Genomic DNA, 54,287 nt, shown 5'->3' with positions numbered 1-54,287 from the left:
ATGACGCCGCCGGCGCCGACGAGCTGATGTTCCTCGACATCACCGCCAGCCATGAGCACCGCGGCACGATCCTCGACGTGGTGGCCCGCACCGCCGAGGTCTGCTTCATGCCGCTGTCGGTGGGCGGCGGCATCCGCTCGGTGGACAATGCGCGCCGCCTGTTGCTGGCCGGCGCCGACAAGATCTCGATCAACACCGCCGCGGTGGAGAACCGCGACCTGATCGCCGGCTGCGCCGACGCCTTCGGCTCGCAGGCCGTGGTGGTGGCCATCGACGCCAAGCGGGTCGGCGGCCAGTGGCGCGTCTTCACCTACGGCGGGCGCACCGACACCGGGCTCGACGTCGCGCAATACGCCGCCGAGGCGGTGGAGCGCGGGGCGGGCGAGATCCTGCTCACCTCCATGGACCGCGACGGGGCCAAGACCGGCTACGACCTCGAGCTCCTGAAGGCGGTGACGGGCGCCGTCTCCGTGCCGGTGATCGCCTCGGGCGGGGCCGGGAACGCCCAGCACATGGTGGATGCGGTGACCCAGGGCGGCGCCGACGCGGTGCTGGCCGCCTCGATCTTCCACTTCGGCGAGGTCTCCATCGGCGCGGTGAAGCGCGCGCTCGCCGCCGCCGCCCTGCCGGTGCGCCTGACGGAGACCGCCGGATGAGCCGCTTCGCCGAGGTCGTGGCCCGGCTCGCCGCCGTGGTCGAAAGCCGCAAGGGCGGCGACCCGTCCGCCTCCTACACCGCCAAGCTGCTGGCCGACCCCTCGCTGGCCGCCAAGAAGCTGGGCGAAGAATCCATCGAGACGGTGATCGCGGCGACCAAGGGCCAGACCGACGCCCTGGCCGCCGAAAGCGCCGACCTGATCTACCACTGGCTCGTGGTCCTGGCCGCGGCGGGGGTCACGCTGGACGAGGTCGCCGCCAAGTTGGAGACCCGCGAAGGGACCTCGGGGCTGGCGGAGAAGGCGTCGCGAAAGCCCTGACCTCCGGTTTGAATCAGTCCCGCCCCTTCCGCTTCAGCGCCACATAGAGCGCGCCTTCGCCGCCGTGGTGGCGGGCGGCGTCGGAGAGGCCGGCGACGATGTGGGCCAGGTGCGGGGCGGCCAGCCACTCCGGCGCACGGCGCTTCAGGACGCCGTCGCCCTGCACACCCTTGCCGGTGATCACCAGGACCGCGCGGTAGCCCTCGTCCCAGGCGCGGGCGAGGAACCGCTCCAGCACCGCCCGCGCCCGATCCTGGTCCAGGCCGTGCAGGTCGAGCCGCGCGCCGATCGGATCGCGCTCCCGGGCGATGCGGTGGCGGCGGTTGGGCTCGATGCCTTCGAGGTCCTGGCGCGGCTTCGGTTTGCGCGGCGCGGGCCGGGGCGGGGCGATGCGTGCGGCGACGTCGGCCTTGGCCGCCTCGGCGGTCGCCGTCTCGATCTTCGGCGTCGCCTTGCCCGGAAGCGGATGCACCGTGGCGGCGACCAGGCCCCAGACCTTCAGGTCCTCTGGCTTGAGCGGCCGCTTCACGGGGCGTCCTTCGGGACCAGGCGGTAGAGCTTCAACGTATGGCGCACGCGCCCGGCCTCGGCCCCGGCCACCGCGCCCGCGCCGACGAAGAGGTCGGCGCGCACGTCGCCCTTGATCGCCCCGCCGGTGTCCAGCGCCAGCGCCAGGCGGCGGTAGGTCGGAAACGCGCCCGCCAGGATCGGCGCGCCGGCGTCGATCCAGTAGAGCTCGCCCATCTGGTGATAGGCCGGATCGACAGCCAGGGCCCGGCCGGCGGGCAGGGGCAGGTTGGCCGAGCCCACCGGCGGCTTGCCGTCGTCGGGCCCCAGGCGGAAGAAGGCGTAGCGCGGGTCCAGCCGCATGATGGCGGCGGCGTCAGGACCGCGGTGGGCGGAGAGCCAGGCGCGGATGGAGTCGGCGGAGACGTTGTCCGGGGCCAGCAGGCCCTTGTCGCGCATGGGGTTGGCGATGCCGACAAAGGGTCTGCCGTTGTTGCCGGCGTAGAGCGCCTTCATCCGCCCGCCGTCCTCGAAGGTCAGCACGCCGGAGCCCTGGACCTGCAGGAAGAACAGGTCCTCCGGCCGCATCCAGGCCAGCGGCTTGCCCGGCGGCAGGGCCTCGATGGCCGTGCGGTCGAGGTAGGGCTGGGCGGTGGTGTCGCCAAGATCGGCGGGTCTGGGGCGAACGGGCGCGGAGAACTCGTCGTCCGGCGCGTGGCGCGCGGGATATTCCGGGGCGAAATAGGCGGTGAGCACGCCCTCGCCATGGGCCGCCTCGGCGCGGAAGCGGGCTTCCAGGAACCGCCGAGACTGCTGGCGGTCCAGCGGCCCCAGGGCGCGGGCGTCGCGGCAAGCCTGTGCGAGACCCGGATCGCGCGCCGCGCCGCAGGTCTCGCGGAACACCGCAAGCGCCGCGGCGTGATCCTCGGCCTCCCAGCCGCGCAGAGCGGTAAGCGGCAGGAAGCGCGCGGCGGCTTCGGGCCCGGTAGGCGAGGGCGCGTTGGGTGAGGGTGGACGCGACGCCCGAGCCTCCGCCGGCGGGGCGGGAAGGCGCTCAGGCGCCGACGGAAGCGGGGCGGGCGCCGGCTTGGGTTGGCTCGCGCAGGCGGCCAGGATGAGCGCGATCAGAGCCAGCGCGACAGGCGTCGCGCCGAAACTTCGCCCCCGCACAGGCCGTCAAGCCTCGGCGGCGTCGACGTGGATGAGGGTCCAGTTGGGATCGCTGCTCTTCAGCCGCCGCTCGAAGGTCCAGAGCTCAGCGGTGCGGCGGTCTTCGACGCCCTCGCCCTCGGGGCCCTTGGTGCGGCTGCGGAACTCGGCCAGGAAACGGACGGTCAGACGGGCCAGGTCGCTGCCCACCACCTCGGCCTTCTCCAGGTCCGCGCGCGGCGGGTGGGCGAACTCGATGCTCTCGGTGCGGTTCTCGGCCTCGCGCTGGGCGATGGCGGTGTCGAAGCCGGCCATCACCGGCGCCGCGAGCAGGTTGCGCAACTGCGCCCGGTCGCCGGCGGCGAAGGCGATGACGATCATCTCGTAGGCGGTCTTGGCCCCGCCCAGGAAGCGGCCGATGTCGAAGCCCGGATCCTTGGCCTTCACCGCGGCCAAGCCCGAAAGCGCCACGCCGTCATCGGCGCCGGGCTGGGCCGCGTCGGCCGCGCGCTCCACCGGCGTGGAGGTCGCGGGCACCGCGGGGGTGTCCTCCGGCTGGCGGCCCACGCGTCGCCCCAGCACAGCATAGAGCTGGTAAAGCACGATGGCGGCGAGGCCGGCGAAGATGATCAGCTCGAGCACTTGCAACGAAGAGCCTTCCAAGGGTCCGCTTCGGGGGAAACGCGAACGCCCTATATAGACCTATGCAACGCCCGCGTCAGGGGCGGCGTTGCATCGTTCCAGGCGCCATGTTAGCCCGACCGCCCGGTAGAGACCCTCCACCGCAGTTTTCGCACGGATTTAAGCCGAACTATGACCGACATCGACGCCGGCGCGGGCGCGCCTTCCGAAGCCCTGGGCGCCGAGCAGCCGGGCATCCGCATCCTCGCCCAATTCATCCGCGACCTCTCCTTCGAGAACCCGCGGGCGCCGGAAAGCCTGCGCGGCGGCGCGGCCCAGCCGCAGATCGAGCTGGGCGTGGAGATGAACGCCCGCAGCCGCGAGGACGGCTTCTTCGAGGTCGACATCAAGCTCTCGGCCAGCGCCCGGCGCGACGACGGCCCGGTGTTCGTGGTCGAGCTGCTCTACGGCGGCGTCTTCCAGATCGCCGGCGTCCCGGCCGAGGACATGGAGCCGGTGCTGTTGATCGAGTGCCCGCGCTACCTGTTCCCCTTCGCGCGCAAGATCATCGCCGACGTCACCGCCGACGGCGGCTACCCGCCCTTCATGCTGGATCCCATCGACTTCGCCGGGGTCTATTCGGCGCGCAAGGCGCAGGAGAGCCAGCAGGCCGGCCACGCCTAGGCCGGCCTAGAGCCCGAAGCGGCTCCAAAGGTCCTCGCTCTTCACCACGCCGCGGATGAAGCCCGCGTGGCGTTCGCGTTCCGCCTCGGTGGAGCGCGGGGCCAGCGGGCGGGGCCGCTCGCCGTAGGCCCCGCGGGCCGCGGAGACAGCGGCGGTGACCATGGCCGCGGTGGTGAGCTCCAGACGCCGCTCGCGCCCGCCCTTCAGCTCCAGATAGACCGCCGCCAAGAGCTTGGCATCCACGAGGGCGCCGTGCTTCTCGCGCTCACTGAGCGAGATCTTGAAGCGCTTGCAGAGCGCATCCAGGGAATTGTGCATCCCAGGAAACCGCACCCGCGCCAGCGCCAGGGTGTCGACCCAGCGCGCCTCGTGCAGGGCGACGCGGTTCACGACGCCCAGCTCGTGGTTGATGAAGTTGCGGTCGAAGCCGGCGTTGTGGGCGATCAGCGGCGCGTCGCCGACGAAGTTCAGGAAGCGGTCGACCACATCCGGGTGCTCGAACCGCGGCTTGCCCTTCAGGAAGGCGGCCGAGAGGCCGTGCACCCGCTCGGCGTCCGGCGGCATGTCGCGGCAGGGATCGATGTAGGTGTGGAAGCTGCGCCCGGTCGGGATGAAGTCGTCGATCTCCAGGCAGGCGATTTCCACCAGCCGGTGGCCCTGGGTCGGCTCGAAGCCGGTGGTCTCGGTGTCGAGGACGATCTCGCGCGCCATGACCCTTCATGACCCGGTTCGGGGGCGGGCTCAACCAGCCGGGGTGTCGCGCCGTGACTTGAACTGTGGATCGCGCAGGGTCGCGATGATCTCGGCCACCTGGGCGCGGGCGCGCTCCAGGCCGCGGGAGGTGTCGACCACGAAGTGGGCGCGGGCGCGTTTCTCGGCGTCGGCCATCTGCTGGGCCAGGATGGCGTCGAGGCGCTCCGGCGTCATGCCGGGCCGGGCCAGCACCCGCTCGCGCTGCAGGTCGGCTGGCGCGCTCGCCACCACCACGGCGTCGACATTGGCGTGGCCGCCGGTCTCGAACAGCAAGGGAATGTCCAGCACCACCATGTCGGCGCCGTCGGCTTCCGCCTTGGCGAAGAAGCCCACCCGGTCGCGGCCGACCAACGGATGGACGATGGCGTTCAGCCGCTTCAGCGCGTCGGGCTGGCCCAGCACCGCCTGGCGCAGGGCCTCGCGGTCGACGCGGCCGCCCTTGGCCACGCCCGGGAAGGCCTCGCCCACCGGGCCGACCGCCGCGCCGCCGGTGTCGTAGAGGTCGCGCACCGCCGCGTCCGCGTCATAGACCGGCACGCCGGCGTCCCGGAACATGGCCGCCGTGGTGGACTTGCCCATGCCGATCGAGCCGGTGAGGCCGACCAGGATCACGCCGGCGCCTTCTCGCGGGCCTTCAGGGCCTCAATGCAGAGGGCGCGGACGTCGACGCCGGGCGGCGGCACGCGGCCGAAGAAGGCTTCGAAGGACGGCTCGGCCTGGCGCACCAGCATCTCCAGCCCATCGACGATGGGGTGGCCGAGCAACCTCGCCTTGGAGAGGAAGGGCGTGATCAGGGGCGTGTAGGTCATGTCCATCATCACCGCCGTCACCGGGATGCCTTCCAGCGGCAGGCTGAGCGCATCGTCGCTGGCCACGCCGACCGAGGTGGCGTTGACCACCAGGGCGGCGCCGTCGAAGGCCGCCTTGGCCTGGTCGAGCGAAAAGGCCTTCGAATTGCCGCCCACCGCGCCGGCCACAACCTCGGCGCGCGCGAGGGTGCGGTTGACCAGCCTGACCTCGGGCGCGCCGGCCATGATCAGGGCCGAGGCCGCGCCCCGCGCCGCGCCGCCCGCGCCCATCACCACCGCCGGGCCGGCCTTGGGGTCGAACCCCGTCACCTGTGCGGCGATGGCGCCCAGGAGGCCCAGGCCGTCGACGTTGTCGGCGACGATGGAGCCATCCTCGTTGAAGATCAGCAGGTTGGCCGCGCCCGCCCGCTCGGCCCGCTCGCCGACCTCATGGGCGACGCCGAGCGCGGCTTCCTTGAAGGGCAGGGTGACGTTCAGGCCGCGCACGGCCCCGCCCCGCAGCCCTTCGGCGAAGTGGCTGAAGCGGTCGGCCGGCGGGTTGAACGGCACATAGACCGCGTCGATCCCGGCGGCCTCGATCCAGGCGTTGTGGATGATCGGGCTGAGCGAATGGCCGACGGGCGAGCCGGCGACGCCCGCGACCGCGGTCGCGCCTGTGATCTGTCGGTAGCTGTTGGATAGGGTCATGCGCTGAGAACGCCCCGTTCGCGCAGCAGGTCCAGCAACCCGAGCAGCGGCAGGCCGAGGATCGCGAAATAGTCGCCGTCGATGCGGGAAAACAACTGCACGCCCATGCCTTCCAGCCGGTAGCAGCCGACCGAGCCCAGGGCCGCCTCGCCCTCGGCGGCCAGGTATGCCTCGAGGAATTCGTCGGAGAAATCGCGCATGGTGAGGGTCGCGCTCTCGGTGACGCGCCAGATCAGCTCCGCGCCTTGCGACACCACCACGGCCGAATGCAGCTGATGGGGCTTGCCGCGCAGGGCCCGCAGGCGATCGCGGGCCGCCTCCAGGGTCTCCACCTTGTCATAGAGCCGGCCGTCGAGGTCGAGGGTCTGGTCGGCGCCGATCACCAGGCCTGGCCGGTCCGCCGAAACCGCCAGCGCCTTGCGCGCGGCCAGGGCCTTGGCGATCTCGCGCGGCCCCGCGCCCTCGGCCAGGAGCTCAGCCTTCACCGCATCCTCGTCCACGCCGGAGCCGGCGGCGTCATAGGGCACGCCCGCGCCATCCAGCACCGCGCGCCGGGCCGCGCTCTTCGAGGCCAGCGTCAGCAGCGTCACCCCAGCACCTCGACCTGGCCGTGGCCGCCGTGCAGCAGGTTCATCACCGCCGCGGCGGTCTCCTCGACCGAACGGCGGGTCACATCGATCACCGGCCAGCCCTGGCGCTCGTAGAGCCGGCGGGCCTGGACGATCTCGTCGCGCACCGCGTCCACGTCGATGTAGGTCGACTCGCGGTTCTCCTTGAGACTGAGGAGGCGGTTGCGGCGGATCTGGATCAGCCGGTCGGGGGAGATCGACAGGCCGACGATCAGGGTGGATTTCAGGTTGTAGAGGCTGTCGGGGATCGGCCGGCCCGGCACCAGCGGCACATTGCCGGCCCGCACTCCGCGATGCGCCAGATAGATGCAGGTGGGCGTCTTCGACGTGCGCGAGACGCCCACCAGGATCACGTCGGCCTGCTCCAGGTCCTGGCCGCCCTGGCCGTCGTCGTGGCCGATGGCGTAGTTCAGCGCGTCCATGCGGTTGAAGTAGTCGTTGTCCAGCCGCAGGTGCGCGCCGACCCGGGTGGTGGTGGAATAGCCGAGGTAGCGGCTCATGGCCGAGACCAGCGGGTCCAGCGCCGGGATGCAAGGCATGTCCAGCTTGCGGCAGCCTTCCTCCAGCGCCTCGCGCAGGCCGTCGTCGACGATAGTGTGCATGACGACGCCCGGCGCCTCCTCGATGTCGCCGAGCGCGCGGTCGAGCTGCCGCTGCGAACGCACCAGGGCGTAGATGTGCTCGATGGGTAGGACGTTGTCGAAGCGGGCGCAGACCGCGCGTGCCATGGCGTTCAGGGTCTCGCCGGTGGAATCCGAGACCAAGTGGACGTGGAAGTAGGTGGCGAGCCGGGGCGTAGGCGTGGTCACGGGCGGCCTTCGGAAAGAGGGATCGGAAATATCCCTGAGGACGAAGCTGGGGACGAATGCTGTGAGCAGTCTTAGCGAAGCCCGGGACGAATGGGGAGGAGATCGCGTTTGTGACGGTCCGGGCCCGGAGGCGGTGGACCGGCGGGGAGGAAATGGGCTGTTAACCCTTCCTTAACCCACATGGCCGGCCCGCGGGTATGGCCGAAGTCCAACCCATCGACAGGCTCGGGACGGACGCCACAATCCCGCGGCCATACCGTCAAAGGTTAACGAAACCCTAACCCTCTCGGGCGCTTGGCCGCCGTCCCCGCGATTCACAGGCCTGGGGACGGTCCGCCGCAACCTGCGGACGAGCTGGGGACAAGGGCCGCGTTGTCACGGGACGGTCACGGTTCTCCACGGCCTGGACAGGTTCTACCGCCGCTACTCCCGCCTTTTTCAAATCCTTTGAAGAGTAGAAGGACAGCTTTGCGGGCAGGATGTCCGCACCCGGACTTGAGCGGCGGACAAAGAGGCGATTTAAGACGGGTCATGAGCCAGACCACCCCGCGCCTCCTGCGAGCGCTCGCCGGCGAGACCCTGGAGCGTCCGCCCATCTGGTTCATGCGCCAGGCGGGACGCTCCCTGCCGGAATATCTGGAGCTGCGCACCCGGGCGAAGGACTTCATCTCCTTCTGCCACGACCCGGAGATGGCGGCGGAAGCGACCTTACAGCCCATGCGCCGTTTCCCGATGGATGCGGCCATCGTCTTCGCCGACATCCTGCTAATCCCCGGCGCGCTGGGCCAGGAGGTCTGGTTCGAGGCCGGCGAGGGGCCGAGGCTGGGCCCCTTGCCCGACATCGCGCGCATGGCTGACGAGGTCGAGGCTTCCACAGGCCGGCTGTCGGCAATCGGCGAGACGCTGCAGCGGGTGCGCGCCGAACTGGAGCCGGAGCGGGCGTTGATTGGCTTTGCGGGCGGGCCGTGGACGGTGGCGACCTACATGATCGAAGGCCGCGGGTCGCATCGCGAGATCTCGCGGACCTACGCCTACGAGCATCCGGAAGCGCTCGACGCCCTGCTCGACGTGCTGGTGGACGCCACCGCCAGCTACCTGGTGATGCAGGCCCGGTCCGGCGCCCAGGCGCTGAAGATCTTCGAAAGCTGGGCAGAGGGCCTGGCGGAAGACGTCTTCGAACGCATCGTCATCCGGCCACACCGCGCCATCGTGGAGAAGGTCCGCGCCGCCGGCGTCACCGCGCCCTTCATCGGCTTCCCGCGCGGGGCCGGCGCTCTGGTCGAGGCCTACGCGGCGGCCGTCCCGGTGCAAGGCGTCGGGCTAGACACCCAGGCCAGCGCAGCGATGGGTCAGCGGCTGCAGGCGAACGGCAAGACCATCCAGGGCGCACTCGACAACCTCCTGCTGCGCGCCGGCGGCAAGGCGCTGGACGCGCGGGTCGAGACGCTGTTGGCGCAATGGAACGGCGGACCCTACATCTTCAACCTCGGCCACGGGGTGATGCCGGACACCCCCATCGCCCACATCGCCCAGGTGGTGGCGCGAGTGACCGGCCAGCCGGTGAAGGTGATGGAAACGGCGTGAAGAAGCTCGCCGTCGTCCTCTTCAACCTCGGTGGGCCGGACAGTCTAAAGGCCGTAAAGCCTTTTCTTTTCAATCTGTTCCGTGATCCAGCTATCATCGACCTGCCGGCGGCGGCTAGGCTTCTGCTCGCGGCCTTCATCTCCACGACCCGGGGCAGGATGGCCCGGGCCAACTACGGCCGGATCGGCGGGGCCTCGCCGCTGTTGCCCCAGACCAGGGCCCAGGCGGCGGCCCTGGAAACGGCGCTCCAGGCTACGCGGCCGGAGGTCGAGACCCGCTGTTTCATCGCCATGCGCTACTGGACGCCGCTGGCCGCCGAGACCGCCGCCCAGGTGGCGGCCTTTGCGCCGGACGAGATCGTGCTCCTGCCGCTCTATCCGCAGTACTCGACCACCACCACCGCCTCGTCGCTGCAAGACTGGCTGAGCGTCTACAAGGGCTCGGGGCGCACACGGACCGTCTGCTGCTATCCGACCGCGCAAGGGCTGATCGAGGCGCATGTGCAGGCCATTGGGGCGGCGTGGGTCGCCGCCGGGTCGCCACCGAACCTGCGCCTGCTGCTCTCCGCCCACGGCCTGCCGCAGCGGGTGGTGGATGGCGGCGATCCCTACGAGGCGCAGGTGGAAGCCACGGCCGCCGCCATCGCAGAGCGCCTGCCGCAGTTTCCCGACTGGCGGGTCTGCTACCAGAGCCGCGTCGGCCGCCTGGTCTGGCTGGGGCCATCCACCGACGACGAGATCCGCAAGGCGGGCGCGGAGGGCAGGGGCGTGCTGATCGCCCCGATCGCCTTCGTTTCAGAGCATGTGGAGACCCTGGTGGAGCTCGACCACGACTACGCGCTTGTCGCCCGGGCTGCTGGCTGTTCGCCCTACCTGCGGGCCCAGACGCCGGGCCTCCAGGCGGACTTCATCGCCGAACTGGCCCGCGCGGTGCTGGGGGCGGCCGGCGGCGAGCACGATCTCGGCCCGCACGGCCCTTGGCGCTGTCCGGCCGGCCATGCGAAATGCGCGCTGCGCACGCGCCAGAACGCCGGAGCCGCGGCATGACCTACGACGGCGTCTATGATCCCCTGCGCGGCCTGCACATCCTGGCGGTGATCGCCTGGATGGCCGGCCTGCTCTACCTGCCGCGCCTCTTCGCCTACCACACCGAGACGGCGCCGCCCGGCAGCGAGTTCGACGGCCATTTCAAGGAATGGGAGCGCAAGCTCTACCGGATCATCATGACCCCGGCGATGACCCTGGCCTTCCTGCTGGGCCTGGCGCTGATCTGGGTCGACGCCCACCGGCACGGCGATGGCTGGAGGTTCCTGCTGGAGCCCTGGATGCTGACCAAATTGGCCGGCGTGGTTTTCCTGCTGTGGTGGCATCACTATCTGGGGCGGGCGCGCAAAGCCCTGGCCGAGGGCCGCCGGGACAAGACGTCAAGGTTCTGGCGCGCGACCAACGAGCTGCCGTTCCTGGCCGCCATCGTCATGGTCATGGCCGTCACGACCGAGTTCGGACACCCCTGACGCCGCCGGCTGCGGCTTGCGTGCTGCTTGACCCGGCGCGGGGTCTGTGGTTCCGATCTGCCCACGCGTCCGCAAGTCTGGCGCGCCCCGCCTTTTCTCCGGCCCTCCCGAGCGTTCGACGCTTGAGATGCGGACCGGCTCCCACACGAAGACGAAGACATCGGCGCGAAGCCCGCGCCCACATCATCCCAAGAAGCCCGCGTCCGGACTCCGTCCGGCGCTCGGGCGAAGACGAGTGACATCAGATGCAAGACGAAACCGAAACCCCGATCGCCAACGAAGCCTCGGAAAGCGAAACTCCCGAGCTGGAGACCGCCGAAGGCGCGGGCGCTGAAGCCGCGGCCGAGGAGGCCGCCGACTCGGACGAGCCGTCCGAGGTCTCCCTGGCCATCGCGAAGATGGGGCTCACCCGCATGAGCCTGCAGGAGCTGAAGGACAAGTCGCCGGCCGACCTCCTGGCCTTCGCCGAGATCTTCGAGATCGAGAACGTGAACTCCATGCGCAAGCAGGACATCATGTTCGCCATCCTGAAGGTGCTGGCCGAGGAAGGCATTGAAATCAGCGGCTCCGGCACCCTCGAAGTGGTGCAGGACGGCTTCGGCTTCCTGCGCTCGCCGGAGGCCAACTACCTGCCGGGTCCCGACGACATCTACGTCAGCCCCTCGCAGATCCGGAAGTTCGGCCTCAGGACCGGCGACAGCGTCGACGGCGCGATCCGCGCCCCGCGCGAGGGCGAGCGCTATTTCGCCCTGGTGAAGGTCGACCTGACCAACTTCGAGAACCCGGAGAACGTCCGGCACAAGGTGCTGTTCGACAACCTGACGCCGCTTTATCCCGACCAGCGCCTGAAGATGGAGATCGACGATCCCACCCTGAAGGACCGTTCGGGCCGGGTGATCGACATCGTGGCGCCGCTCGGCAAGGGCCAGCGCTGCCTGATCACCGCCCCGCCGCGGGTCGGCAAGACGGTGATGCTGCAGAACATCGCCAAGTCCATCGAGACCAACCACCCCGAGTGCTACCTGATCGTGCTCCTGATCGACGAGCGCCCGGAAGAAGTCACCGACATGCAGCGCACGGTGAAGGGCGAGGTGATCTCCTCCACCTTCGACGAGCCGGCGACCCGCCACGTGCAAGTCGCGGAAATGGTGATCGAGAAGGCCAAGCGCCTGGTGGAGCACAAGCGCGACGTGGTGATCCTGCTGGACTCCGTGACGCGCCTAGGCCGAGCCTACAACACCGTGGTGCCGTCCTCCGGCAAGGTGCTGACCGGCGGCGTCGACGCCAACGCCCTGCAGCGGCCGAAGCGCTTCTTCGGCGCGGCGCGGAACATCGAGGAAGGCGGCTCGCTGACCATCATCGCCACCGCCCTGATCGACACCGGCAGCCGGATGGACGAGGTGATCTTCGAAGAGTTCAAGGGCACGGGTAACTCGGAAATCGTCCTCGACCGCAAGGTCGCCGACAAGCGGGTCTACCCGGCCATCGACGTGATCAAGTCCGGCACCCGCAAGGAGGAGCTGATCACGCCGAAGGAGCACCTGACCAAGACCTACATCCTGCGCCGGATCATCAGCCCGATGGGCGCCCAGGACGCCATCGAGTTCCTGCTCGACAAGCTTCGGTCGACCAAGAACAACGACGAGTTCTTCCAGTCGATGAACACCTAGGCGAGAGGGCCTACCGGGTCCTACCCGTTCTACTTGTGTTTCACGTGAAACAGAGACGCCGCCGAGTTTCCGACTCGGCGGCGTTTTCGCGTCATGGGATCAGCAGGCTGGCGCCGATCGTCGACCGGCTTTCCAGGGCGCGGTGGGCGCTGGCCGCCTGGGCGAGCGAGAAGGTCTGGCCGATCTCGATCCCGATCTTGCCGGACCCGATCATCTCGAAGAGGGCCGCGGCGCTGGCCTCAAGTTCCTCCGCCGTCGCCAGGTAGTCGCCCATCGTCGGGCGGGTGAAGAACAGCGAGCCGTTGAGCATCAACTGGCGCGGCTCGACGGCGGGCGCGGGACCCGAGGCGTTGCCGAAGCTGACGAAGAGGCCGCGGCGCGCCAGGCTCTTCAGGGTGCCCTCGAAGGTGTCTTTGCCCACCGAGTCATAGGCGACCGGCACGCCCCGGCCGTCAGTGATCCGCCGCACCTCGGCGGCCACGTCCTGCTCGCGGTAGAGGATGATGTGGTCCGCGCCCAGCTCGCGAACCCGTTCGGCTTTCTCCTCGGAGCCTACGGTGGCGATGACCACAGCGCCCAGGGCTTTCAGCCACTGGGTCATGATCTGGCCAACCCCGCCGGCGGCGGCGTGGACCAGCACGGTCTCGCCGGCCTCGACCCGGTGCAGGCGGCGGATCAGGAATTCCACGGTCATGCCCTTCAGCAAGGCCGCGGCGGCGGTGCGCGCGTCGATCCCGGCGGGGACCTTCACGGCGCGGTCGGCCGCGACCGCATTGAGCTCGGCATAGGCGCCGGGTGTGCCGGCGTAGGCGACCGGGTCGCCGACCTTGAAGCGGGTGACGCCGTCGCCCACCGCCTCGACCACGCCGGCGGCTTCCGACCCCAGGCCCGACGGCAGCTTCATCGGATAGAGGCCGGAGCGCTGGTAGGTGTCGATGAAGTTGATGCCGATCGCCTGGTGGCGGATCAGGATCTGGCCGGGCCGGGGCTCAGGCGTGTCGACCTCGACGAGTTCGAGGACCTCGGGGCCGCCGGTCTGGGAAAAACGGATCGCACGCATCAGTCCTGGCCCCCCGCCTTCAGCGTCCGCTCAAAGAACTGCAGGGTGCGGCCGTTGGCGAGCTTGGCGGCCTCGGCGTTGAAGTGCTCCCCGCCCTCACGCGCGAAGGCGTGGTCGCAGCCGGCATAGGTGTGGACCTCGATCTGCGGATGGTCTTTGAGCGCCGCCAGGATCACAGCTTGGGCCGGCCTGGGCACGAACTGGTCCTCCTCGGCGATGTGCATCAGGAGCGGATGGGTCAGCTTCTCCGCCTCGGCGACCCGGTTCTCCAGCCCCACGCCATAGTATGAGACCGACGCGTCGGCGTCGGTGCGGCAGGCGGTGAGGAAGGCGAGCTGGCCGCCCAGGCAGAAGCCGACGTCGCCCACCTTGCCGTTGCAGCCCGCGTCCTTGCGGATGTGGGCGATGGTGGCGGCGATGTCGGTCACGCCCGCCTCGACGTCAAAGGCGTTGAACAGCTCGAACGCCCGCTTCCACTCGGCCTCGGTCCTGTCGGTGATGTCGATGCCGGGCTCGATCCGCCAGAAGAGGTCGGGGCAGATCGCCAGGTAGCCCTGGCCCGCCAGTCCGTCGGTGACGTCGCGCATCACCTGGTTGACCCCGAAGATCTCCTGGATGACCACCACCGCCGGGGCGGAGGCCGCGCTTGGCCGCGCCACATAGGCCTCGAAGGTCCCGTCCTTGCCGGTGATCGTCGTCCGCTCGCCCATGGGTGGTCTCCAGATTGTCAGGTGGCTTTACGCCAGGGCTACTAGCGCGCCGGGCCGCCGCGCGGCCATATGCAATTCGAACGGGAGACATGGTCATGAAGATGACGGTCGAAGTGGACTGCACGCCCGAGGAAGCCCGGCGTTTCCTGGGCCTGCCGGACGTCAGTGCTCTGAACGAGCATATGGTCGACGAGATGAAGAAGCGGATGGAGGCGAACATGTCGATGATCGCCCCCGAAGAGCTGATGAAGAACTGGATGAGTTTCGGCCAAGGGGCCCAGGAGCACTTCCGCAAGCTGATGGAAGCGGGCCTCAGCGGGGCGGCGGCCCGGAAATGACTGACACCATCTTCGCCCCGACCACGGCCCCCGGCCGGGCCGCGGTGGCGGTGGTGCGGCTCTCGGGCCCGGCGACGGCGGAGGCGGTGCGCACTCTGTCTGGCCGGCTGCCCGCGGCGCGGCGGGCGAGCGTGCGGCGGCTGGCCCACGCGGGGGTCGAGATCGACACGGCGCTGGCGCTCTGGTTCCCGGCGCCGGCCAGCTACACCGGCGAGGACTGCGCCGAATTCCATGTCCATGGCGGCCCGGCGGTGGTGGCGGCCCTGCTGGAGGCCCTGGCGTCCCTCGGCCTGCGCCTGGCGGAGCCCGGGGAGTTCACCCGTCGCGCCTTCGAGCACGGCAAGCTGGACCTCGCCCAGGCCGAGGGCGTCGCCGACCTGGTGGACGCCGAGACGGAAGGCCAGCGGCGCCAGGCCCTCGACCAGTTGGGGGGACGGCTCTCGGAGGCGCAGGCGCGTTGGCGCGACGGCCTGATCCGCGCCTCGGCCATGCTGGAGGCCGCCGTCGACTTCCCCGATGAAGAGTTGCCCGCCGATGTCGCCCGCCGCGCCCGGCCGATCCTGGAGATCCTCGCCGACGAGCTGGAGGCCGCCGCGGCCGATGTGGCGCGGGGCGAGCAGGTACGGGAAGGCTTCCGCATCGCCCTCCTGGGCGCACCTAACGCCGGGAAGAGCACGCTGCTGAACGCCCTGGCCAAGCGCGAGGCGGCGATTGTCTCGGCGACGCCGGGCACCACACGCGACATCATCGAGGTTCCCATGGTGCTGGGCGGCTACAAGGTGGTGATCGCCGACACCGCCGGCCTGAGGGAGACGGTCGATGAGATCGAGGCCGAGGGCGTGCGCCGCGCCGAGGCCTGGGCGGAGGGCGCAGGCCTGCGGGTCTGGCTGGTGGACGGCTATGGCGACCCCGAACCGGAGGTTCCGGCCTCCCTGCGGCGGGGCGATATCGTGCTCCTGACCAAGCGCGATCTGGGCGAGGGCCTGGAGGGCCTGCCGGGCGAACCCTTCACGGCGAAGAGCCCCAACGACGTGGCCTGGCTGGAGCGGGCCCTGACGGACACCGTCGTGGAGGCTCTGGCGGGTGGCGAGCCGCCCGCCGCCACCCGCCTGCGACACCGCGACCTCTTGGGCGAGGCCGCCCAGCGCCTGCGCCACGCCCTGGCGGAGGAGGAGGCCGTCGAACTGGCTGCCGAGGACGTGCGCCTGGCCGCCCGGGCGCTCGACCGCATCACCGGCCGCATCGATCCCGAGGACGTCCTGGGCCGGATCTTCTCGACCTTCTGCATCGGGAAGTGAGCGCGCAGCGACTCATCCCCGCGAAAGCGGGATCCAACCGGCCTCGCGTCACTGTTTCACGTGAAACACCGCCGCCCTTCGACTATAGGCTGCCGCCCTATGTCCTGGGATGTGATCATCATCGGCGGCGGCCATGCCGGCTGCGAGGCGGCGGCCGCCTCGGCGCGGTTCGGCGCGCGCACCCTGCTGCTCACCCACAAGCTCGAGACCATCGGGGAGATGAGCTGCAATCCGGCCATTGGCGGCCTCGGCAAGGGCCATCTGGTGCGGGAGATCGACGCCCTGGACGGGCTGATGGGCCGGCTGGGCGACAAGGCGGGCATCCAGTTCCGGCTGTTGAACCGCTCCAAAGGCGCGGCGGTGCGCGGGCCGCGCTCGCAGATCGACCGCCGGCTCTACCGTGAGGCCATGCAGGCCGAGCTGGCCGCGACGCCCAACCTGACGATCGTCGCCGAAGCGGTGGAGGACCTGATCCTCGACGCGGCCGGCGGGGTCACCGGCGTCCTGGGCGCCAGCGGCCAGGCCTACGCCGCCGGCCGCGTGGTGCTGACCACCGGGACCTTCCTCAAGGGGGTCATCCACCGCGGCGACGAGCGCATTCCCGCCGGCCGGGTCGGCGACGCGCCGGCCATCGGGCTCTCCGACCGGCTCTATGCCAGCGGGCTGAAGATGGGCCGGCTGAAGACCGGCACGCCGGCGCGGCTCGACGGCTCGACCATCGCCTGGGACCGGCTGGAGATGCAGGCGGCGGACGACGAGCCCGTGCCGTTCTCCTTCCTGACCGAGGCGATCACGGTCCCGCAGATCGCCTGCGGGATCACCTACACGACCACGGAAACCCACAAGATCATCGCCCAGCGTCTCGGCGAGAGCGCCGTCTATGGCGGCAAGGCCACCGGCGTCGGACCGCGCTACTGCCCCTCCATCGAGGACAAGGTGGTCCGCTTCGCCGACAAGACCAGCCACCAGGTGTTCCTGGAGCCGGAAGGCTTGACCGACGACACGGTCTATCCCAACGGCATCTCGACCTCGGTGTCGGAAGAGACCCAGGACCTCTTCCTGCGCACCATGCCGGGGCTCGAGGCGGTGCGGGTGCGGCGCTACGGCTACGCCATCGAATACGACTACGTGGACCCCCGCGAGCTCTATCCGACCCTGGTGGCCAAGCGGCTACCGGGCCTCTACCTGGCCGGCCAGATCAACGGCACCACCGGCTATGAGGAGGCGGCCGCGCAAGGATTGGTGGCCGGCCTGAATGCGGCGCGGGCGGCCTCGGGCCTGGACGCGGCGTCCTTCGCCCGCGACGAGGCCTATATCGGCGTCTTGATCGACGACCTGGTGACCCGCGGCGTCACGGAACCCTATCGGATGTTCACCAGCCGGGCGGAGTTCCGCCTGCTGTTGCGCGCCGACAATGCCGACCAGCGGCTCACCGCCAAGGGCGAGGCCCTGGGCGTGGTCGGGTCCGATCGCGCGAAGGCCTTCGCGGCGAAGGCCGGCGCCCTGGCCGCCGCGCGCGCCGAGGCGGCCGCGCTTACCTTGACGCCCCCCCAGGCGGAGAGGGCCGGCCTGCCGGTGAAGGCCGACGGGCAGCGGCGCAATCTCACCGAGCTCCTGGCCTATCCGACCATCGCCTTCGCCGACCTCGCGCGTATCTGGCCGCAGATCGCGGCCTGGCCGCCCGCCGTTCGCGAGCAGGTGGAGATCGACGCCGCCTATGCCGGCTATCTCGACCGGCAGGCCGCCGACGTGGCCGCCTTCCGCCGCGACGAGGACCTCACACTGCCTGCGGAGCTGGACTACGCCCAGGTGGGCGGGCTCTCCAACGAGGCGCGCGAGAAGTTGGCCGCGGTGCGCCCGCTGACCCTGGGCCAGGCCGCCCGCATCGAAGGCGTCACGCCCGGCGCGCTCACCGCACTCCTGGCCCATGTCCGCCGCCGCGCCGCCTGACGCCGCTCCGGCGCCGCTCATGGATGCGGATGGTTTCGCCGCCGTCAGCGGGGCCACACCGTCGCAGATGGCCGACCTGGAGCGGTTCCGGACGCTCCTGGCCGAGCGCAACGAGGTCATGAACCTGGTGGGTCCCGCGACCCTGCCGGACTTCTGGAACCGTCACGCCTGGGACTCCGCCCAGCTCACGCGCCTGGCGCCCGAAGCCCGCGTGTGGGCCGACCTGGGCGCCGGCGCCGGTCTGCCCGGCCTGGTGCTGGCTATACTCTTCAAAGGCCGCGAGGACGCGCACATCCACCTCGTGGAGAGCATGACCAAGCGCTGCAAGTTCCTCTCCGAAGTGGTTGTGGCGCTGGAGCTTCCGGCCACCGTGCACAACGCGCGTGCGGAAAACCTCGAGCTTCCTGTGGAGATCGTCACCGCGCGGGCTTGTGCGCCGCTCCACCGCCTGCTCGGGTACGCCCGGCCCTACCTTCAGGGCGGCGCCACGGGCCTGTTCCTCAAGGGACAAGATGTGGTAGCTGAAATGCGGGAAGCCGCTAGATATTGGGAATACGAGGCAGACGCCGTGCCATCCAAGAGCGACCCCCGCGGCCGCATCCTTCGCGTGAAGAGGCTCGGCCGTGCCCGTAGGGTCTGACCAGACCTTGCGCGTCCTGGTGGTCGCCAACCAGAAGGGCGGGGTGGGCAAGACCACCACCGCCATCAACCTCGGCACGGCGCTGGCCGCGGTGGGCGAGCGCGTGCTGCTGATCGACTCAGATCCGCAGGGAAACGCCTCCACCGGTCTCGGCATCGGCCGGGCGCAGCGCAAGAACACCCTTTATGACGTGCTGATGGGCGAAAAGCCGCTGGCTGAGGCCTTGGTGAAGTCCACGGTGCCGGGCCTGGACGTGGTGCCTTCGGACCCGGACCTCTCGGGCATCGAGATGGAGTTGGCCCAGCAGGCGCGGCGCTCCTACAAGCTGCGCGACGCCCTCGAAGCGGTGCGGGAGGCCGGGACCTACAGCTATGTGCTGATCGACTGCCCGCCGTCGCTGAACCTCTTGACCGTCAACGCCATGGCCGCCGCCGACGCGGTGCTGGTGCCCTTGCAGTGCGAGTTCTTCGCGTTGGAGGGCCTGAGCCAGCTGATGCGCACCATCGAGCTGGTCCACCAGAGCCTGAACCCCAAGCTGGAGATCCAGGGGATCGTGCTGACCATGTTCGACCGCCGCAACGGACTGTCGGCCCAGGTGGCCAACGACGTGCGCGGCCACTTCGGCGAGACCGTCTACCAGACGGTGATCCCCCGGAACGTGCGGGTCTCCGAGGCGCCCAGCTTCGGCAAGCCCGCCCTCGTCTACGATCTGAAATGCGCGGGCAGCCAGGCCTATCTGCGGCTGGCCCGCGAGGTGGTGCTGCGCGAGCGCGCCCGCCGCAAAGTCGCGGCGTAAGGGAGGTTCGATGGCCGAGGGCCGCAGAGGATTGGGCCGGGGGCTTTCGGCCCTGCTGGACGAGGCGGGCGACGGCGACGGGCCGGCCGGCGGCGGCGAGGGCGCGCGGGAGATCCCGATCGAGCTGGTCCACCGCAACCCCGACCAGCCGCGCCGCCACTTCCCGGAGGCCGAGATCGCCGAGCTGGAGGCCTCGATCCGCGACAAGGGCGTCCTGCAGCCGATCCTGGTGCGTCCCTCGCCCAAGACCCCGGGCGAATACGAGATCGTCGCCGGCGAACGCCGCTGGCGCGCGGCCCAGCAGGCGGGGCTGAAGGCGATCCCGGCCCTGGTCCGGGTGCTGGACGACGACCGCGCCTTCGAGATCGCCATCGTCGAGAACGTCCAGCGCGAGGACCTCAACGCCATGGAAGAGGCGCAGGCCTACCAGACGCTGATGCGCCGCATGGCCTACACCCAGGAGAGGGCCGCCGAGGCGGTGGGCAAGTCGCGCAGCCACGTGGCCAACACCCTTCGCCTGCTGCAGTTGCCGGAGGCGGTGCAGGACCATGTGCTGTTCGGCCGCCTGACCGCCGGCCACGCGCGCGCCATCCTGGCGGCGGCCTATCCCGAGGTCCTGGCGCAGACCATTGTCGAGAAAGGCCTTTCCGTGCGCGACGCGGAGGCCCTGGCCAAGAAGGGCGCCGACCCCGGCGCCGGCGGCAAGGGCTCCGGCCCGCGCCGCTCGAAGGATACCGACACCGCGGCCCTTGAGGTCGATCTGGAGGATGTGCTGGGCATGAAGGTGGATATCGTCGACCGTGGCGGCGCTGGCGAGCTGAAGATCAAGTACGCGACCTTGGAACAGCTCGACGACCTCTGCCGCCGGCTGACCCGCGCATGACCGTCCTGGCCGAAGGCAATCTGGTCCGCCTGCGCACGATCCGGGTCCCGGATCTCAAGGCCGCCGTCGCCCACCCCTACAGTCTCTCGGCCACCGAGCCGATGACCGACCTGGGCTGGGCCCGCTCGGTCCACGACCAGACCGGTTTCTGGACCCCCAAGGCCGGCGTCGCCGCCTTCGAGGTGGCGGAGCGCCTGATCGGCACCATGCAGTTCTATTCGCCGGGCCCGACCGTGCATGGCTTCGAGATCGGCTATTCGGTCCACAACGAGGACGATCGCGGCAAGGGCTTTGGCTCGGAAGCCCTGCGCCTCTTCTCCGACCTGCTGTTCGCCCAGCACCCGGAATGCCATCGCCTGCAACTGATCATCGCCGTGGAGAACTTCGCCGATGCGCGCACGGTGGAGCACTGCGGCTATGCCGCCGAGGGCACGCTGCGCAAGGCGCACTACACCGCCCCGGGCGAGCCCGCGGATTGCCTGATCTATAGCCGCGTAAGGGACTAGGACCCTTCGCCGTCCTCGGCGTCGGCGGCCTTGGCCTTCTGGTCGACGTTGGTCGGCGCGGTCTTGTGGCCTGTGCGGTCTTCCTCGCGGGCGCCCTGTAGGATGCCGACCAGGCCGTAGTTCCCCTCGTGGCAGGCGTATTCGTAGACCTGACCGGTGATGCGGGAGAACTCGTACTCGCCGCCCCAGGGCTGGGCGAAGACCGTGGGGTCCTCCACCCAGAAGGCGTAGTGCATCTTGTCCTTGCCCGTGCGGGTGAAGCGCTCGGTGACCTTCAGATGTTCGGAGGCGCCGCGGAACACCTGCTGCGGGTTGAAGTTGGTGGTCTCCACCACCAGCGTCGGGCCCTCCCAGTGGCCGACGGAATCGCCCAGCCAAGGCCGGATCGACGCCGGCAGGTGCTGGGTGGTGTTCAACCGCACGTGGCGCACGTCGTGCACCATCTCGACGTCAATGGCGACCTCGTCCTTGGTCTGCACGACCTGGTAGGTGTTGTTGTAGAGGCCCGGGAGCATGACCGGGCCTGACGAGTTGCCGAACGACAGCAGGCACCGCTCGCCCAGCGCGCGGGTCTCGGGGTTGTCGCTGGGGCTCTGGCCCGCCGGCAGGGCGCGGCCGTAGAGGTTGACCTTGATGTCCTTGCGCATCGGCACCTTGCCGTCGGCCGTCGAGGTGATGAAGCCGTTCCGCGGCTGGCCGTTCACCCGCATCACCAAGCTGCCCGGATCGGTCCAGGCGGCATTGTAGTTGCAGTCGGTGCCGCGGCCCCCGGAGCAGTCGGCCGGCAGGTCGGTGACCTTGGCGTTGGGGTCGGTGGGCTTGTTGCCCAGGTCGATCTGGGCCTGGGTGCGGGCCTCGATCTTCTTCGCCTCGGCGTCGGTTAGGACCAGGTTCTGCCCGTAGCGCGGATTGCGCTCGAGGCGGGTCACCGCGACGTTGGTCCAGACGCCCTGAAGGTCGGGGTGACCATCGGCGGCGAGTGGCGCCTTGTAGCCGGTGGCCGGCGGGGCGGGCGGCTGGGCATGGGCTAGCGGCGGCAGGGCAAGGGCCACGAAAGCTGTGGAAAAGGCCAGCGCCTTCAAGGTCTTCGCCAACATGCCCGGCTCCCATATCTGTTTGCAGTCTTCGCTGCCTATGGGTGGAGTATCCGAGCCTTGCCGCGTTCCGGCAAGAGGCCGGCGATCAGAGGCCCAGGCGCCGCGCGCGGCTGGCCACGGTAAGCGCCAGGCGCTCGGCGATCAGCTGGTCCGGCGCGCCCGCGGTCTTGCACAGGCGGTCGGCGTCCAGCACCTGCGGCTGGATGCGGTCGAGCTCGTCGAGGGTCCAGGACCGGGCCTGGCGCAGGAACTCCCGCTCCTGCTTCCAGAAGACGCCCGCCGCCTTGGCCGCCTCCTGCAGACCGGCGCCGCTCCTGGCCAGGGTGAGCGTCCGGCGCAGGCGGCCCAGGTGCATCCCCATGGCCCGCACGGCGGCCGGACCGCTTTCGCCCTCCTGGGCCGCACGCCGCAGGCCGGCCTGGGCGTCTGCGAGGCGTCCGCCAAACGCGTCGGCGGCGGCGTCGGAGAGCGAGGCCTCGGGCTCGACGCCCAGGAAGGCCTCCAGGTCGGCCGGCGTGGCGGTCGCCCCGCTGCCGGGACCCAGGAACAGCGCCAGCCGCTCGATCTCCTGGCGCGCCACGCCGCGCTCCTTGGGCATCCGCGCCACGAAGAGCTGCAGGGCCTCGGAGGTGAGCGAGAGGCTGTCGCGGGCCAACGCCTCGCGCACCTGGCGGGCCACGTCGCCGGGCTCGTCCTCGTAGCAGGGGACGGCCGCGACCGCGGGCGCCTTCTCGGCCACCTTGCGCAGGGCGGAGTCGCGGCCAAGCGCGCCGGCCTCGATCAGCAGGAAGGCGTCGGGGTTCAGCTCGCCCGCGGCGTGGCGGGTCAGGGCTTCGGCGGCCAGCTTGTCGAGGCCCGCCTTCTCGGTGGCGAACCGCAGCCGGACCAGCCGGCGGCCACCCATCAGCGACTGGGCCGCCAGCTCGCCCTCCAGCCGCCCGGCGTCGGCGTCGAGGTCGCCGTCGGTGAGCTGGGCGACGTCGAAGGGGTCGTTGGGGTCCTTGGCGATCTTCGCCGCCAGCTCCTGCCCGCGCTCGCGCACCACGCCCATGTCGCGGCCGTAGATCAGGGCCGCGCGCACCGCCGCGTCGGGGCGGCTCAGGAAGCGTTCGACGTCGGGGCGCTTGCCGAGGATCATCGTCCTCGGCGCCTAGGTCGGTCCCGCGCCCGGCGGCACCTCGAGCGGGGTGGTGTGCTGGGTCCCGAGGCTCTCGGCGGGCGAGGACTTGCCGACGGTCTCGGTGGGGATGGTGGTGCCGGCCGGCGGCGGGACCACCTTCTGCGGCGTGTTCGCCTTCGGCTCGCCGGTGGCGATCCAGGCGGCGAGCTCCAGCTGGATGCGCTCGGCGGCCTGTTCGGCGCCCCGGTCGGCGGCGTCCTGCTCGGCGGCGATGGAGGCGTAAGGCTGGTCGGCGGAGTCGTAGGTGACTTCCACCCGCACCCGGCCCTTCTTGGCTACGTCGCCGCCCGGGATGTTGGTCAGGGTGTAGTCGGCGGTCAGCACATATTCGTAGCGGGTGGCGACGTTGTCGGTGCGGATGCCGCGCGGATAGCGCGCCTCGCCGATGCTCAGGTGCATGGCGTATTTGGCCGTCTCGTCGCGCTTGCGGCCGAAGGCGTCTTCCAGGTGCTGGCCCAGCAGGAAGCCGGTGCGGCCCTTGGGCGCGGTCACGTCGATGACCGCCAACTTGGAGGTCACGCCGGGCGCGCCATAGAGCGGGGTGAAGCCGCAGCCGCCGAGCAGCAGGCTCGCGGCCAGGGCCGCCGCCGCCAGCAAAGGCGAGGCGAGGCGGGCCATCTCAGGCGGCCACGATGTTGACGATACGGTCGGGCACCACGATCACCTTGCGGATGGTCAGGCCCTCAAGGCGCCGTGCGATCTCCGGGTCGTCAAGCACGATCTTCTCCACCTCGGCGCTGGAGGCGCCGGCCGGAGCGGAAATCTCGCCGCGCCGCTTGCCGTTGACCTGCACCGGCAACACCCGCACCGCATCCTCGGTGAGCGCCGCGTCGAAGGCCGGCCAGTCCGCCGCCACCACCATACCCACGCCGCCGATCCGGCCCCAGCACTCTTCCGCCAGGTGCGGGGTGAAGGGCGCGATCAGCCGGGCGAAGACCGACAGCGCCTCGTGGCGCGCGGCCGCCAGCGCCGGTGAGGCGCCGGACGTCGGATTGGCCTTCAAGAGGTTCAGGAATTCGTAGAGCCGAGCGATCCCGGAGTTGAACCGGAAGGTGTCGATGGCCTCGGTGACCTGCTTGGTCAGCTTGTGGGTCGCCCGGCGCAGGGCCGTGGCGGTCTCATCCGCGCCGCCGCCGTCGGCCGTCGGCGCGCCGTCCGGCTGGCTGTCGAACTCCTCCCAGACCCGGTTCACAAAGCGCCACGCGCCCTGGACGCCGGCGTTCGACCACTGGGCGTCGCGCTCGGGCGGGCTGTCGGAGAGCACGAACAGCCGCGCGGCGTCGACGCCATAGACCTCGAAGATCTCCTCCGGGGCCACGGTGTTCTTCTTCGACTTCGACATCTTTTCGACGTCGCCGATCACCACAGGCTCACCGGTCTCGATCAGCCTGGCCAGGCGGGTCTTGCCCTCGGCGGTGACCTCGACGTCCTTGGGCTCCAGCCACTCGCCGCCCTGCCGGCGGTAGGTCTCGTGAGTGACCATGCCCTGGGTGAAGAGGCCCGAGAAGGGCTCGCGCACCGAGAGCTGGCTATCGTCGGCCAGGGCCTTGGTGACGAAGCGGGCGTAGAGCAGGTGCAGCACCGCGTGCTCGATACCGCCGATGTACTGGTCGACCGGCAGCCAGTAGTCCGCCGCGGCCTTGTCGATCGGCTGAGGGAAGTCCGGGTTCGTGAAGCGGGCGAAGTACCAGGACGAGTCCACGAAGGTATCGAGAGTGTCGACCTCCCGGATCGCCGGGCCGCCGCATTGCGGGCAGGTGGTGTGCTTCCAGGTCGGATGGCGGGCCAGCGCATTGCCGGGCTTGCCGAACTCCAGGTCGTCGGGCAGGGCGATGGGCAGGGCGGACTTGGGCAGCGGGACCACGCCGTCCTTGTCGCAATGCACCACCGGGATCGGGCAGCCCCAGGCGCGCTGGCGGGCCACGCCCCAGTCGCGCAGGCGGAAGACCGTCGCGCCCCGGCCCTGGCCCAGCGCCTCGATGCGGGCGATCGCCGCGGCCTTGGCGGCCTCGATGTCCAGGCCGTCCAGGAACTTGGAGTGGAAGATCTTGCCGGGGCCCGTGTAGGCCTCGTAATCGATGCGGAAGGTCTTCGGATTCTCGCCCGGCGGCAGCACCACGGGGATCACCGGCAGACCGTACTTGCGCACGAAGTCCAGGTCGCGCTGGTCGTGGGCCGGGCAGGCGAAGATCGCGCCCGTGCCATAGTCCATCAGGATGAAGTTGGCGATCCAGACCGGCAGCTCCCAGTCGGGCTCGAAGGGGTGCTTCACCTTGAAGCCTGTGTCGAAGCCCAGCTTCTCGGCGGTGTCGATCTCGGCCTGGGAGGCGCCGCCCTTCTTGCACTCGGCGATGAAGGCGGCGGCCTTGGGGTCCCTGGCCGCAATCTGCTCGGCCAGCGGATGGTCCGGCGCGATGCCCACGAAGCTCGCGCCGTAGAGGGTGTCGGGGCGGGTGGTGTAGACCTCCAGCCCGTCCTCCAGGCCGGTCGGCGAGGCGCCGGCGAACTTGAAGGCGAACCGCAGCCCCTTGGAGCGGCCGATCCAGTTCTCCTGCATGACCCGGACCTTCTCGGGCCAGCGGTCCAGGCTCGCCAGGTCGTCGGTGAGCTGATCTGCGTAGTCGGTGATGCGCAGGAACCATTGGTTCAGCTTGCGCTTCTCGACCACCGCCCCGGAGCGCCAGCCGCGGCCGTCCACCACTTGCTCGTTGGCCAGCACGGTCTGGTCGACCGGGTCCCAGTTGACCAGGCCTTCGCGGCGATAGACCAGGCCCCGGGCATAGAGGTCGAGGAACAGCGCCTGCTGCTGGCCATAGTAGGCCAGATCGCAGGTGGCGAACTCGCGGGACCAGTCGATGGAGAGGCCCAGCTCCTTCAGCTCCGAGCGCATCCGGGCGATGTTGTCGTAGGTCCAGGCCTTGGGGTCGACGCCGCGCTCCATGGCGGCGTTCTCGGCGGGCAGGCCGAAGGCGTCCCAGCCCATGGGATGCAGGACCGAGAAGCCGCGGGCGCGCTTGAAGCGGGCGATCACGTCGCCCAGGGCATAGTTGCGCACATGGCCCATGTGCAGACGCCCCGACGGATAGGGGAACATCTCCAGCACATAGTACTTGGGCTTGCCGGGCGTCATCACCGCGCGGAAGGCGTCGGCGTCCGTCCAGGCCTTACGCCACCTGGGCTCGGTCTCTTTCGGGTTGTAGCGGGCCATCGAGGAGGCTTTGGACTGGAGTGGGAGGTCCGGTCAACGCCTGATCCTCCCCCTTAGGGGGAGGTGGCGCGGAGCGCCGGAGGGGGTTTCAGACAGGACCGAGGGGATGACCCCCTCAGTCAGCTTCGCTGACAGCCCCCCCTGAAGGGGAGCATCTAGCCCTTGAGGTTCGAAAGCCGAAGCCGCCGGGCCTTGTCCAGGATGGCGTTTTCAAGGTCCGTCTCGGTCTGGCTGGTCGCGGGGGCGTCGATCCAGGCGCCGGCGGCGTCCTTGGTCTGCCTGTAGACCACCAGGTTTAGGCCGTCGGCGCGCAGGCGGGCGTCCAGGATGTAGACGGTGATCTTGAAGCGCTCGTTCGGCTTTTCCGGGAACGCGTACCAGTCGGTGATGATCACGCCGCCGTAGGGATCGGCCGAAGCCAGCGGCATGAAGGCCAGCGTATCCAGCGTCGCGCGCCACAGATAGCCGTTCACGCCGATCTGCACGGCGGAATCGGGATTGTTCATCTGCTTGGGCCCGGCTTTGTCGCCGCCCAGCGGGTGCATGATGTGGGAGCACCCCGCCACGCCGAGCGAGGCGACGGCCAGGGCGGTGATCGCGACGCCGCGCATCCCAAGGCCATGCATCCCAAAGCCATGCATCCGAGTACCGCGTACAAACGGCATATGTATCCGTCTCCAAGAATTCCGCCGCGCCACCTGGCGCTACGGCGCCGCCCCGCGCCGCGCCCTCTATAACAACGCCGTGTCACTCGCCAAACAGGAATCGCGTGGCCCTATCGCCACAGGCGGCGAGGTTCTTCGACGCATGTCGCGGATGTGACAGCCCTGTGGTTGACGTGCGCGCCGGCCCATCTGTAATCGACCTCCACCGTGAAAACTCCCGGAGCTTGCTCTGGGGGTGCGATTGCGGCGCGCAAGGGCTATATGTTGGGCATGTCCGTCCGCAGGTTTGCAATGCTGGCTTCTGCGGCCGCTCTCCTAGGGGGCGGCGCGGCTCAGGCTGCGACCGTGCCGGTCGCCGCGACGCCCGCCGCCGCCCAGGTCAATTCGATGGATTTCACCGTCCACTCGGACAACACTCCCGGCGCGCCGGGCGGCCAGGTTCTGAAGTGGGACGCGGCCAAGAGCCGCTGGGGCGTGACCTTCAGCGTCCAGCAGCCGGACACCCGCCAGACCACCCTCAACGACATCCAGGCCGGCGCCTATTACAAGATCACGCCGGCGCTGCGGGTCGGCGGCGCCTTCGCCTTCGGCACCGAGCCGATCGCGGCGGGGCCGAAACCGAACACGCCGGACAACACCCAACCGCGCGTGCAGCTCGAGACCAAGTTCAAGTTCTAGGGGCTCGGTCCCCAAAGGCGTCCACCGCCGCCAGACCCGCCAGGCCCGTATCCTTCAGGAGGCGGGCTTTTTTGTTGTCCACACCGCCCAGGCCGATGACCGGCCCGCCGGCCCGCCGCGCCAGGATCGCCAGGCGCAGGGCCCCGAGCGGCGCGCCGGCTGAGGCGCTGCGGCTTTCGAACACCGCGGAGACCGCTACGGCGTCGGCGCCATAGGCGAGCGCCTGTCGCACGGCGCGGGCCGAATGCGCCGCCGCCGTGACGATCCAGCGCGGATGGGCCGCCTTCAGCCGCCGCGCCCGGTGCGCCAGGCGTTCGGGCAAGTGAACCCCCGCCGCGCCAATCCGCGCGGCCAGGCGATCGTCGGCGCCGACCAGCAGGACCAGGCCGCGGGCGCGGGCGACGGCCGCCAGCGCCAGTCCCCGCGCATCGGCGTCCGCCGCTCCGAAGGCGCGGAACACCACGCCCGTTCCTCGCGGCAGTCGCCGGACGATGGCCTCAGGCTGCGGCGTGCGGACAGGATCGGTGAAGAACAGCAGGAACGGCGGAGCCCGCCCCCGGCCCAGCCCCTTCCGGATAGCGGCGCGGCGCCCTAGGAACTGGGCCGTCCGCTCCAAGGTCCAGAACCCGCCCGAGATGGCTGAGCCTCCCACTGCCTACTCCGATGTGTTGGCCCGGATCGCCCGCGCCGCGCAAGCCGCCGGGCGTGCGCCGGGTGACGTCACCCTGGTCGCGGTCTCCAAGACCCAGCCCTGGGAGGCCGTCCAGCCGGTGCTGGCCGCGGGCCAGAGGGTGTTCGGCGAGAACCGGGTGCAGGAGGCGCAGTCGCGCTGGGAAAGTGACCGGGGCGAGATCGTCCTGCACCTGATCGGCCCCCTGCAGACCAACAAGGCGGCCGACGCGGTGGCCTTCTTCGACGTCATCGAGACCCTGGACCGCGAGAAGCTGGCCCGGGTGCTGGCCGACGAGGTCCAGAAGCAGGGTCGCAAGCCCCGCCTCTACGTCCAGGTGAACACCGGCGAGGAGCCGCAGAAGGCCGGCGTCATTCCCGCCGAGGCCGACGGGTTCATCGCCGCCTGCCGCGGCGCCTATGGCCTCGAGCCCGAGGGGCTGATGTGCATCCCGCCGGCCAGCGAACCGGCGGGGCCGCACTTCGCCCTGCTGGGCAAGATCGCCGCGCGCAACGGCCTTTCGAAGCTCTCCATGGGGATGAGCGGCGACTTCGAGACCGCCATCGCCTTCGGCGCCACCAGCGTGCGGGTGGGCTCGGCGGTGTTCGGGGCGCGGACCTAACCCGCCTGCAGGCCCGCCGCCTCGGCGGAATCGAAGGGCTTGAGGTCCGGCTCGACCCAGGCCCGCCGCGCCGCCACCGAGAACAGCGAGGTCTTGCTCCAATAGGCGAGCGGCCAGTCCGAACGGCCGAGCGGGCTTTCCAGCAAGGCGGTCGCCACCTCGCAGAGCGGCCGTCCGGGCCGCTGCGCGGCGAGGAACGCCCGGGCGGCGGCCAGCGAGGCCAGGGTGATGGTCTCGTGGTAGCCGCCGGCGTCGGTGTTGGGCACGCCGGTGGCCGCGTTGTAGGCGCGGATCAATTCGGGCAAGCGCGCCTCCAGCCGCCAGTCCGGCCGGTGACGCATGAGCCATAGCGCCGCGGCGAAATGCGCGGCGTGGGTCCATTCCGCCTTGGGCAGGGTCCGGTAGATCACGCCAAGGCCGATGCGGTCGATGTCCGCGTCGCTGTCGAAAGTCGTGGGCACGGTAGGCTCTCCAAGGAGCCGGACCTGCGGAGCGCCGAACCCCGCCGGTGCGGCGGGGTTTGCGTGACGTCTGCGGACTCTAGAGCGAGTTCAGACCAGCCATGCGCGCCCACGCCGCCCGAAGGCGGTTCTGGTTCTGCTGGGCGTTTTTGCGGGCGCGGGCCATGGACCCTGGATGCGGTCCCATAGCGCGCCTGTCAACGGCCCAGCTTGACGCCCTCGTCGGTGTGATATCTATATCACCTTGAAGTTCATAGGAGAGGCCGACGTGATCTGGACTGTTTCGACCTATGCCGGGCGAGCGCTGATCGCCCTTCTGTTCATCCTGGCGGGGATCGCCAAGGTCACCGGCCCCAAGCCCTTCCTCGACCACATGGCGCAGCACAATGTCCCCGGCGGACTGCTGCCGCTGGTGGCGCTCTTGGAGGTGGGCGGCGGCCTGCTGGTGCTGAGCGGCTGGCAGGCCCGCTGGGCAGGCCTGGCGCTCGCGGCCTTCTGCGTCGCCACCGCCTTCGTCTTCCACCTGGACTGGACCGACAAGGCCGAGCGGACTCTGTTCTTCAAGGACCTGGCGATCGCCGGCGGCCTCTTGACGGTGGCCGCGCTGTCGGCCCGCGCCAAGGGTTCGATCTAGGCGGTTTCGCCGGTCCGCAGGCCCGAGACGATCCGGACCAGCTCGGCCAGCCCCTCGGCGTCATCCAGGCCCATGTCGGCGAATTCGCCCTCGGCCACGGCGTCGGCGAGCCGCTCCAGTTCGAACAGCTGGGTCGCGATATCGGCGACCTCGCCGCGGCCGTACCAGTTGCGGATCCACTCGACCTGCCGCAGCCGGGTCTGCGCCCGGGCGGCGCGAACCTGCGGGTTCTCCAGCGAGAGCTGCCGCAGGCTGCGGCGGAACCCCAGATGCTGGCGGTGATGCGCGATCGCCACGTCGACCAGCGCCTCCACCGGCGCATCCTCAGCCATCAGCCGTTCCACTGCCGCCTTCTCGGCCTCCTCCCACGCACGGTAGGCGGCGATGAAGATCTCGGTCTTGTCCTTGTACCAGCGGTAGAAGGTCTGTGGCGCAAAGCCCGCGCGGCGGGCGATCCGGTTGGTGTCTGTGCCGGCGAAGCCGTGGGCGTTGAACTCGGCCATGGCCGCGGCGCAGAGCTTCGCCGCCGTGGTCTCGCCATCGGCCTGATCCGCGCGCCTGGCCATCAGCCGCCGCGGATCTCGACCGCATCGCCAGGCCGGGCCTCGGCCAGGAGGGCCTCCAGGTCGGGCCGCGCCAGGGCCACACAACCCTCGGTGGGCGAAAAGTCCGGCCGCGCCAGGTGCAGGAAGATGCAGGAGCCCATCCCCGGCTTCGGCGGATCGTCGTTGTGGCCCAGCACCACCACCAGGTCGTAGACGCCGTCGTCGCGCCACATGGCCTCCTGGCTCGCCGGATAGGGCCGCTTGACCGGACGGTTGTAGGCCGGATCGTCCGGGGCGTCGCACCAGCCGTCGTCGGGCGCGATCGGCGCGGCCGGGATCGCGGTCCGCGGCGAGCCGCCCCTGTCCGGCCGATAGAGCAGCCGGCGGATCGGCCAGACGCCGGCCGGCGAGGCGCCGTCGCCCTCGCGCTTGTCGGCCGCGGGCGTCACGCCGCCGCGGCCCAGGGCGCAGCGAATCCCGCGTCCATCGAGGCTCATTTCGCCCTCGCCGTCCTTCGCGCCGGCCCTGGCGGTGAAGATCACGCCTCAAATCCCCAAATGTCTTTGCCCGCGGGCCGCAACCCGGTGCATGTTCCTATCCCCATGGCGCAACGCAAGACCCTGCTCATCGTCGACGACGACGTGGACCTGCGCGGCGCGGTCGCCGAGCAGTTGCAGGCCGAGGACTTCGACACCCTGGAGGCCGCCACCGCCGCCGAGGGCGTGCGCCTGGCCCAGACCGAGCGGCCCGACCTGATCCTGCTCGACCTCGACCTGCCGGACTTCGACGGCCGCGAGGCCTGCCGGCGGATGCGCGCCAGCGGCGTCGCCACCCCGGTGATCATGCTGACCGCCGCCGGCGCGGACGAGGACACCGTCCAGGGCCTCGACGCCGGCGCTAACGACTATGTGGTCAAGCCCTACAAGTTCGCGGTGCTGCTGGCGCGCATCCGGGTTCAGCTGCGCGACTACGAGCATTCCGAAGGCGCGGTGTTCCGCCTGGGCGCCTATGAGTTCCGGCCGGCCGGCAAGATGCTGATCGACCCGCAGGGCAAGAAGATCCGGCTCACCGAGAAAGAGACCAACATCCTGAAGTACCTCTACCGCGCCGGGGAAAAGCCGGTGTCGCGCGAGGAGCTGCTGGCCGAGGTCTGGGGCTACAACGCCGGCGTCACCACCCACACCCTCGAAACCCACGTCTACCGCCTGCGTCAGAAGATCGAGAGCGACCCCGCCAACGCCAAGCTGCTGCTGACCGAAGCCGGCGGCTACAAGCTGGCGCCGTAGAAGTCCTACAGCCCGAAATCCGCGCTCACCGGCGCGTGGTCGCTGGGGCGTTCCCACTCGCGCACGTCGTCGTGGATGCGCGCGGCGGCTGAGCCCTGGCGGAAGGCCGCGTCGCGCAGGCCCGGGGTCACCAGGATGTGGTCGAGCCTGAGGCCGCGGTTGGAGACCCGGAAGTCCTGGGCGCGGTAGCTCCACCAGGAGGCCAGCTTCTGCGGCTCCGGATAGGCCTCGCGGGTCAGGTCGATGAAGCCGAGCGAGGCGTGCAGCTTGGCCATCGCCTCGATCTCGACCGGCGTGTGGCTGACGATCTTGGACATGTATTTGTGGTTCCAGACGTCGTTCTCGCCGGGGGCCACGTTCAGGTCGCCGACGATGGCCAGCGGCGCCTTGGGGTCGCGCTTGGCCAGTTCGGCGGTCAGCTTCTCGTAGAAGTCGAGCTTGTGGTCGAACTTCGGATTGACCTCGCGGTCCGGGACGTCGCCGCCGGCCGGGATGTAGAAGTTGTGGATCTCGACACCGGCCACCGTCGCGCCGACGCAGCGGGCGTGGCCCTCGCGGCAGACGTCCAGCGCCGGGGCGTCCTCCAGCGGCAGGCGCGAGGCGATGGCCACCCCGTGCCAGCCCTTCTGGCCGGCGATCTTCAGGTGCGGCAGGCCCATCTCAACGAAGGCCTCGCGGGGGAACTCGCCCTCGCGGCACTTGATCTCCTGCAGGCAGAGCACGTCCGGCGCCTGTTCGGCGACGAAGCGGGCGGCCTGCTCATGGCGCAGGCGCACGGAGTTGACGTTCCAGGTGGCGATCCGAAGGCGCATGCGGCTCCTTAAGCGGGGCGGTGGGCGATGGGAATGGGGCGACGCGGTTGGGGCAAAAAGAGACGCCCGGGCACTGGAGAAGCCCGGGCGTTCAGTTGTCTCTCATGCCGCCGCCGGGAGGGGATAGGTTCCGGCACGGATCCAAGGGCGCGTGCGCGCGCTCCTGGCGTAGTGACATCAAAGCCACAGGGCTTGTGAAAGTCAAGCGGAGATAATTTATGGCTTGATCGTGACGAATTCGTCACATCAGGGGCGAGCCGCCGACATGGCGGAGTGCGGGTTGATCAGGACGAACAGCGCCGGGTCGAGGCCTGAGGCGCGCTGCAGGCCGCTGATGCGGATCTGGGTCGTGCGCCCTTGGGCGTCGGTGACCGTCCAGCCGGTCAGGGCCATGGGCGCATCGGTGAAGGTCAGGCTGATCTGGCCGGCGGTGTCGCGCTTGCCGTCGCGGGCGGTGACGGTGAAGCCGTCGGCGGCGTGGCTGACGCGGGTCACCTGCACGCCCTTGTCCAGGCGGATGGTCTTGGCCAGGAACAACGACAGCGGCGTCGCGCCCAGCGGATAGGCGGTGAAGGTGTCCAGGCGCTTGTCCTGCACGATCACCCGGCCGCCGTCGGAGACCACCAGCAGGCCGGAGGGTGGATCGTAGGCGAAGCGCGCCTTGCCGGGCCGCTTCAGGAAAAGCTCCCCCTGGGTGGTGGCGCCGCGCGCGTCGGTCTGCACGAAACGGCCCTTGGCCTCGGTCAGGTCCTGCAGATAGGCCACAGCCTTGTCGACCAGCGCCCGGTCCTCGGGCGACAAGGCCTGGGCGGGCGTGGCCGCGCAGGCGGCTACCGGCGTCAGGGCGGCGGAGGGCAGGATCGCCGCGGCGGCGGCCATCGCCAGCAGGGCGCGGCGGGAAAGCATGGGTCGGATCCTCATGGCCGGGAAGGTGGCGGTCCGGCGTGGCGGCGGCAAGGCGTTTGGCCGCCTAAACGCTCCGGATCGTCAGAAGGCGCCGGTGCGGCTGGGCGCCAGCGTCAGCCGCGCGCGGTCCGGCGCGCCATTGCCGCCCGGACAGCCACGGGCTTGAACTTCAGGTCGTAGCAGACGCGCACCCCGCTCAGGGCGTCCTGGTCGTCGCGCTGGCTCTGGATGAAGATCTCCTCGGCGGTGAGCCAGGGGTTCTTGCTCACGAACGCGGCGCGCACCGCGCCGGCGGTGAGGCCGTTCGCGGGGATGGTCTCGATCCGCGGGACGACGATCCTGTCGTAAAGCGCCGAGGCCTGGCCGAAATAGGCCTGCGGCGTGGCCCAGGCCGCGCAGGTCCCGTGCGCCTGCCACTCGTGCTGAAGCAGCACCGGCGAGGGCGTGCGGCAGTACATCGACCGCACCGTGGCGACGTCCAGCGCTCCGGCCGGATGGCAGAAGCGCGGATAGGGCGGATGCGCCCCGTCGGGCCACAGGCCGTGCAGGGTGAAGCCGAGCGGCCGGCCGCATTCCATCTCCTTGGCCGTGGCCCCGGCGCCGCCGGCGCGGCACCATTCGGGCGTCCAGGTCAGCGCCAGGACGTAGGCGGCGACGGGGACGCCGCTCACCACCTCCCGGGCCGGCGGGTCGAGAACCGGCGAGGGCGCAAGACCGGGCGGCGGAGTGCAGGCCGGCGCAGCGGCGAGGGCGGGGGTGGCCGGACCCGCTAGGACGGCGGCGGCGAGACACAGGGGCGAAAGGCGCATGGCCCACTCCGGATCGGCGCAACGGACGGGCCCTATGCTACGTTGCTGCGCCATGGACGCCATCGCAAAGCTCGAAGCCCGCGAGGCCGAGGCCCGCGCCGCCGGCGACGTGGAGACCGCCGACTTGCTGGCCGACGCCATCGCGCGCCTGCGGTCCGGCGAGAGCCCGCTCACCGAGCAGCAGCCCGGACGCATGGGCCTGGGGACCAGCCAGGAAGACTACCGCCGCGATCCGCCGCGCCAGCTTCCCAAAAAGCCGGACCCGATGACCAAGGGTCACCGGCCGGGCGGCCGCCGAAGCCGTTGAGCGCGGCTTGACATGCAAGTATTTGCTTGCATATAAGCGTCATGACCGACGACATGGACAGGGTCTTCAAGGCGCTGGCGGATGCGAGCCGCCGGGCGCTGCTGGACGATCTCTTCCGCGACCCCGGCCAGACCCTGGGCGCGCTCGCTTCGCGCCTCGCCATGACCCGCCAGGCGGTGAGCCAGCACCTGGCGGTGCTGGAGGCCGCGGACCTGGTCGCCACCGTCAGGCGGGGCCGAGAGAAGCTGCACTACCTGAACCCCGTGCCGATCCATGAGGCCCACGCCCGCTGGATCGCCAAGTTCGAACGGCCGCGGCTCGACGCCCTGGCCGCGCTGAAGCAACGCCTCGAAGGAGACGACCATGGATAAGCCTAGCTTCGTCTATGTGACCTATATCGTGACCACGCCGCAGAAGGTCTGGGACGCGATTACCGACGCCGAGCTCAGCGGCGCCTACTGGCAGCGGAGCAACGTCTCCGACTGGAAGGTGGGTTCGGCATGGACGCACGGGTTCGCGGGCAAGCCCGCCGATCTGGTCGGCGAGGTGCTGGAGACCGACCCGCCCACGCGCCTGGTGCTGAGCTGGACGCCCGCCTCGCAAGTCGGGAACCCTGAGCGGACCAGCCGGGTCGCCTTCGACATCGAACCGCTAGGCGAGAAGGTCCGGCTGACGGTGACCCACACGGAGCTGACCCCGGAGGGCCTGAAGGACATTTCCCAAGGCTGGCCCGCGGTGCTGGCCAACATGAAGACATATCTCGAGACGGGCCGACCCATGCCGGACGCGTTCGGGGGGATTCATGGGTGAGGTGCGGGTGTGCAACCAAGGTCGAGGCATGAACCCGCGGACTGCGGCTTAAATCTCATGGCGGCCAGTTTGCTTCCGGGCCTGGGCAACTCAAGGACGACGCGGAGCGTCGCCGCGATGCGGCCGGCCAAGGGCCGGTCCTTGACTTGCCCAGGCCCGGAAGCTCGCATCATCCATGAGATCCAAGGCGGAGTGGCGCCTGGAGATGGCCACGCCGACCGCTCTTTCCCCATCGGTGTCATCCCGGAAAGCGCGCAGCGCTTGTCCGGGACCCATACGCGTCGGCGGCGGTGAGATCGTAAGGCGGCGGCGATGTGCGTCTTCCCCGGCGCCGCAGCGTCTATGGATCCCGGTCTTCGCCTGCGGCGAAACCGGGATGACACGGCGTCAAGGGCAAGCAGCGCCCCCTACGGCGCGGCGCTGACCAGGATCTCGCGTTTGCCGGCGTGGTTGGCGGGGCCGACGACGCCTTCCTGCTCCATCCGCTCGATCAGCGAGGCGGCGCGGTTGTAGCCGATCTGCAGGCGGCGCTGGATGTAGCTGGTCGACGCCTTGCCGTCGCGGGTCACCACGGCGACGGCCTTGTCGTAGAGGTCGTTGCCGCCGCCCTCGCCCTCGCCGCCGAAGCCGAAGTCGCCCTGCTCGGCGTCCTCGTCCGGCGCGGCGGTGACCTCCTCCAGGTATTGCGGCTGGCCCTGCTCGCGCAGGAACTTGGCCACCGCCTCGACCTCGCCGTCGGAGACGAAGGGGCCGTGCAGGCGGGTGATCCGCCCGCCGCCGGCCATGTAGAGCTGGTCGCCCTGGCCCAGCAGCTGCTCGGCGCCCTGCTCGCCCAGGATGGTGCGGCTGTCGATCTTGGAGGTGACCTGGAAGCTGATCCGGGTCGGGAAGTTGGCCTTGATGGTGCCGGTGATCACATCCACCGAGGGGCGCTGGGTGGCCATGATCAGGTGGATGCCGGCGGCCCGCGCCATCTGCGCCAGGCGCTGGACGGCGCCTTCGATGTCCTTGCCGGCCACCATCATCAGGTCGGCCACCTCGTCGATGACCACGACCAGGTAGGGCATGGGCTCGGGGGTGATCTTCTCGCTCTCGTAGATCGGCCGGCCGCCGTCGTCGAAGCCGGTCTGGACGGTCCGCTCGAAGTGCTCGCCCTTGGCGGCGGCCTCCTTGGCGCGCTCGTTGTAGGAGGCGACGTTGCGCACCCCGATCTTCGACATGCGGCGGTAGCGGTCCTCCATCTCGCGCACGGTCCACTTGAGCGCGACGATGGCCTTCTTCGGGTCGGTGACGACGGGCGCCAAGAGGTGCGGGATGCCGTCGTAGACACTGAGCTCCAGCATCTTCGGGTCGATCATGATCATCCGGCACTGGTCCGGCGGCAGGCGGTAGAGGATCGACAGGATCATGGCGTTGACGCCCACCGACTTGCCCGAGCCGGTGGTGCCGGCGATCAGGAGGTGCGGCATACGCGCCAGGTCGGTGATGTAGGGCTCGCCGCCGATGGTCTCGCCCAGCGCCATGGGCAGGCTCTGGCCGCCGCGCTCATACTCGGTGGAAGCGAGCAGGTCGCGCAGGTAGACGGTCTCGCGCTTCTGGTTGGGCAGCTCGATGCCGATGGCGTTGCGGCCCGGCACCACCGAGACGCGGCAAGCCGCGACGCTCATGGAGCGGGCGATATCGTCGCTGAGCGCCACCACGCGGGCGGACTTCACGCCGGCGGCCGGGACCAGCTCGTAGAGGGTGACCACCGGGCCGGGGCGGATCTGGTCCACCTGGCCGCGGACGCCGAATTCGGCCAGCACGCTCTCCAGCAGCTGGGCGTTCTGGCGCAGCGCGCCCTCGTCGAACTGGGCGGCCCGCGGCTTGGGCTTGGCCAGCATGGAGAGCTCCGGCAGGACGAAGCCGCCGGGCCGGACGAACTCGAAGGTGGACTGCGCCTCGCGCTGCTCGCGCGGGCTTTCCTTGGGCGCGGACTTGGGCGCCTTGACCTTGGGGCCCTCGCCCAGCTCGGTGGCGAGGACGGGCGCCGGATCCAGGGCGGCGTCGGCGATGCCGGCCTCGCGCCGCTCGCGGGCCGAGACCTTGGGGGCGCGCTCGGCCTTTTCAGGCTTGGCGGCGACCAGCTTGGGTTTGGGCGTCAGGATCACCGAGAGCCAGTCGCCGAAGCCGTGCAGCTCGGCGCGGCGCAGGCCGATGGCGTAGCCCAGGGCGGCCAGGCCAACGGCCAGGAAAGCGGCGGCGGCGATCGGCTGGGCGAACGGCAGGTGGGCGTAGGCCAGAAGGCGGGCGAGGCCGCCCAGCAGGGCGTCGCCCCAGAGGCCGCCGAGGCCCTTGGCGAGCGGCCAGGCGGCGGGCGGCGCGGGCCAGGCGAGCGCTGCGGCCAGGGCCAGCACGCCGCCGGCCCCGGCCAGGGCGCGCAGGCGCAGGCGGCCGCGTCCCGCCGCGGGATCGCTGGCCACGGCCCGGCAAAGGCCCAGCACCACCATGGTCAGGGCGGCGAGCCCGCAGGCCAGGCCCAGCGACTGCAGGAAGAGGTCGGCCAGGGTCGCGCCGGGGCCGCCGAGCGCATTGGTGGGGCGCGCCAGGTTGGCGGCGTTCAGGCTGGGATCGGCGGGGTTGTAGGTGGCGAAGGCCACGGCCAGGCCCGCGCCGGCGGCCGCGGTGACGCCGCCGCGCAGGCGCGCCGCGCCCGGGTGCGACCAGGCGAGGTCCGCGATGTGCCAGACCAGGGCCATCCCGGTCTTCCGCGCCGTCCGCGCCATCCCTCGAAACTCCAACTCAAGCCCGCCGGCAAATCAGCCGTCTCATGTTCGCTTGCGGCATGTTTGGCGTCCGGATGGTTAACCGGCATTTACTTGGCCGCCCCCGCCGCTTCGGATTTGCGGGCGGAAGGCGCCGGAAGTAGGGTCCGCGCCATGCAATGGTCCATGCCGCATCGCGTCCTGCAGGTGGTCGCGGGCTTTATCGTCCTGGTGGCGCTTTCGGCCTTCACGCTCGGGGTGGTCAACGTCCCGTCGCACGGGCGCATGCCGGGCCAGAAGGCGGCGGGCGCCGTCGGCGCGGCCCCGCTGGTGGCCGCCGACGCCACCCCGCTGGGCGCCGACCGCATCGAAGGCGCGGCCCAGCCCCGCGAACTGACGCCCGAGGAGAAGGAGCGCCTCGAGGCGGAGAAGGAAGCCAAGGAAGAGGCTGACGAGGCCGCTAAGGCCGCCGCCGAGACCGCGCCGCCCGGGGTCGCCGCCCCGGCCGCGCCCGCAGCGCCGGCTGGCGCAGCGCCGACGGAAGCCCCGCCGGCGCCCCCGCCCGACGAGGCCCCGCACTAAGCGCGCATCACGCGACCCCGTGGGCCTTGAAGAAGGCCAGCATCTTCGGCCAGGCCTCCGCCGAGGCCTTGGGATCGTAGCTCGTTCGGTAGTCGGCGAGGAAGCCGTGCTGGCTGTCCGGATAGACGACGATCTCGGCGCTCTTGCCGGCCGCGGCGAGCGCTTTGCGCATGTCGTCGATATCCTGGGCCGGGATGCCCTTGTCCTGGCCGCCATAGAGGCCGAGCACCGGGCATTTCAGGTCCTTCACGCCCTCGAAGGGCGAGACGCGCGGATAGGACGCGGGCTTCAGCGGCCCGTACCAGGCCACGCCCGCCTTGAACTCCGGATAGACTTCGCAGCAGCGCCAGGTCGCCCCGCCGCCCCAGCAGAAGCCGGTGACGCCCAGGCGCTTCATGTCGGCGAAGGGCTGGGCGGAGAGGTATTTCAGCGAGGCGGTGGTGTCGGCCAGCACCTGCGCCTCGGGCGTGGCCTTCACGATGTCCATCACCACCTTCATGTCGGTGGTCTTCGATGGGTCGCCGGCGCGGACGAAAAGGTCGGGGGCCAGCGCCACATAGCCGGCCTTGGCCAGCCGGCGGCAGATGTCCTTGACCCACTCGTGGACCCCGAACACCTCGGAATTGACGAACACGACCGGGTGCTTGCCGGCCCCCGCCGGCCGCGCGAGGTAGCCGGGGATCTTGCGGTCGGCGCTCTGGATCTCGACGGTCTCGGCGACGAGGCCCACCGTGTCGGTGGTGATCGTCTCGGCCTCCGCGGAAAAGGCCGCCACGGCATAGCCGCCGGCCAGGGCCAGCGCGATGGAGCGCCGCGTGATGTCGAGATCGCCGGTCCAATTGCCGTCGGCGCGGGTGAGAGTGACCAAGGAAACCTCCGGGACAGGGCTGTTTTCTGTTAAGCCGACACTGCCGCGCCCGGCGTCCGCCGTCAAAGTGACGGTGTAAGCTGACCGGCCCGGAGTCTTCTCGGACTCCCGTTCTGACTCATGTGCTTGGCGCGATTGGAGAACTTTCACCCTTGCGGGCGCGGCTAGTTTCCCCATATCGGCTGGCGACGCTGGGTTCCTTGGTAAGGAAACCGCCTTATAGGAAACCCAGCTGAGACCTGATCGAACCGGGGACGTTGCAACTTCGGGGCGCTTCCCAAGAAGGCCTCCCGCCACGTCCGCCAATTAGGAGCGAGCTAGACTCTCTATGAGCAAGATTATCGGTATCGACCTCGGCACGACCAATTCCTGCGTCGCCATCATGGATGGCAAGACGCCGAAGGTGATCGAAAACGCCGAGGGCGCGCGCACCACGCCATCCGTCGTCGCCTTCCTGGAGGACGGCGAACGGCTGGTCGGCCAGCCGGCCAAGCGCCAGGCGGTGACCAATCCCGCCAACACCCTGTTCGCCATCAAGCGCCTGATCGGCCGCCAGATGACCGACCCGATGGTGGAGAAGGACAAGGGCATGGTGCCCTACGACATCGTCAAGGGGCCGAACGGCGACGCCTGGGTGAAGGCCCAGGGCAAGGACTATTCGCCCCAGCAGGTGTCGGCCTTCATCCTGCAGAAGATGAAGGAAGCCGCCGAGCAGCACCTCGGCGAGAAGGTCGAAAAGGCGGTGATCACCGTCCCGGCCTATTTCAACGACGCCCAGCGCCAGGCGACCAAGGACGCCGGCAAGATCGCGGGCCTCGAAGTCCTGCGCATCATCAACGAACCCACCGCCGCGGCGCTCGCCTACGGGCTTGAGAAGAACGACGGCAAGAAGATCGCGGTCTACGACCTGGGCGGCGGCACCTTCGACGTGTCGATCCTGGAGATCGGCGACGGCGTCTTCGAGGTGAAGTCCACCAACGGCGACACCTTCCTGGGCGGCGAGGACTTCGACCTGCGGATCGTCGACTTCCTGGCCGACGAGTTCAAGAAGGAGCAGGGCGTCGACCTGCGCAAGGACAAGCTGGCCCTGCAGCGCCTGAAGGAAGAGGCCGAAAAGGCCAAGAAGGAGCTGTCGAGCGTCACCCAGTACGAGGTGAACCTGCCGTTCATCTCGATGAACGCCAACGGCCCGCTGCACCTCAACATCAAGCTCTCCCGCGCCAAGCTGGAAGGCCTGGTGGAGGACCTGGTGGCCAAGACCATCGGCCCCTGCGAGCAGGCGCTGAAGGACGCGGGCCTGAAGACCTCCGACATCGACGAGGTGATCCTGGTCGGCGGCATGACCCGCATGCCGGCGGTGGTCGACACCGTGAAGGCCTTCTTCGGCCGCGAGCCGCACAAGGGCGTCAACCCCGACGAGGTGGTGGCGCTGGGCGCGGCGGTGCAGGCGGGCGTGCTGCAAGGCGACGTCAAGGACGTGCTCTTGCTGGACGTGACCCCGCTGACCCTGGGCATCGAGACCCTGGGCGGCGTCTTCACCCCGCTGATCGAGCGCAACACGACCATTCCGACCAAGCGCAGCCAGACCTTCTCCACGGCCGACGACAACCAGTCGGCGGTGACCATCCGGGTGTTCCAGGGCGAACGGCCGATGGCGGCGGACAACAAGATGCTGGGCCAGTTCGACCTGGTGGGCATCCCGCCGGCGCCGCGCGGCGTGCCGCAGGTCGAGGTGACCTTCGACATCGACGCCAACGGCATCGTCAACGTCCAGGCCCGCGACAAGGCGACCAACAAGGAACAGTCGATCCGCATCCAGGCCAACGGCGGCCTCTCGGATCAGGACATCGACGCCATGGTCAAGGAAGCCGAGTCCAACAAGGCCGAGGACGAGAAGCGTAAGGCGGGCGTCGAGGCCAAGAACCAGGCCGACGCTGTCATCCACTCGACCGAGAAGGCCCTGGCTGAGCACGGCGACAAGGTCAGCGTCGACGAGAAGACGGCGATCCAGACCGCTCTCGATGACCTGAAGGGCAGTGTCGAAGGCGGCGACGCCGAGGCGATCTCCGCCAAGACCCAGACCCTGATCCAGGCGTCGATGAAGCTCGGCGAAGCCATGTACAAGGCCCAGCAGGGCGCCGGCGAAGGTCCCGCCTCCGACGCGGACGCCGCCCACGCCCAGCATGGCGAGGACGTGGTGGACGCCGAGTTCGAGGAAGTCGACGGCGACGACCACAAGAAGTGAGCGTGACAACCTGCCCTATGGCGAACTCGGACGTCTTTTGCGAAGAGATCGCCACTGGGGACGTCGCCGCCGCTTCTGCGCGACTAGGGACCCCCGCCCGCTCGGTCTTTAAGCCTTGCAGCCGGGCGGGGGTTTTCCCACCTTCTCAGCAACAGCCACACACCAAACTCCTGGCGGTTTGATGCGCGACTATTATGAAATCCTCGGGGTCGAGCGGACCTGCGACGCGGGCGTCCTGAAGACGTCGTTCCGCAAGCTCGCGATGGAGCACCATCCCGACCGCAATGGCGGTTGCGAGGACGCGGCCGGCCGATTCAAGGAAATCAACGAGGCCTATTCGGTCCTCTCCGACCCGCAGAAACGCGCGGCCTACGACCGCTTCGGCCACGCGGCCGTGAACGGTTCGGGCGGCGCCAGCGGCCCTCAGTTCCGCGACGTGGGCGACATCTTCAACGAAGTGTTCGGCGACGTCTTCGGCGAGATGTTCGGCGGCGGCCCGCGCGGCCCGCAGCGCACCGGCCCGGCCCGCGGCCAGGACCTGCGCTACGACCTGGAGATCACCCTTGAGCAGGCCTATGCCGGCGCCGAGGTTGAGATCATCGTGCCGGCGGCGCTGTCCTGCGAGACCTGCCAGGGCTCGGGCGCCAAGCCTGGGACCAGCCCCACCACCTGCAACGCCTGCGGCGGCGCGGGCCGGGTGCGCGCCACCCAGGGCTTCTTCTCCATCGAGCGCGCCTGCCCGCGCTGCGGCGGCTCGGGCCGCCTGGTGCTCGACCCCTGCGCCGACTGCCACGGCATGGGCCAGGTGCGGCGCGAGCGGACGCTGTCGGTGCGCATCCCCGCCGGCGTCGACGACGGCGCCCAGATCCGCCTGGCCGGCGAAGGCGACGGCGGCCGGCGCGGCGGCCCGCGCGGCGACCTCTACATCTTCATCTCGGTGCGCGCCCACGAACTCTTCGAGCGCGACGGCCTGGACCTGCTCTGCACCGTGCCGGTGCCCATGGCGATCGCGGCCCTGGGCGGCGAGATCGACGCGCCCTGCCTGATGGGCGGCGAGAACTGCGACGGTAACTGCAAGATCGGGGTCAAGGTGCCGGAAGGCGCCCAGACCGGCCGCACCGTGCGCCTGAAGGGCCGCGGCATGCCCTCCCTGCGCTCCCGCGACCGCGGCGACCTGGTGGTGGAGCTGTTCGTCGAGACCCCGGCCAAGCTCACCGCCCGCCAGAAGGAGCTGCTGCGCGAGTTCGCCGGCCTCTGCAGCGACCAGCAGCATCCGAAGAACGCCAGCTTCGCCGGCAAGGCTAAGACCTTCTGGGACAACGTCAAGGGCGCCTAGCGCCGGGGCGGCCTTTCGGCTAGACACACGCCTCCGCTGGATCGGCACCCGTAGCTCAGCTGGATAGAGCGTTGCCCTCCGAAGGCAAAGGTCACACGTTCGAATCGTGTCGGGTGCGCCAGCGAAATCAGAAGCTTAGATGCCGCGCCCGGCGACGGGCGCGTCAGTTCGCGGGCTTGGCGGCCGTAGGCGCAGTCACCGGCGGCGCGCATTTCCGGGTCAGCGCCAGGCCGCGCAGGAAGCCGCGCCGCGCGTAGCCGGCCGTCACCGCCTTGGCCAGCAGCTTGTCCTTCTTGCTGGCCCCGGTGAGCGTGCGCACCACCCCGCCGTAGGGCACCATGCCGCGGACCAGATCGGCGCCGGAGCTGCGGATCTTGTCGGTGCGCGACTGGGGCTCGGCCTCGGTGTCATTGTCGATGTCCGGACCCAGGAGATCGTCCAGCTGGACGAGTTCGGAGGTCAGGGCCGGGCAGGTCATGGCGGTCGGCGGCGCGTAGGGATGGGCCTCCACGGTCTGCAGCAACGGCGGAACGTCGGCGCCCGTCAGGCCTAGGCCGCTCTCGGCCCCCGACTTCACCTGCGCCTGTCCCGCGCCGGCGGCCAGCAGGACGCCTGCGGCCAGAACCCCAGAGGCCGCCGTCCAGATCCTCCGCATCGTCCTGCTCCCGCTCAGCCGATGGCCAAGCTAAGCACCACGGGCCGACGCGCGCCAGAGGCCGCCCGGGCGGGCGTGCCCCTAGAACTGCACGTGCCCGGTCAGCCGCAGGTCGTAGATGCTGAGGCCGTCGCGCTGTTCGGCGCCGGTCTCCACCGCGAAGCCGCCCGAGCCGTTCTCGCCGCGCAGCGACAGGTGCACCGCCGCGCCCGAGCCCGATATGTCCTCGGAGCTCAGCGTGAACGGGTCGCCGCCGGCCACGAACTTGGCCGTCGTGTTGCCGAGCACCTCGTTGGTCACCGAGCGGTAGCCGATCAGGGCCTCCGGACCCCAGGAGTGGTCGGGGCCATAGAGCGCGCCCACCGCGACGCCGGCGAAGGCCGACAGGCGCGAGCTGGTGCGCGAGTTGACCGCCAGGTCCATGCCGTCGCCGCCGCCGGTCTCGGTGTAGGCGCCTTCCTCCAGCCGCATGTAGTCCACGTTGACCAGGGGCCGGATGTAGGCCTTGCCCAGGTGCGCCTCGTAGCTGGCCATGGCGTGGGCGTTGACGCCCCAGGCGTTCCAGTGGCCATCGGCGGCGCGCGAGACCGCCAGGCCGTCGCCGCCCAGGACCTCGATCACCCGGGTCGAGGTGACCTGCACATAGTCGGCGCCCAGGTGCACATTGGCCGAGAAGCCGCCCTTGGTGATCCGCCAATAGACGCCGGCGTCGACCAGATTGGCGTGCAGGTCCTGCGACGGGTCGACATCGTCGGCGTAGATCTGGTTGGCGCTGGCGCCGAAGGTGGCGCCCAGGATGCCCAACGGGGTCTTCGGGACCTCGTAGCCGGCGACGGCGCCGAAGCTCCAGGCCTTGTAGCCCGGGTCGTTGTCGTGGCCGTTCTGGAACACCCCGGCGTTGGTTTCCTGCATCCAGAAGCCGCCGCCCACCGGGTCCTGCCGGTCGTCCAGCGGCCGGCTCATGGCGCCCACGCTGGCGGCCACGGTGTTGAAGATGCTGGCGGAATGGTTCGGCATCATCTGGTTGTAGAGGTTGACCAGGCCCGACTGGGTGGTCTGGGACAGGAGCGCGCTCTCCAGGCCCGCGTCCTTGCTGATGTTCGCAAGCAAGGGGGCCAGGCCCGCGGCGGTGGCCGACGGCAGGCCGAGCTGGGCGGCGGTCTTGGTCGACAGGGTGGCGTTGATCGAGCCGGTGGCCGAGTTGACGGCCAGGCTGGTGTTATAGAGGAAGGGCGAAGAGCCCAGCAGGCTGGAGGCGGAGGCGCCGACGTTCAGCTGGCCGGCCTGCACGATGTTGAAGGTCTCCGTGCCCTGCAGCACCGAGGCGACGCGGACGCCGATGGTGGCGCCGCTGGCGATGTTGGCGGCGCCGGACACGTTCAGATTGGTCGCCGTGCCGGCCACTGGGTCCGCGGTGACCACCAGGGCCGCGGCGGAGCCCATCGACAGGGTGGGCAGCTTCAGCTGGCTGGCGTCGTTGATGGTCAGCGAGCCCGTGCCGATGCTCAGCGCCAGCGTGCCGCCGGGGGCGTCCAGGTTGCCCTTCACCACCGTGCCATTGTCGATGCTGAGGCTGTTGGCGCCGGCGCCCAGGTTGATGTTGCCGGTCACCGTGCCGGCCAGGAACTCCAGCCGGTCGGCGCCGGAGCCCGTGGTGATGTCGCCGATGATCTCGGGCGCCAGCGTGTCCCCGCTCGGCAGGAACTGGATGATGTGCACGCCGCTGGTGTTGGCCGACAGGTCCATCGCCACGCTCTGGCCGGTCACCGCAGAGGAGGCGGTGAAGGTGCGGCCGGTGGCGATGATGCCGATGTTCTCGATTTCGGCGAGGGTGCCGGACTTGTCCTGGATGACGATGGCGTTCGCCGACGGGCCGGCCACCGTGGCGGTGATGTTGGCGGCGTTCTGCAGGGTGGTCAGGACGGAGGTGGCGTCGATGGTGATCGCCCGCGCGGTGATGCCGACGGCGTCGGAATTCAGCGACGCGCCGATGTCGCCCTCGTTGCGAATCAGGGGGGCGATCGTGCCGGTCAGCGCCATGGCCGTCGAATCGGCCAGCCAGGAGGTGGCGGTGACGCTCCCGACGATGTGGATGCCGCCGCTGGTGTTGACTGTGCCGCCGCCGGCGATGCCCACCTGGATGCCGGTGGAGGAGACGCCGTCGTAGACGCCCGAGGAGGCGACCGCGCCCTTGATCTCCAGGCCATAGGCGTCCGTGTCGGTGCCGACGTTGCCCAGCACGATGTTGTGTCCGGCCGTGGTGTTGCCGATCACCATCGCGGGCGCCTGGGCGCTCTGGCTGATGGTGCCTTCGACGGAGGTGATCACGCCCGTGGTGGCGTCGGTCGAGGTCGAGGCGTCCACCAGGACGCCGCCGGCGACGTTGCCGCTGACGGTGACCGCCGCGCCGCCCTGCAGCAGGTCGTCGGCGGCCAGTTCCTTCAGGAAATTCGGGTCGGTGCTGCGGGTGGTGAAGCGGTAGCCGGTCGAGCTGATGGTCCCGTTGATGTCCAGCTGGCCGCCGATGTCACCGCCGAAGTTCGCGGCCTGGGCGCCCTGGCCGGCCGTGGAGATGGTGCCGCCGAGGGTGATCGGCCCGCTGACCGAGCCGGTGGTGTGGATGCCGAAAACGTTGGTGCCCGAGGCGGAAATGGAGCCGGCGCTGATGATCTGGCCGTTGAGGTTGGTCCCGATCGAGATGGCCGAGGAATTGTCGCCCTTGATGGTGATGACGCCGGTGGCGCTGTTGTCGATGTCGCCGGTGAGCGTGCCGGTGCCGGTGACGATGATGCCGTTGCGGTCCGGGCCGCTGGCGAACGGGCCGTGCAGGATGCCGTTCTTGTCGGTGGTCGGCTGGGTGGTGTCGTCGACCTCGATGGTGGCGTTGTTGCTGATCGAGCCCGTGAGGCCGGACGTCGGGACCACCGACAGGATGGCGGTGACCTCGTTCTTGTTCTGGAACTGGATCTCGCCGTTGTTGGTGACGGAGTTGTTGCTGTCCTGGGTCACCGCCACGCCCGACGGCGGGTGGACGGTGACGCCGGAGTTGATGGTCAGGTCGCCGGTCTGCGAGGTGACCTGCGGCTTTGTGGTGCTGTCGGTGAGCGTGGTCGAGGCCGGGGGCGTGGTGGTCTGGGCGAGCGCCGGCGCGGCCCAGATCAGGGCTGAAACGCTGACCATCGCCGGCCCGAAACGCAGCACGCCGGCCCGCAGGCGACGCGCGCCACGGGGGGCCGTTTCGGCTGAACGAGTGGCGAGCGGCGAAAAATACCCAGTCATCAACTTCAACCCCTCACGACGGCCAGATCGATCGAGCATGATTGTGTCCGGCGCATGGCTCCGGTTCACCGATCCGCTCGTCGGCCGCTGAAAACAGCGGCCTATCGTTACACCCTTGCAGCAAAGGCCGAAACATTCGGCCGCAACTCCAAATACCCCGGAATTTGCATGGCTTACGCCGCGCGGCGGGCTCCCAGGGGCGCAAATCGCCGCGCGTCCTTGAAACCTCAGGTGAGGCTTAGATGCAAATTTCTTCAACTCCAACAGCTTACGGAGGGGGTGAGGCACAACGCCTCCTAAGCATGATGCTGCAATCTCAATCCGCCTCGGCCGGGCAGGATTTGCCGGGCGCCAGCTCCGCCAGCACGTCTTCGACCTCCACCACCCAGACGGCCAGCCAGCTGGCGGGCGGGCCGAGCGCGACACAATTCGTCTCGAACACCCTGGCCTCGCTGCTCTCGGCGCAGGAAGCGCCGTCGGAGGCCTCAAGCATCGCCTCGCAGATCATGAGCGTGGCCGACACCAACGGCGACGGCTCCCTCAGCCTCAGCGAAATCGAAAACGCGCTGGGCATGGGCAGCACCTCCGGCGCGGACAGCGCCTCCGGAACCGACACGACCTCGGGCGCGGACGCGCTCTCCCAGGCATTCGCCCAGATCGACACGAATGGCGACGGCGAAATCAGCCAACAGGAACTCACCAACGCCCTGTCCGCCATGAATGGCGGCCAAGGCGCGCAAAGCACACAAGGGCCCCAAGGCCCGCAAGGCGCCCACCACGGCGGGCATCACCACCATGGCATGGGCGGCATGAGCGGCGCGGACAGCGCCTCTGGCGCCGACCTCGCCGACCAGCTGCTCGGGGCGACCGACTCCAACCAGGACGGCAGCCTCAGCCTGAGCGAAGTCGAGAGCGCGCTCGGGGTTTCGGCCGGCTCCAGCGACGCCACCAGCCTGTCCACGGCCTTCAACAGCCTGGACACCAACGGCGACGGCCAGTTGAGCGCCAGCGAGATCTCCGCCGGCATCGACGCCTTCCGCCAGGCCCACCACATGGGCGGCGTGGACAGCACGCAGACTCAGTCCTCGACGGCCGCCCAGGCGGTCAGCGCCTAGAGTCCGCGGCAGCTTGCCGCGGCGCGGCCGGGGCCCTTGCGGCTCCGGCCGTGTCCGTCCGGCTGCTTACCCAGCCTTCGCCTTACTGTGTCCAGGCCATGTCGCAGGCGTCTCACGGGCCGAAATTCCCCTGGCGCAGGGCCGTGGCATCAAGCCCGGGACGAAAACCGGAGACGACCCTTCCATGAGACGCGCTACCCGCTACGCCGCCCTTTCCGCCCTCGCCGTGCTCGGCGCCGCCACGCTCGCGACCCCCGCCGCCTGGGCCCAGGACGGCCAGCGCGGCCCACGTCCGGCGGCGGCCGGCGACATGCATGCCCGCATGCAGGCCATGCGCGAGGCGCATGAAAAGCAGCGGGCCCAGGACCTGCGCACCATCCTGCGCCTGCGTCCCGACCAGGAGCCGGCGCTCACCGCCTTCCTGCAGTCGCACCATCGCCCCGACGGCGCCGGCAAGCCGGGCGGCCGCCATGGCCCGCCGGGGGCTCCTGGAGCCGGCCCGGGGGCTGCGCCGATGACCACCGCCCAGCGCCTGGACATGGAGGCGCGGCGCGAGGCGGAGATGTCCGGCATGCGCCAACGCCACGCCGAGGCCCTGCGGACCTTCTACAACGCGCTCAGCCCCGACCAGAAGCAGGTGTTCGACGCCCTGCAGCGGGTCCAGGGCCACGGCTATGGCCGTGGCGGCTGGGGCCATCACGGGTTCGGCGGCCACGGCTTCGGCGGTCGTGGCCCGGGGGGCGGCCCGCCTCCTGGCGGCCCCCGCGACGAATAGGCTCGGCTGAGGCCCAATAGAGGAATGTGGCGTCGCCGTTGTCGCGGCGCCACAATCCTTTGGCCATAGGCCGGAACCCGCCAGCCCATGGGGAGGATATGCCATGAACACCCAAGCGAGCGTCCTTCCCGCCCGTCACATCCTGGTCGTCGACGACGACAGCCAGCTCCGCGAGCAGGTGGTGGGCTATCTGCAGGAGCACGGCTACCAGCTGCACGCCGCCCACGACGGGCCCTCGATGGAGGCGGCCCTGGCCGCGGCGCCCATCGACCTGATCGTGCTTGACGTCATGCTGCCGGGTGAAGACGGCCTGTCGATCTGCCGGCGGCTGTCGGAGACCGGCGGCCCGGCCATCGTCATGGTCAGCGCCATGGGCGACGAGGTCGACCGGGTGCTGGGCCTGGAGCTGGGCGCCGACGACTACCTGCCCAAGCCCTGCAGCCCGCGGGAGCTGCTGGCCCGGGTCCGCGCCGTCTTCCGCCGCCTGGACGAGGTGCGCGGCGGCGCCCCCCGGCGCGGCAAGACCTACCATTTCCAGGGTTTCGTAGTGGACACCCTGCGCCGCCAGCTGCGCGCCCCCAACGGCACCACCATCCTGCTCACCGGCGGGGAGTTCTCCCTGCTCAGCGTCTTCCTGGAGAACCCGCAGCGCATCCTGTCGCGCGACCAGCTGCTGGAGCAGGCCCGCGGCTCGCAGACCGAGGTGTTCGACCGGGCGGTCGACGTGCAGATCAGCCGCCTGCGCCGCAAGCTGCACGCCTGCGTCGAGGGCGAGATCATCAAGACCTACCGCGGCGCGGGCTATCTGTTCGACGCCAAGGTCACCCGCGCGTGAGCCGGCCGGCTAGGGTCTAGCCATGGCCCCCGCGGAACGGCCGTCCCGCCCGCGGGCGCCGATCAGCCTGCAGCTCGTCGGCCTCCTGCTGGTCAGCCTGCTGGTCGCCCAGGCGATCAGCTTCGGGATCATCCTGTTCATGCCGCCGCCCCGGCCGCCGGTCTACCGGGTGGCCGAGGTCGCCGCGGCCCTGCGCGGCGGGCCGCTGAAGACCCGGTTCGGCCGCCCCCTGGCCCGCAGCACCGCCAAGGCCCTGCCGCCGGAACTGGTCTCGCCGCACCGCGAGCATGAACGCACCCTGGCCGCGCTCGCCCGCACCCTGGGCGAGCCGGAGGAGAAGGTGCGGCTGGAGGAGCAGAACGCCTCGCCGCTCTGGCGCCTGCGCCGGGTGGTGACGGGCGAGCCGCCGCCCCGGGGCCCGGACCGCGGCGGGCCGATGGGCGCCTCGCCCTTCGAGAATGACCGCGACCAGGCCGCCGGGCCGTTCTCGGCGTCCGACCTGGCGCGGCCGCCCCCGGAGCAGGAGCCCGTGCCGAACCTGGCCGCCCCGGCCTACGCCTTCCGCGGCGGCGGCGAGCTGCGGCCCTGGATGCGCATGGCCGGCCGGCGCCGCTTCTTCGGCGGGCCCGAGCTGCCGATCTTCGGCGACTTCTCCGCAGCCCTGCAGCAGGCCGATGGAACCTGGACCGTGATCCGCTCGACGCCTGAGCCGTTCCCTTCCGCCTGGCAGATGCAGGCGCTGGCCTGGCTCCTGGGCGGTTTCCTGCTGGTGGCCTCGGCGGGCTATCTGTTCTCGCGGCGGATTTCCGCGCCGCTGCGCCGCTTCGCCGAAGCCGCCGAGACCCTGGGCCGCGATCCGCACGCCCCGCAGATGACCTTGAAGGGGCCCGCCGAGATCGGGGCCGCTGCTCACGCCTTCAACGAGATGCAGGAACGGCTGAAGCGCTACATCAACGACCGCACGGCCATGGTGGGGGCGATCTCCCACGACCTGCGCACGCCGCTGGCGCGCATCCGCTTCAAGCTGGAGGCCGCGCCGGCGGGCTTAAAGGCCTCGGTGCTCTCCGACGTCGACCAGATGGAGCAGATGATCGGCGGCGTGCTGGCCTTCATCCGCGACGAGGGCCAGCCGCGGCGACGGGAGAAACTGGACCTGCTGTCCCTGATCGAATGCGTCGCCGACGATGCGGCGATGGTCGGCGGCCAGGTGGAGATCGACGAGGCCGCGGCCCCCGTCACCGTCGACGGCGACCCGGTCGCCCTGCAGCGGCTGTTCTCCAACCTGGTGGACAATGCGCTGAAATACGGCGGCGAGGCGCGGATCAACGTGCGCCGGGATGGTCCCGCCGCGGTGGTGGAGATCGTCGACGCCGGCCCGGGCCTGTCTCCGGACGAGCTCGGCCGCGTCTTCCAGCCCTTCTACCGCACCGACGCTTCGCGCAACCTCGACAACGGCGGGGTGGGCCTGGGCCTGCCGATCGCCCGTTCCACGGCCCGCGCACATGGGGGCGACGTGGAGCTGCAGTCGCGGCCGGGCGGAACGACAGCCGTCGTCACCCTGCCGGCCGCGGCCTGATCGCGGGGCGGGTTTGGAGCGGCCGCCGCTAGCGGCGGCCGCTCACCGGCGTGTCGGGATAGGAAAGCTGCTCGCGGGCCCGCCACTCCTCGGTGACATAGTTCACGATCAGCGACTTGCGCACCACCGGGATCGGCCGCGGCTCGAAGCCGTGCCAGGTGCGGTCCGAGGGCACGAAGGCCAGCGCCGCCCCGGGCTCGAAGGGCGCGCGGTGCGACCAGGTCTTGGCGTCGCGGTAGACGTCGGTGCCCAGGTCTGGCGCGCCGTCCGGACCCAGATAGTAGAGCAGGGTGAACTTCTTGACCCCCAGGTCGGTGTGCGGCTGCAGCCAGAAGCCGTCGGTGTCCTGGGCGTACTCGATGCGCAGGCAGCAGCCGTCGAGGCGCGCGCCGGTGACCTCTTCCACCGCCGCCACCGTGTCCGGGTGCTGGAACGCCTCGGCCAGGGCCGCGCAGGTGGTGTGGCCGGCGATCGCCTCGCCGTCGATATAGCGGCGGGTGTTGTTGTGGATTTCGCGCGAGCCGGATACGCCGTTCAGGGCCGGCGCGGGAAAGGGCAGGGCGTCCAGGGTCGCGGCCATGTCCGCCGGCAGGACGTCGCGCAGCATCCAGTGGCGGTAGGGTTGGTCCTCGGCGGAGGCCTCGGCCAGGCTGCGCGCGAAATTCGCGCGGCAGGCGTCGCGGGCTTCGGCGATAGCCAATGCATCGGCGGGCGTTCTGTCGCCGTGGGGATCGAGCAAGGCCAGTGGACTTCTACGCATTGATCTGGTCGCCTTGCCCCGGGGGGCCCACGTCGGAAATGACGTCGCGTACGGACAACCACCTCACGACGGCGAATGCAAGGCGCCGGTTGGCCGCAGCGACAGCTTGCGGCCTTGCGATTCTGGCCGCGGGCGGGGCGGCGGACGTCGCCCAGGCCGCCCAGGTAAGGCCTGCCGAAGCGCGGATTTTCCGTCTCCCCTCAGAACCCCTGGAAGCTGCCCTCGTTCGCTTCGCGGTGCAAGGCGGCGTCTCGGTGGGCGGCCTGCCGGCGCACGGCTGCACGGGCCGCTCGCGGGCGGTGTCGGCGACGCTGACGCCGGCCAAGGCGCTGGAGGCTCTTTTGCCCCCCGGCTGCGGCTTCGAGGCCCTGGACGCCACCAGCTTCCGCATCGTGGCCCGCCCCATGGTCGCCGAGGCCGCGCCGCCCAAGCACAGCGAGGCCGCCCCCCCCGGCGACGCGCCCAAGCTGGACGAGCTGGTGGTCACCGCCGAAAAGCGGCCGGAACTGCTGGCCCACAGCGCCACGGCGATCAGCGTGCTGTCGGCCGACGACCTCGACGCCCTGGGCGGTAAGAGTTTCGACGCCATCGTCGGCCAGGTGGTCAGCGTCGCCGTCACCAACCTGGGCTCCGGCCGCGACAAGCTGTTCGTGCGCGGGCTCTCCGACGGCTCCTTCACCGGCAAGACCCAGTCGACGGTGGGACTCTACCTCGACGACACGCCGATCACCTACAACGCGCCCGACCCAGACCTGCGGCTGGCCGACGTCGACCGGGTGGAGGTGCTGCGCGGGCCGCAGGGCACGCTCTACGGCTCGGGCTCCATGGGCGGCATCGTGCGCATCGTCACCGCCAAGCCGGACGTTTCCGCCGCCTATGGCGACGTCGCGGTCGACGGGGCGCTCACCCAGCGTGGAGGGCCCTCCGACGGGTTCGAGGCCATGGCCAACCTGCCGCTGGCCGACGGCAAGGCGGCGGTGCGCGCGGTGCTCTACAACGACGAGAGCGGCGGCTACATCGACAACCCCGTGCTGGGGCTGAAGAACGTCAACTACACCCGCCGCACCGGCGGGCGGATCGCGGCCCTGGCCGACCTGCCGGACGGTTGGACCGTCGAGAGCGGCTTCGTCCAACAGAAGATCGCCGCCTCGGACAGCCAGTACACCCAGGGCGGCGATGGGCCGCTTAGCCGCGACGCCGCCGTGCGGGAACCCTACGCCGACGATTTCTCGGAGCTGACCGTCACCGCCTCGCATCAGGGCGGAATAGCCGACCTGAAGGTCTCGAGCGCCTATATCGACCACGCGCTCGAGACCCGCTACGACGCCACCGGCGCCTTCCGCGCGGCCGGCGGTTCGACCACCGGCGGCGCCTTCGACGAGGACAGCCACATCCGGCTGTTCACGACCGAAGGCTTGCTGTCCTCCAACATGCCGGGGCGCTGGCGCTGGCTGGCCGGCGGCTTCCTCTCTTACACCGACGAGGTGGATCAGGCCTTCCTGGTGGACGTCAATCCGGTGGGGCCGACGCGCTCGATCTACCGCCGCCGCGACAGCCTGGCGGAGGGCGCGCTCTATGGCGAGGTCGCCTACGACATCTCCTCGCGTCTCACCGCGACCCTGGGCGCCCGCTGGTTCGTCACCCGCGTGGACACCCGCGCCGACGACTTCGACATCGCCGAAGCCCCGATTCCAGCCCTGCGCGAAGGCCTCACCGACCAGGGCGTGGCCCCGAAGTTCCGGGTGAGCTACGCGGCCGCCGCCGAGCTGGTGATTTACGGCCAGGTGCAGGAGGGCTACCGCGCCGGCGGCTTCAACATCCCGGCGGCGGCGGGCGGCCCGACCACCGAGGCGGTGTCGCCGCAGTTCAAGCCCGATCACCTGTGGAGCTACGAGATCGGCGCGACCCTGCCGGTGTTCGACCACCGCCTGATGTTGCGCGGCGCGGTGTTCCACGCCGACTGGGACGGTTTGCAGACCGACCAGCGGCTGGCGTCCGGCCTGCCGCTCACCGTCAACATCGGCGACGGCTCCAACACCGGGGTGGAAGGCGAGGCGGTTTGGCGGCCGGACGATCACCTGCTGGTCCGCATCAACATGCTGATCGAGGACCCGAAGATCACCCGCGCCGGCGACGTCTTTCCCGCCCGGCGCGACATCGGCCTGCCCGGCGTGCCCTACGACATGGGCGGGGCCGACCTGCGCTACCGCTGGCGGATCGGCCCCTATCAGGCGGAGGCGTCGGCCCAGGCGGTC

57 protein-coding genes and 1 tRNA gene (2 of these 58 running past the window's edge) are annotated in these 54,287 nt (G+C 70.3%); 30 read left to right on the top strand and 28 right to left on the bottom strand.

Going from position 1 to position 54,287, the window contains the following annotated elements; translation table 11 throughout:
- Positions 1–656, top strand: partial view of an imidazole glycerol phosphate synthase subunit HisF gene (hisF, locus tag E8A49_RS22170; protein ID WP_366928849.1) — the 3' portion only. It extends 112 nt beyond the left edge of the window; 656 of the gene's 768 nt are visible here — the last part of the coding sequence; its start codon lies beyond the left edge, outside the window; the stop codon is at positions 654–656.
- The gene (locus tag E8A49_RS22165) at positions 653–976 is read left to right on the top strand and encodes a phosphoribosyl-ATP diphosphatase (protein WP_293386470.1); all 324 of its coding nucleotides are present in this window, start codon (positions 653–655) and stop codon (positions 974–976) included. The genes hisF and E8A49_RS22165 overlap by 4 nt, the downstream gene beginning before the upstream one ends.
- 13 nt (positions 977–989) lie before the next feature.
- Here the strand turns inward: E8A49_RS22165 and E8A49_RS22160 are convergent, their stop codons facing one another.
- From E8A49_RS22160 to timA, 3 genes are all read right to left on the bottom strand, one after another.
- Positions 990–1,505, bottom strand: a complete 516-nt coding sequence (locus E8A49_RS22160) for a Smr/MutS family protein (protein WP_293386469.1) — start codon at positions 1,503–1,505, stop codon at positions 990–992.
- Positions 1,502–2,386, bottom strand: a complete 885-nt coding sequence (locus E8A49_RS22155; RefSeq protein WP_366928848.1) for an MltA domain-containing protein — start codon at positions 2,384–2,386, stop codon at positions 1,502–1,504. Before E8A49_RS22155 ends, E8A49_RS22160 begins: the two co-directional genes overlap by 4 nt.
- A 273-nt stretch (positions 2,387–2,659) precedes the next feature.
- Positions 2,660–3,274 (bottom strand): TIM44-related membrane protein TimA, encoded by a 615-nt coding sequence (gene timA, locus E8A49_RS22150; protein WP_293386540.1) that lies wholly within the window; start codon positions 3,272–3,274, stop codon positions 2,660–2,662.
- Between the two features lie 171 nt (positions 3,275–3,445).
- On the opposite strand from timA, the gene secB reads away from it, so the two are divergent.
- Positions 3,446–3,937, top strand: coding sequence for a protein-export chaperone SecB (gene secB / locus E8A49_RS22145; RefSeq protein WP_293386467.1), 492 nt, complete (start codon positions 3,446–3,448; stop codon positions 3,935–3,937).
- Between the two features lie 6 nt (positions 3,938–3,943).
- Here secB and dnaQ read toward each other — a convergent pair whose 3' ends face one another.
- The 5 genes from dnaQ to E8A49_RS22120 are packed head-to-tail and all read right to left on the bottom strand — an operon-like array spanning position 3,944 to position 7,624.
- Positions 3,944–4,648, bottom strand: a complete 705-nt coding sequence (dnaQ, locus tag E8A49_RS22140; protein WP_293386466.1) for a DNA polymerase III subunit epsilon — start codon at positions 4,646–4,648, stop codon at positions 3,944–3,946.
- Positions 4,649–4,678: 30 nt separating this feature from the next.
- A complete protein-coding gene (coaE, locus tag E8A49_RS22135) occupies positions 4,679–5,302 on the bottom strand; it encodes a dephospho-CoA kinase (protein ID WP_293386465.1) in 624 nt (207 codons plus the stop codon).
- On the bottom strand, positions 5,299–6,186 hold the full coding sequence (locus E8A49_RS22130; protein WP_293386464.1) for a shikimate dehydrogenase: 888 nt from the start codon (positions 6,184–6,186) through the stop codon (positions 5,299–5,301). Before E8A49_RS22130 ends, coaE begins: the two co-directional genes overlap by 4 nt.
- The gene (locus E8A49_RS22125; RefSeq protein WP_293386463.1) at positions 6,183–6,776 is read right to left on the bottom strand and encodes a Maf family protein; all 594 of its coding nucleotides are present in this window, start codon (positions 6,774–6,776) and stop codon (positions 6,183–6,185) included. Before E8A49_RS22125 ends, E8A49_RS22130 begins: the two co-directional genes overlap by 4 nt.
- Positions 6,773–7,624 carry a pyruvate, water dikinase regulatory protein gene (locus E8A49_RS22120; protein ID WP_293386462.1) on the bottom strand — a complete coding sequence of 284 codons (852 nt, stop codon included), beginning with the start codon at positions 7,622–7,624 and terminating at the stop codon, positions 6,773–6,775. The genes E8A49_RS22125 and E8A49_RS22120 overlap by 4 nt, the downstream gene beginning before the upstream one ends.
- 531 nt (positions 7,625–8,155) lie before the next feature.
- On the opposite strand from E8A49_RS22120, the gene hemE reads away from it, so the two are divergent.
- From hemE to rho, 4 genes are all read left to right on the top strand, one after another.
- Positions 8,156–9,208, top strand: coding sequence for a uroporphyrinogen decarboxylase (hemE, locus tag E8A49_RS22115; RefSeq protein ID WP_293386461.1), 1,053 nt, complete (start codon positions 8,156–8,158; stop codon positions 9,206–9,208).
- Positions 9,205–10,254, top strand: coding sequence for a ferrochelatase (hemH, locus tag E8A49_RS22110; RefSeq protein ID WP_366928847.1), 1,050 nt, complete (start codon positions 9,205–9,207; stop codon positions 10,252–10,254). The genes hemE and hemH overlap by 4 nt, the downstream gene beginning before the upstream one ends.
- The gene (locus tag E8A49_RS22105) at positions 10,251–10,721 is read left to right on the top strand and encodes a CopD family protein (protein ID WP_293386460.1); all 471 of its coding nucleotides are present in this window, start codon (positions 10,251–10,253) and stop codon (positions 10,719–10,721) included. Before hemH ends, E8A49_RS22105 begins: the two co-directional genes overlap by 4 nt.
- A gap of 245 nt (positions 10,722–10,966) precedes the next feature.
- Entirely contained in the window at positions 10,967–12,391 is a 1,425-nt protein-coding gene (rho, locus tag E8A49_RS22100; RefSeq protein ID WP_293386459.1) for a transcription termination factor Rho, read from the top strand.
- A 91-nt stretch (positions 12,392–12,482) separates the two neighbouring features.
- On the opposite strand, the gene E8A49_RS22095 is transcribed toward rho, so the two are convergent.
- Positions 12,483–13,451: a quinone oxidoreductase gene (locus E8A49_RS22095; protein ID WP_293386458.1), complete on the bottom strand. Its 969-nt coding sequence runs from the start codon at positions 13,449–13,451 to the stop codon at positions 12,483–12,485.
- The gene (locus E8A49_RS22090; RefSeq protein ID WP_293386457.1) at positions 13,451–14,161 is read right to left on the bottom strand and encodes a dienelactone hydrolase family protein; all 711 of its coding nucleotides are present in this window, start codon (positions 14,159–14,161) and stop codon (positions 13,451–13,453) included. The genes E8A49_RS22095 and E8A49_RS22090 overlap by 1 nt, the downstream gene beginning before the upstream one ends.
- 95 nt (positions 14,162–14,256) lie before the next feature.
- Between E8A49_RS22090 and E8A49_RS22085 the strand changes: the two genes are divergently transcribed.
- The 7 genes from E8A49_RS22085 (at position 14,257) to E8A49_RS22055 (ending at position 20,572) form a co-directional block, all read left to right on the top strand.
- The gene (locus E8A49_RS22085; RefSeq protein WP_293386456.1) at positions 14,257–14,499 is read left to right on the top strand and encodes a DUF6489 family protein; all 243 of its coding nucleotides are present in this window, start codon (positions 14,257–14,259) and stop codon (positions 14,497–14,499) included.
- On the top strand, positions 14,496–15,797 hold the full coding sequence (gene mnmE / locus E8A49_RS22080; RefSeq protein WP_293386455.1) for a tRNA uridine-5-carboxymethylaminomethyl(34) synthesis GTPase MnmE: 1,302 nt from the start codon (positions 14,496–14,498) through the stop codon (positions 15,795–15,797). Before E8A49_RS22085 ends, mnmE begins: the two co-directional genes overlap by 4 nt.
- A gap of 99 nt (positions 15,798–15,896) precedes the next feature.
- Positions 15,897–17,747, top strand: coding sequence for a tRNA uridine-5-carboxymethylaminomethyl(34) synthesis enzyme MnmG (mnmG, locus tag E8A49_RS22075; protein WP_293386454.1), 1,851 nt, complete (start codon positions 15,897–15,899; stop codon positions 17,745–17,747).
- A complete protein-coding gene (gene rsmG / locus E8A49_RS22070) occupies positions 17,725–18,387 on the top strand; it encodes a 16S rRNA (guanine(527)-N(7))-methyltransferase RsmG (protein WP_293386453.1) in 663 nt (220 codons plus the stop codon). Before mnmG ends, rsmG begins: the two co-directional genes overlap by 23 nt.
- A gap of 7 nt (positions 18,388–18,394) precedes the next feature.
- On the top strand, positions 18,395–19,183 hold the full coding sequence (locus tag E8A49_RS22065; protein WP_293386539.1) for an AAA family ATPase: 789 nt from the start codon (positions 18,395–18,397) through the stop codon (positions 19,181–19,183).
- A 10-nt stretch (positions 19,184–19,193) separates the two neighbouring features.
- A complete protein-coding gene (locus E8A49_RS22060; RefSeq protein ID WP_293386452.1) occupies positions 19,194–20,066 on the top strand; it encodes a ParB/RepB/Spo0J family partition protein in 873 nt (290 codons plus the stop codon).
- Positions 20,063–20,572: a GNAT family protein gene (locus tag E8A49_RS22055; protein WP_293386451.1), complete on the top strand. Its 510-nt coding sequence runs from the start codon at positions 20,063–20,065 to the stop codon at positions 20,570–20,572. The genes E8A49_RS22060 and E8A49_RS22055 overlap by 4 nt, the downstream gene beginning before the upstream one ends.
- Here E8A49_RS22055 and E8A49_RS22050 read toward each other — a convergent pair.
- The 5 genes from E8A49_RS22050 to E8A49_RS22030 form a co-directional block, all read right to left on the bottom strand.
- Complete coding sequence (locus E8A49_RS22050) at positions 20,569–21,669, bottom strand: hypothetical protein (protein ID WP_293386450.1); 1,101 nt, start codon at positions 21,667–21,669, stop codon at positions 20,569–20,571. The two genes, E8A49_RS22055 and E8A49_RS22050, sit on opposite strands and share 4 nt — an antisense overlap.
- Before the next feature lie 85 nt (positions 21,670–21,754).
- Positions 21,755–22,807 carry a DNA polymerase III subunit delta gene (gene holA, locus E8A49_RS22045; protein WP_293386449.1) on the bottom strand — a complete coding sequence of 351 codons (1,053 nt, stop codon included), beginning with the start codon at positions 22,805–22,807 and terminating at the stop codon, positions 21,755–21,757.
- Between the two features lie 12 nt (positions 22,808–22,819).
- Positions 22,820–23,467: an LPS assembly lipoprotein LptE gene (lptE, locus tag E8A49_RS22040; RefSeq protein WP_293386448.1), complete on the bottom strand. Its 648-nt coding sequence runs from the start codon at positions 23,465–23,467 to the stop codon at positions 22,820–22,822.
- A gap of 1 nt (position 23,468) precedes the next feature.
- Positions 23,469–26,057 carry a leucine--tRNA ligase gene (gene leuS, locus E8A49_RS22035; protein WP_293386447.1) on the bottom strand — a complete coding sequence of 863 codons (2,589 nt, stop codon included), beginning with the start codon at positions 26,055–26,057 and terminating at the stop codon, positions 23,469–23,471.
- Between the two features lie 155 nt (positions 26,058–26,212).
- Positions 26,213–26,668, bottom strand: coding sequence for a DUF3576 domain-containing protein (locus E8A49_RS22030; RefSeq protein WP_293386446.1), 456 nt, complete (start codon positions 26,666–26,668; stop codon positions 26,213–26,215).
- Positions 26,669–27,067: 399 nt separating this feature from the next.
- Here E8A49_RS22030 and E8A49_RS22025 point away from each other — a divergent pair, with 399 nt between their 5' ends.
- A complete protein-coding gene (locus E8A49_RS22025) occupies positions 27,068–27,400 on the top strand; it encodes an NtrZ family periplasmic regulatory protein (RefSeq protein ID WP_293386445.1) in 333 nt (110 codons plus the stop codon).
- Here E8A49_RS22025 and E8A49_RS22020 read toward each other — a convergent pair.
- Positions 27,390–28,052, bottom strand: coding sequence for a thiamine phosphate synthase (locus E8A49_RS22020; protein ID WP_293386444.1), 663 nt, complete (start codon positions 28,050–28,052; stop codon positions 27,390–27,392). The genes E8A49_RS22025 and E8A49_RS22020 overlap by 11 nt on opposite strands.
- Here E8A49_RS22020 and E8A49_RS22015 point away from each other — a divergent pair.
- Positions 28,036–28,692 carry a YggS family pyridoxal phosphate-dependent enzyme gene (locus E8A49_RS22015; protein ID WP_293386443.1) on the top strand — a complete coding sequence of 219 codons (657 nt, stop codon included), beginning with the start codon at positions 28,036–28,038 and terminating at the stop codon, positions 28,690–28,692. The two genes, E8A49_RS22020 and E8A49_RS22015, sit on opposite strands and share 17 nt — an antisense overlap.
- Here E8A49_RS22015 and E8A49_RS22010 read toward each other — a convergent pair.
- Entirely contained in the window at positions 28,689–29,153 is a 465-nt protein-coding gene (locus tag E8A49_RS22010; protein ID WP_293386442.1) for a hypothetical protein, read from the bottom strand. The genes E8A49_RS22015 and E8A49_RS22010 overlap by 4 nt on opposite strands.
- Positions 29,154–29,421: 268 nt before the next feature.
- Between E8A49_RS22010 and E8A49_RS22005 the strand changes: the two genes are divergently transcribed.
- A complete protein-coding gene (locus tag E8A49_RS22005) occupies positions 29,422–29,787 on the top strand; it encodes a DoxX family protein (RefSeq protein ID WP_293386441.1) in 366 nt (121 codons plus the stop codon).
- On the opposite strand, the gene E8A49_RS22000 is transcribed toward E8A49_RS22005, so the two are convergent.
- Positions 29,784–30,353 (bottom strand): TetR/AcrR family transcriptional regulator, encoded by a 570-nt coding sequence (locus E8A49_RS22000; protein ID WP_293386440.1) that lies wholly within the window; start codon positions 30,351–30,353, stop codon positions 29,784–29,786. The genes E8A49_RS22005 and E8A49_RS22000 overlap by 4 nt on opposite strands.
- On the bottom strand, positions 30,353–30,829 hold the full coding sequence (locus E8A49_RS21995; RefSeq protein ID WP_293386538.1) for a L,D-transpeptidase family protein: 477 nt from the start codon (positions 30,827–30,829) through the stop codon (positions 30,353–30,355). The genes E8A49_RS22000 and E8A49_RS21995 overlap by 1 nt, the downstream gene beginning before the upstream one ends.
- 105 nt (positions 30,830–30,934) lie before the next feature.
- Between E8A49_RS21995 and E8A49_RS21990 the strand changes: the two genes are divergently transcribed.
- The gene (locus tag E8A49_RS21990; protein ID WP_293386537.1) at positions 30,935–31,618 is read left to right on the top strand and encodes a response regulator transcription factor; all 684 of its coding nucleotides are present in this window, start codon (positions 30,935–30,937) and stop codon (positions 31,616–31,618) included.
- A 5-nt stretch (positions 31,619–31,623) separates the two neighbouring features.
- Here E8A49_RS21990 and xth read toward each other — a convergent pair whose 3' ends face one another.
- From xth to E8A49_RS21975, 3 genes are all read right to left on the bottom strand, one after another.
- Complete coding sequence (gene xth, locus E8A49_RS21985) at positions 31,624–32,430, bottom strand: exodeoxyribonuclease III (protein ID WP_293386439.1); 807 nt, start codon at positions 32,428–32,430, stop codon at positions 31,624–31,626.
- Between the two features lie 246 nt (positions 32,431–32,676).
- Positions 32,677–33,336 (bottom strand): outer membrane lipoprotein carrier protein LolA, encoded by a 660-nt coding sequence (locus E8A49_RS21980; protein WP_293386438.1) that lies wholly within the window; start codon positions 33,334–33,336, stop codon positions 32,677–32,679.
- 113 nt (positions 33,337–33,449) lie between these two features.
- A complete protein-coding gene (locus tag E8A49_RS21975) occupies positions 33,450–34,145 on the bottom strand; it encodes a ribonuclease T (RefSeq protein WP_293386437.1) in 696 nt (231 codons plus the stop codon).
- Between the two features lie 52 nt (positions 34,146–34,197).
- On the opposite strand from E8A49_RS21975, the gene E8A49_RS21970 reads away from it, so the two are divergent.
- Genes E8A49_RS21970 through E8A49_RS21960 form a run of 3 tightly spaced genes read left to right on the top strand, consistent with a single transcriptional unit; the run spans position 34,198 to position 35,262 of the window.
- Entirely contained in the window at positions 34,198–34,452 is a 255-nt protein-coding gene (locus E8A49_RS21970; RefSeq protein WP_293386436.1) for an excinuclease ABC subunit B, read from the top strand.
- A 41-nt stretch (positions 34,453–34,493) separates the two neighbouring features.
- Positions 34,494–34,823 (top strand): metalloregulator ArsR/SmtB family transcription factor, encoded by a 330-nt coding sequence (locus tag E8A49_RS21965; RefSeq protein WP_293386435.1) that lies wholly within the window; start codon positions 34,494–34,496, stop codon positions 34,821–34,823.
- The gene (locus tag E8A49_RS21960) at positions 34,816–35,262 is read left to right on the top strand and encodes an SRPBCC family protein (protein WP_293386434.1); all 447 of its coding nucleotides are present in this window, start codon (positions 34,816–34,818) and stop codon (positions 35,260–35,262) included. The genes E8A49_RS21965 and E8A49_RS21960 overlap by 8 nt, the downstream gene beginning before the upstream one ends.
- Before the next feature lie 407 nt (positions 35,263–35,669).
- Here E8A49_RS21960 and E8A49_RS21955 read toward each other — a convergent pair whose 3' ends face one another.
- Complete coding sequence (locus E8A49_RS21955) at positions 35,670–38,027, bottom strand: DNA translocase FtsK (protein ID WP_293386433.1); 2,358 nt, start codon at positions 38,025–38,027, stop codon at positions 35,670–35,672.
- A 153-nt stretch (positions 38,028–38,180) separates the two neighbouring features.
- On the opposite strand from E8A49_RS21955, the gene E8A49_RS21950 reads away from it, so the two are divergent.
- A complete protein-coding gene (locus E8A49_RS21950) occupies positions 38,181–38,588 on the top strand; it encodes a hypothetical protein (protein WP_293386432.1) in 408 nt (135 codons plus the stop codon).
- A gap of 7 nt (positions 38,589–38,595) precedes the next feature.
- Here E8A49_RS21950 and E8A49_RS21945 read toward each other — a convergent pair whose 3' ends face one another.
- A complete protein-coding gene (locus tag E8A49_RS21945; protein WP_293386431.1) occupies positions 38,596–39,456 on the bottom strand; it encodes a dienelactone hydrolase family protein in 861 nt (286 codons plus the stop codon).
- Between the two features lie 328 nt (positions 39,457–39,784).
- On the opposite strand from E8A49_RS21945, the gene dnaK reads away from it, so the two are divergent.
- The 3 genes from dnaK (at position 39,785) to E8A49_RS21930 (ending at position 43,158) form a co-directional block, all read left to right on the top strand.
- Positions 39,785–41,701 carry a molecular chaperone DnaK gene (gene dnaK / locus E8A49_RS21940; protein WP_293386430.1) on the top strand — a complete coding sequence of 639 codons (1,917 nt, stop codon included), beginning with the start codon at positions 39,785–39,787 and terminating at the stop codon, positions 41,699–41,701.
- Positions 41,702–41,882: 181 nt separating this feature from the next.
- Positions 41,883–43,037 (top strand): molecular chaperone DnaJ, encoded by a 1,155-nt coding sequence (gene dnaJ / locus E8A49_RS21935; RefSeq protein ID WP_293386429.1) that lies wholly within the window; start codon positions 41,883–41,885, stop codon positions 43,035–43,037.
- Between the two features lie 44 nt (positions 43,038–43,081).
- A tRNA-Arg gene (locus E8A49_RS21930) sits at positions 43,082–43,158 on the top strand.
- 42 nt (positions 43,159–43,200) lie between these two features.
- Here E8A49_RS21930 and E8A49_RS21925 read toward each other — a convergent pair.
- The 3 genes from E8A49_RS21925 to E8A49_RS21915 all read right to left on the bottom strand — a co-directional run bounded on the left by E8A49_RS21925 (position 43,201) and on the right by E8A49_RS21915 (position 47,494).
- Positions 43,201–43,692: a hypothetical protein gene (locus E8A49_RS21925; protein ID WP_293386428.1), complete on the bottom strand. Its 492-nt coding sequence runs from the start codon at positions 43,690–43,692 to the stop codon at positions 43,201–43,203.
- Between the two features lie 81 nt (positions 43,693–43,773).
- Positions 43,774–46,893: an autotransporter domain-containing protein gene (locus E8A49_RS21920; RefSeq protein ID WP_293386427.1), complete on the bottom strand. Its 3,120-nt coding sequence runs from the start codon at positions 46,891–46,893 to the stop codon at positions 43,774–43,776.
- 394 nt (positions 46,894–47,287) lie between these two features.
- Complete coding sequence (locus E8A49_RS21915) at positions 47,288–47,494, bottom strand: hypothetical protein (RefSeq protein ID WP_293386426.1); 207 nt, start codon at positions 47,492–47,494, stop codon at positions 47,288–47,290.
- Between E8A49_RS21915 and E8A49_RS21910 the strand changes: the two genes are divergently transcribed.
- From E8A49_RS21910 to E8A49_RS21895, 4 genes are all read left to right on the top strand, one after another.
- Positions 47,484–48,086, top strand: a complete 603-nt coding sequence (locus E8A49_RS21910; RefSeq protein ID WP_293386425.1) for an EF-hand domain-containing protein — start codon at positions 47,484–47,486, stop codon at positions 48,084–48,086. The two genes, E8A49_RS21915 and E8A49_RS21910, sit on opposite strands and share 11 nt — an antisense overlap.
- A gap of 184 nt (positions 48,087–48,270) precedes the next feature.
- Entirely contained in the window at positions 48,271–48,861 is a 591-nt protein-coding gene (locus E8A49_RS21905) for a Spy/CpxP family protein refolding chaperone (RefSeq protein WP_293386424.1), read from the top strand.
- 103 nt (positions 48,862–48,964) lie between these two features.
- Positions 48,965–49,696: a response regulator gene (locus E8A49_RS21900; RefSeq protein WP_293386423.1), complete on the top strand. Its 732-nt coding sequence runs from the start codon at positions 48,965–48,967 to the stop codon at positions 49,694–49,696.
- Positions 49,697–49,718: 22 nt separating this feature from the next.
- Positions 49,719–51,272, top strand: coding sequence for an ATP-binding protein (locus tag E8A49_RS21895; RefSeq protein ID WP_293386422.1), 1,554 nt, complete (start codon positions 49,719–49,721; stop codon positions 51,270–51,272).
- A 28-nt stretch (positions 51,273–51,300) separates the two neighbouring features.
- On the opposite strand, the gene E8A49_RS21890 is transcribed toward E8A49_RS21895, so the two are convergent.
- The gene (locus tag E8A49_RS21890) at positions 51,301–52,032 is read right to left on the bottom strand and encodes a hypothetical protein (protein ID WP_293386421.1); all 732 of its coding nucleotides are present in this window, start codon (positions 52,030–52,032) and stop codon (positions 51,301–51,303) included.
- Positions 52,033–52,286: 254 nt separating this feature from the next.
- On the opposite strand from E8A49_RS21890, the gene E8A49_RS21885 reads away from it, so the two are divergent.
- A protein-coding gene (locus E8A49_RS21885) for a TonB-dependent receptor (protein ID WP_293386420.1) crosses the window boundary here: on the top strand, positions 52,287–54,287 show its 5' portion. Its footprint extends 246 nt past the window's final position; 2,001 of the gene's 2,247 nt are visible here — the first part of the coding sequence; its start codon is at positions 52,287–52,289; its stop codon lies beyond the right edge, outside the window.

Source organism: Phenylobacterium sp., assembly GCF_004799515.1.
GTDB lineage: Bacteria > Pseudomonadota > Alphaproteobacteria > Caulobacterales > Caulobacteraceae > Phenylobacterium.
Note: the sequence above shows the minus strand (reverse complement) of the source record. Positions and strands in the feature narration are given on the sequence as shown.

Coding starts and splice junctions, on each gene's coding strand:
- E8A49_RS22095 (WP_293386458.1), bottom strand. CDS start 13,451: ATGCGTGCGATCCGTTTTTCCCAGACCGGCGGCCCCGAGGTCCTCGAA.
- E8A49_RS22085 (WP_293386456.1), top strand. CDS start 14,257: ATGAAGATGACGGTCGAAGTGGACTGCACGCCCGAGGAAGCCCGGCGT.
- lptE (WP_293386448.1), bottom strand. CDS start 23,467: ATGGCCCGCCTCGCCTCGCCTTTGCTGGCGGCGGCGGCCCTGGCCGCG.
- rsmG (WP_293386453.1), top strand. CDS start 17,725: ATGTCCGCCGCCGCGCCGCCTGACGCCGCTCCGGCGCCGCTCATGGAT.
- E8A49_RS21970 (WP_293386436.1), top strand. CDS start 34,198: ATGGACGCCATCGCAAAGCTCGAAGCCCGCGAGGCCGAGGCCCGCGCC.
- E8A49_RS22130 (WP_293386464.1), bottom strand. CDS start 6,186: ATGACCCTATCCAACAGCTACCGACAGATCACAGGCGCGACCGCGGTC.
- E8A49_RS21965 (WP_293386435.1), top strand. CDS start 34,494: ATGACCGACGACATGGACAGGGTCTTCAAGGCGCTGGCGGATGCGAGC.
- holA (WP_293386449.1), bottom strand. CDS start 22,807: ATGATCCTCGGCAAGCGCCCCGACGTCGAACGCTTCCTGAGCCGCCCC.
- E8A49_RS21980 (WP_293386438.1), bottom strand. CDS start 33,336: ATGCTTTCCCGCCGCGCCCTGCTGGCGATGGCCGCCGCCGCGGCGATC.
- rho (WP_293386459.1), top strand. CDS start 10,967: ATGCAAGACGAAACCGAAACCCCGATCGCCAACGAAGCCTCGGAAAGC.
- E8A49_RS22000 (WP_293386440.1), bottom strand. CDS start 30,353: ATGGCCAGGCGCGCGGATCAGGCCGATGGCGAGACCACGGCGGCGAAG.
- E8A49_RS21895 (WP_293386422.1), top strand. CDS start 49,719: ATGGCCCCCGCGGAACGGCCGTCCCGCCCGCGGGCGCCGATCAGCCTG.
- dnaK (WP_293386430.1), top strand. CDS start 39,785: ATGAGCAAGATTATCGGTATCGACCTCGGCACGACCAATTCCTGCGTC.
- leuS (WP_293386447.1), bottom strand. CDS start 26,057: ATGGCCCGCTACAACCCGAAAGAGACCGAGCCCAGGTGGCGTAAGGCC.
- hemE (WP_293386461.1), top strand. CDS start 8,156: ATGAGCCAGACCACCCCGCGCCTCCTGCGAGCGCTCGCCGGCGAGACC.
- mnmG (WP_293386454.1), top strand. CDS start 15,897: ATGTCCTGGGATGTGATCATCATCGGCGGCGGCCATGCCGGCTGCGAG.
- E8A49_RS22060 (WP_293386452.1), top strand. CDS start 19,194: ATGGCCGAGGGCCGCAGAGGATTGGGCCGGGGGCTTTCGGCCCTGCTG.
- E8A49_RS21905 (WP_293386424.1), top strand. CDS start 48,271: ATGAGACGCGCTACCCGCTACGCCGCCCTTTCCGCCCTCGCCGTGCTC.
- E8A49_RS22015 (WP_293386443.1), top strand. CDS start 28,036: ATGGCTGAGCCTCCCACTGCCTACTCCGATGTGTTGGCCCGGATCGCC.
- dnaQ (WP_293386466.1), bottom strand. CDS start 4,648: ATGGCGCGCGAGATCGTCCTCGACACCGAGACCACCGGCTTCGAGCCG.
- E8A49_RS21975 (WP_293386437.1), bottom strand. CDS start 34,145: ATGCGCCTTTCGCCCCTGTGTCTCGCCGCCGCCGTCCTAGCGGGTCCG.
- mnmE (WP_293386455.1), top strand. CDS start 14,496: ATGACTGACACCATCTTCGCCCCGACCACGGCCCCCGGCCGGGCCGCG.
- secB (WP_293386467.1), top strand. CDS start 3,446: ATGACCGACATCGACGCCGGCGCGGGCGCGCCTTCCGAAGCCCTGGGC.
- E8A49_RS21900 (WP_293386423.1), top strand. CDS start 48,965: ATGAACACCCAAGCGAGCGTCCTTCCCGCCCGTCACATCCTGGTCGTC.
- E8A49_RS21890 (WP_293386421.1), bottom strand. CDS start 52,032: ATGCGTAGAAGTCCACTGGCCTTGCTCGATCCCCACGGCGACAGAACG.
- E8A49_RS21950 (WP_293386432.1), top strand. CDS start 38,181: ATGCAATGGTCCATGCCGCATCGCGTCCTGCAGGTGGTCGCGGGCTTT.
- E8A49_RS21995 (WP_293386538.1), bottom strand. CDS start 30,829: ATGAGCCTCGATGGACGCGGGATTCGCTGCGCCCTGGGCCGCGGCGGC.
- dnaJ (WP_293386429.1), top strand. CDS start 41,883: ATGCGCGACTATTATGAAATCCTCGGGGTCGAGCGGACCTGCGACGCG.
- E8A49_RS21990 (WP_293386537.1), top strand. CDS start 30,935: ATGGCGCAACGCAAGACCCTGCTCATCGTCGACGACGACGTGGACCTG.
- E8A49_RS22105 (WP_293386460.1), top strand. CDS start 10,251: ATGACCTACGACGGCGTCTATGATCCCCTGCGCGGCCTGCACATCCTG.
- E8A49_RS21955 (WP_293386433.1), bottom strand. CDS start 38,027: ATGGCGCGGACGGCGCGGAAGACCGGGATGGCCCTGGTCTGGCACATC.
- E8A49_RS21925 (WP_293386428.1), bottom strand. CDS start 43,692: ATGCGGAGGATCTGGACGGCGGCCTCTGGGGTTCTGGCCGCAGGCGTC.
- E8A49_RS22165 (WP_293386470.1), top strand. CDS start 653: ATGAGCCGCTTCGCCGAGGTCGTGGCCCGGCTCGCCGCCGTGGTCGAA.
- E8A49_RS22090 (WP_293386457.1), bottom strand. CDS start 14,161: ATGGGCGAGCGGACGACGATCACCGGCAAGGACGGGACCTTCGAGGCC.
- E8A49_RS22050 (WP_293386450.1), bottom strand. CDS start 21,669: ATGTTGGCGAAGACCTTGAAGGCGCTGGCCTTTTCCACAGCTTTCGTG.
- E8A49_RS22055 (WP_293386451.1), top strand. CDS start 20,063: ATGACCGTCCTGGCCGAAGGCAATCTGGTCCGCCTGCGCACGATCCGG.
- E8A49_RS21960 (WP_293386434.1), top strand. CDS start 34,816: ATGGATAAGCCTAGCTTCGTCTATGTGACCTATATCGTGACCACGCCG.
- xth (WP_293386439.1), bottom strand. CDS start 32,430: ATGCGCCTTCGGATCGCCACCTGGAACGTCAACTCCGTGCGCCTGCGC.
- E8A49_RS22030 (WP_293386446.1), bottom strand. CDS start 26,668: ATGCGCGGCGTCGCGATCACCGCCCTGGCCGTCGCCTCGCTCGGCGTG.